Source organism: Eggerthella hominis, assembly GCF_014287365.1.
GTDB classification, from domain to species: Bacteria; Actinomycetota; Coriobacteriia; order Coriobacteriales; family Eggerthellaceae; genus Eggerthella; species Eggerthella guodeyinii.
On sequence record NZ_JACOOA010000004.1, the window covers coordinates 346,028 to 403,698 of the forward strand.

The window sequence follows — 57,671 nt, forward strand, 5'->3', positions numbered from 1 at the left end:
CGAAGGCGTGGCCCTGTTCGACCGCATCCGGTCGGACGAAACCAAGGGCTTCGAGCAAGGCGAGTTCTCGTTCCGCAGCAAGCAGACCGGCAAGGAAAGCTGGGCCTCCTACTCCGTCAAGCAGCTCACGTTCGAGGGGAAGCCGCAGCTGCTCGTGGTCATGCGCGACGTGACGGCCGACAAGGAGATCCAGCTGTCCATGAAGGACGCGATGGACGTCGCCGAGGCCGCCAACGCCGCAAAGTCCGAATTCCTCTCGCGCATGAGCCACGAGATTCGCACGCCGATGAACGTGATCATCGGCATGCTGCAAATCGCCCAGGGCAGCGTGGACGACCACGAGAAGGTGGCGGTGAGCCTCGACAAAATCGGCGCGGCTTCGGACCACCTGCTGGGGCTCATCAACGACGTGCTGGACATCTCGAAAATCGAGAACGGAAAGATGACCCTGGCCAGCGAGCCGTTCCGCTTGAGCGATCTGCTGTCGCACGTGACCGCCGCCATCCGCATGCAATGCGAGCAGCGCGATCAGGAGTTCACCGTGAAAGTGCCCCCGTGCGCCGACGCCGTGTACGTGGGCGACGCGGTGCGCCTGAAGCAGCTGCTGCTGAACCTGTTGACGAACGCGGTGAAGTACACGCCCTGCGGCGGCCGCGTCCGGTTCGAGACGATGGTGTCGAAGGGCGCCGCCATGGGGTATCGCCAGGTCAGATTCATCGTGTCCGACAACGGCATCGGCATGTCCGAGGAGTTCAAGGCGCGCATCTTCGAGCCGTTCAGCATGGAGGGCCGTTCGCGCGAGCAGGGCACGGGCCTCGGCATGCCCATCGTGAAGAACATCGTCACCATGATGGCGGGCGATATCGTCGTCGAGTCGACGAAGGGGCAGGGCACCACGTTCACCGTGACGTTCAACCTGCGCATCGCGTTGGAGGCCGAGCGCATCGTGTTCGAGGAAGAGGAGGGCGTCGAGCCGGAGGACGTGCAGCCAGAGGTGCTGAGCGCGGCGGCTGCGGCGGCCCAGCTGCACGCCCGCGGTCGGCGCGGCGATCGCGCGTCGCGTCCCGTGTCGGCCTACGCGGCGCCCCTGCCGGGCGCGCCGCGCGCCCTCGACCGCACCGAGTTCGAGGGGCTGCGCGTGCTGCTGGCCGAGGACAACGACCTGAACGCCGAGATCGCTTGCGAGCTGCTGTCGGAAGCGGGGCTCGTGGTGGACCGCGCCGAGGACGGTGCCGAGGCGCTCGCCGCGTTCGAGGCGTCGCCGACGGGCCACTTCGACGCGATCCTCATGGACGTGCAGATGCCGAACATGAACGGCTACGAGGCCACGCGGCGCATCCGCGCGCTCGACCGCGAGGACGCGCGCGTCATCCCCATCATCGCCATGTCGGCCAACGCGTTCGCCGAGGACGTGAACGCCTCGCTGGCCAGCGGCATGGACGCGCACCTGTCGAAGCCCATCGACATGCGCCGCGTGCTGGCCACCATCATCAAGTACGTCCGGAAGCGCTACGGAGGGTAGCTGCGAGCCGCATGCGGCCCTGCGGGTTGCCGACTTCGAGCTCCGAGAACATGCCGGGTGCGTGAAGGTGCGACGGGGCGTTGCGCCCGTGAGGTATACTAAAGAGATTACCGTATCCCATCGTGAAGGAGCGCGACTATGCTCGACATCAAATTTGTCCGCGACAACCAAGAAGCCGTCGCCGAGGCGATGAAGAACCGCCATGCTTCGTGGGACGCGTCGCGCTTCTCCGAGCTCGATGAGACCCGCCGCGCCGCCATCGCGAAGGAAGAGGCGCTGCAGGCCGAGCGCAACGCCACGTCGAAGTCGATCGGCCAGATGATGGCCGCCGGCCAGCAGGACGAGGCCGAAGCCGCCAAGGAGCGCGTGCGCGCCATCAACGACGAGCTGGCCGTCATCGGCAAGGATCGCGAAGCGGCCGACGAGGCCCTGCGCGAGCTGCTGCTGGGCACGCCGAACATGCCGGCCGACTCCACGCCCGTGGGCGACGACGAGGACGACAACCCCGAGGTGCGCCGCTGGGGCACGCCGCGCGATTTTGCCGCCGAGGGCTTCGAGATGAAGCCGCACTGGGACCTGGGCCCCGAGCTGGGCATCATCGACTTCGAGCGCGCGGTGAAGCTGGCCGCGAGCCGCTTCATCCTGTTGGGCGGCCTCGGCGCTCGCCTGGAGCGCGCCCTCATCAACTTCATGGCCGACACGCACGCATCGCGCGGCTACAAGGAATGGTGGTGCCCGGCCATGGCCAACGCCGAGACGCTCACCGGCACGGGCCAGCTGCCGAAGTTCGAGGAGGACCTGTTCCACACCACCGAGGGCCTGTACCTCATCCCCACGGCCGAGGTGCAGCTGACGAACATCCACGCGGGCGAGATGCTTGACGCCGGCCAGCTGCCGCTCAAGTACTGCGCGTTCACGCCGTGCTTCCGCGAGGAGGCGGGCAGCGCCGGCCGCGACACGCGCGGGCTCATCCGCGTGCACCAGTTCGACAAGGTGGAGATGGTGAAGTACGCCAAGCCCGAGGAGAGCTACGACGACCTGGAGGCCATGGTGGCCGACGCCGAGAACATCCTGCAGCTGCTGGGCTTGCCGTACCGCGTGATCAGCCTGTGCACGGGCGACATCGGGTTCTCGGCCGCCAAGACCTACGACCTCGAGGTGTGGCTGCCGTCGTACAACGGCTACAAGGAGATCTCGTCCTGCTCGAACTGCACGGACTTCCAGGCGCGCCGCGCGAACATCAAGTACCGCGACCCCGAGAACTTCAAGGGCTCGCGCTACGTGCACACGCTGAACGGCTCCGGCCTGGCGGTGGGCCGCACGATGGCCGCCGTCATCGAGAACTACCAGCAGCCCGACGGCACCATCAAGGTGCCCGACGTGCTGGTGCCTTACATGGGCGGCGTCGAGGTCATCGCGCCCGAGTAGCGGCAGGCGAATCGACCGGGACCGGCCAAGGACACGACCAGCGTGGCAACGAAGCGTAAACGAACCAGGGAATCGAATACCGCCGCATCCGTGACGGACGCCGCCAAGCCGGAGGCGTCCGGCCGCATCGCGCCGCGCAAGCGCACCGACGCGCCGCCGCCGAAGGCGAAGGGGCGCACGGGCGCCACGCCGCGCGTCGCCGGTGCGGCCGGGGCCGCGACGGGTGCCGGGGCGGATGCGGCTGCGAGCGCGGCCGACGCGTCGGTCGAGAGCGCGCGCGAGCGGCGGGAGCGTCGCGGGACGGCGGCGAAGCCGCGCAAGCGCCGCTGGCCGCTCGTCGTGACGGGCTCGGTGCTGCTGGTCATCCTGCTGGCGGTGGGCGGGTTCTCGTGGGACCGTTGGCTGCGCTACGACGACGCGCGCGAGTTCCTGGGCGAGTGGCAAACCCACGGCACCACCGCCGTCGTGGTCATCGACGGGGAAACCATCAAGCTCACCGAGGACGTGAGCTGGACATACACGCTGGACACGGGCGCGAAGACCATCGCGTTCACGTTCGGGAACATGGAAGGCTCCGGCCGCTACCGCTTCTCGCTCGACCGCTCGCAGCTGGTGATCACCGACGGCGACGGCTACTCGTGGCTCTCCACGCTGGCGGACGATATCGCCTGGCAGTTCGACCAGCTGGTGCGCGCGATACAGGGGCAGCCGCAGGAGGAGCCTCCGTCGGGCGACGGGTACACGGTGCTCGATCGCCTGTCGCACGATGCGGCGGCCACGCCGCAAACGGGCACGCCGGTGGAGCCCGAGCCCGAGCCGGAGCCGACGCCCGACCCCGAGCCGACGACCGAGCCGGAAGCCACGCCCGCTCCCGAATCGAAGCCCGAGTCCGAAACCACGCCGGAGTCCGATGCGGGATCGACGTCCGCGCCGGACGCCGCCCCCGAGTCCACGGACGCGGGCAAGAACGACGACGCCGGCACGTCGAGCGCCCCCAGCGGCGTGTTCGACGTGAGCGACCTGCCGGCGTGAGCGCCTGCGACACAGCCCCGCTCGCCATCGAGCGCCTCACCGTGCGCGCCGACCGCCTCGTGTGCGACGTAGCGCTGGCGCCCGGCACGCCGCACCGCACCTCCCCGCAGCTCATGGAGCGCGTATGCGTCGCGCATCCGCACGTGCCGCGCCATGCCTGCGTGAACGACGAGGGCGACACCTTCGCTGCGGTCATGAACGGCACGTCGCTGCCGCACCTGTTGGAGCACCTGGTCATCGACCTGCAAACGCAGGCCGCAGCCCAGCGTGACGCCGTGTTCGTGGGCACCACCGAATGGACGGACGAGCGCGCGGGCCGCGCGCGCATCGAGGTGAGCTTCATCGATGATCTGGTCGCTTTGCGCGCTTTTCGCGATGCGATTGCGTTTCTCAACGCCGCGGTGGTACGCTGACGCCCATGACTTCGGCTCACCTGACATTCGACCAGACGGGCGAGAAAATCGCCGAACGCGTCACGAAGATGCGGTCCTCCGCCGTGCGCGACCTGTTCGCCGCGGCGTCGAACCCCGCCATCATCTCGCTGTCCGGCGGCATGCCCGACGTATCGCTGCTTCCTCAAGCCGCCATTCGCACGGCCACGCACGCGGCCTGCGACGACGAGCGCGCGGTGGCGTTGCAGTACGGCTCCACCGACGGTCGTGCGGAGACGAAGCGCGTGTTCTGCGACCTCATGCGCGACATCGGCGTGCGCGCCAAGCCCGAGAACGTCATGATCACCTCGGGCGCGCAGGAAGCGCTCGACCTCATCGCCAAGACGTTCGTGAACCCGGGCGACATCGTCCTGGCCGAAGGCCCCACGTACCTGGGAGCGTTGCAGGCGTTCAGCGCCTACGAGCCCGATATCCGCTGCATCCCGTTCGACGACGAGGGTATGCGGATGGACCTCCTGGAGGCTGAGCTGCAGCGCATCGGCGCGGGCAACCCGCAGCTCAAGTTCCTCTACACCATCCCGAACTTCCAGAACCCCGGCGGCGTGACCATGGCGCCCGCGCGGCGCAAGCGCCTGCTGGAGCTGTCCGACGAATACGGGTTCATGGTGGTGGAAGACGATCCCTACGGGCGCCTGCGCTACGACGGCGGCCACGTGCTGCCCCTCAAGGCGCTGTCCGACGACGTCATCTACCTGGGCACCGTGTCGAAGGTGTTCGCGCCCGGCCTGCGCACCGGCTGGATTGTGGCGCCGAAGCACGTGCTGGCGAAGATCAACCTCGTCAAGCAGGGAACCGACCTGTGCGGCAGCGCGTTCAACCAGGTGGTGGTCGAGCACTACTTTACCGACACCCCGTGGCAGAAGACGCTGCAGACGTTCGTCGAGACGTACCGCGAGCGGCGCGATGCCATGCTGGCCGCGCTCGAGGAGCATTTCCCGCCCGAAGCGACGTGGACGCGTCCCGAAGGCGGCTTCTTCGTGTGGGTGACGCTTCCCGGCTACGTGGACACGGGTTCCATGCTGAGTGCGGCCCTGGACCGAGGCGTGACCTACACGCCCGGCGACGGCTTCTTCCCCGACGGCACCAGCGGCAAGAACAGCATGCGCATCGCGTTCTGCTACGAAAGCCCCGAGAACATCGCCGAAGCGGTGCGCCGCCTCGCCGCCGTCATCGAGGAGCGCCTCGAGCTCTACCGGGCCTTCCTGGAAGCCGGAGCGATCAAACCCGAATAGCGTCCCTAGCGTCCCTAGCACCCCTAGCATCCCTAGCGTCCCAAAGGAGTACCCCATGAAAGTTGCAGTGTTGATGGGCGGCAGCTCGTTCGAGCGCGAGTTTTCCCTGGCCAGCGGCAAGAACGTGTGCGCCGCACTCGAGGAGGCGGGCCACAAGGTGGTGCCGCTCGACACCACGTCCGACCTCGTCCCCACGCTGCGCAGCGAACGTCCCGACGTGTGCTACAGCGCCCTGCACGGCAAGCACGGCGAGGACGGCACCATCCAGAGCCTGCTCGAGTTCGTGGGCATCCCCTTCGTCGGCTCGCCCTCCAGCGTGTGCCAGCGTGCCTGGAACAAGGATTCCATGCACTCCGAGATGGCCGCCTATCGCGCCATCACCGGCGACGAGCCGGTGGCGTACTGGCCGCAGGGCCTCTACATCGCGCGCGACGCGTTCAAGGACATGGGTGCCGCGACGGCTCTCGACCTGGTGGAAGACCGCGTGATCGGCGGCTATCCCGTGGCGGTGAAGCCCGCGCACGGCGGCTCGGCCCTGGGCGTGCATCGCGTGGACTCCGTCGACGACCTGGGCGAAGCGGTGCTCGACGCGCTGTCGTTCGACGACGCCGTGGTCATCGAGCAGTGGATCGAGGGCGTGGAGCTTGCCGTGTCCGTGCTGGGCTCCGGCTGGGACGCCTACGCGCTGCCGCCGGTGGAGGTGGTCGCGAAGCAGGGCCTGTACGACACGACCGCCCGCCTCACGCCGGGTGCGGTGGAGTACCACGCGCCCGTGCGCCCCGCGTCGCTGTCGAACGACGAAGCCGACGCCCAGGCCATCCGCGCCGAAATCGAGCGCGCCGCCCTCGAGGTGTATCGCGCCTACCAGGTGCGCGACCTCGCGCGCATCGACCTCATATGGGACGGCGCCCAGGCGCGCGTCTTCGAGGTGAACGTGTCGCCCGGCATGACCGAGACGTCGCTGTTCCCGGCTGCCTGCGAGGCTGCCGGGCTGTCGTTGCCCAGCGTCCTCAACGAGCTGGTCAGCCAATACGCATAGGAGTTGAAGGAAACCGCTTGTTCGGTAGCCGCCGAAGCCGCCGTGCTACAATGGCCGCAGAACCGGTTCGAAGCTGAGGGGGACGCGTCATGGGAAGATCGGGCGGAGGAGGCAGCGGCGGCTCGTCGGGAGGCGGGCGTTCGTCGGGCGGATTCTCCGGTGGAGGACGTTCCTCCGGCGGCTTCTCGGGCGGGTCGCGCGGCTCCGGCGGCAGAAGCCGCTTCAGCGGCGGCTCGGGCAGCTCGGGTGGATCGAGCGGCGGCGGCTTCGGCTCGGGAGGCGGCGGAGGCTTCCGCCTGCCCTCCATCATGCCCATCATCATCAACGCGACGCGCAGCGAGCGTCGGGACGAGCGCTACGAAGCCCCGCCCGCTCCTGCGCCCGATCCCGCTCCCGTTCCCGCTCCCGTAGCTCCGCCCGCGCAACAGGTGCCCCAGGCGCCCTCGGCGTATCCCAACCAGTACCAGGTTCCGTATCAAAACCAGCCTACGAGCGTGCCGCCCACCGCGACGTCCGGCACGCCTCCTACCGCGACGTCCGGCACGCCTCCCACCGCTACGCCCCCTGCGCAGCAGTCCTCGTCCGGCGCGCCCAAGCGGAAGGGCCCCGGCTGCCTGATCGTCGCCATCATCCTCATCGTCATATTCGCGGCGACCGCGTTCTCGACCGTCCTCGACGATCGCAACGGGGTCGACGCGTACGGCAACAAGGTCGTCGTGCGCGAGGCGCTTCCCTCGTCGGCCACGACGGAAACCGACTACTACACCGACGAGGACGGCGACTGGATTCGCAGCGACCGCAAACTCGAAGACGGTCTGCGCTCGTTCTACCGCGCGACGGGCGTGCAGCCGTACGTGTACATCCTGCCGAACGGGTCCTCCACGTCCACGTCCGAGCTGCGCGGCATCGCGGAAGAGCGCTACGACCAGCTGTTCTCGGACGAGGGCCACTTCCTGTTGGTGTTCTGCGACGACGGCGACGGCTCGTTCAACTGCGGCTACACGATGGGATCGGACGCGCGCGCCGTGATGGATACCGAAGCCGTGGACCTGCTGGGCGACAACCTCGACCGGTACTACAACGATCGCTCCCTCAGCGAGGAGGAGATTTTCTCCAAGGCGTTCTCCGATACGGCTGACGAGATCATGAAGGAGCCCCACGATTCCGGGGACACCGTTGTGGGTGCTGTCCTGATCATCGTGCCGCTCGCTGCCTACGTCGTGTATTGGTTCGTGCGCCGCCGCCGCGAAGATCGCGAGCGCCAACGTGCGTACCAGGAGGAGCTGCTGCGGACGCCCCTGGAGAAGTTCAGCGACCAGAGCATCGAGGATCTGGCCGAGAAGTACGAGCAGTCCGACCAAAAGGAACAGCCTCGCGACGGTGCGGGGAGCACGATACAACCTTAGAAGAGGAGAACAACGATGGGCATCCTGGACCGATTCACCGACATTGTGAAAGCGAACATCAACGAGCTGCTCGACCGGGCGGAAGACCCCGCCAAGATGATCGACCAGTACCTGCGCGATCTGACCGACAACCTGGCCGAAGTGAAGCAGGAGACGGCCGGCGTGATGGCGGAAGAGGCGCGCACGAAGCGCCTCGCGGACGACTGCGCCGCCGACATGGAGAAGTACGACGGCCTGGCCCGCAAGGCGCTGCAAGCCGGTAACGAGGACGACGCCCGTGCGTTCCTCGCCAAGAAGCAGGAGCTTGAGGCGAAGGCCGCCGGTCTGCAGGCCACGTACGAGGCCGCGCACGAGAACGCCTCCAAGATGCGCCAGATGCACGACAAGCTGGTGGACGACATCGAAGAGCTGAAGGGCCGCCGCGAGGGGATCAAGGCCAAGGTTGCCGTGGCGAAGACCCAGGACAAGGTCAACGAGTTCACCTCGGGCGCCGACAAGGCGGAGGGCGCCATGAGCGCCTTCGACCGCATGGAGGCCAAGGCCGACCAGATGCTCGACCGCGCGAACGCCATGAACGAGCTGAACCAGCAGCCCGTCGATACGGCGGCTGAGCTCGAGGCGAAGTACGCGAACGCGGGCAGCGACGCGGCGGTGGACGAGGAGCTGGCGAAGCTCAAAGCCGATATGGGTTTGTAGGACAATCGGCGAGCAACGAAACGGCAGCAAAATCGTAGAGCGCTCGTGTTTTCCCTCATGGGGGCAGGCGGGTGCCCCTATAATGGACGGACAGACAAACATCCCGAAGGAGGCCGTCATGGGCAACAAATTTGGAGCATTTTTGGCTGGTGGGTTGGCCGGCGCGGTTGTCGCGCTGCTGTACGCCCCCCGGTCTGGTCAGGAAACGCGCGCTATGGTCACCGATAAGATGAACACGGCGTGGGGCGAGGCGCAGGAGCTGGGCTCCCAGGCCAGCGCCAACGTGCAGCATGCGTACCAGGATGCCACGTCCAAGGGTCAGGAAGTGGTGCAGGACGTGGCCGCGAAGGGCCAGGAGCTGTACGGCCAGGCGTCGCAGCGCGTGCAGGAAGCCGCCGACAACATCAAACCGGCGTTCTCGCAGAAGAACGACGAGCTGCGCGACAAGATCGAAGCGGCGCGCCAGCGTATCGCCTCGCAGGTTGCCAAGAACGCCGAGCAGGCGCACGACGCGGTGAGCGACACCATCCCCGTGGCGGCCGACACGGCGCATGACGCCGTCGACAAGGTCGAGGACAAGGCGCAGGACGTGGCCGACACGGTGAAGGACAAGGCCGAAGACGCTGCCGACAAGATCTCCGGCGACGACAAGTAACCAAACGCATTCATCACGAAGCGGCGAGGCAGGTGACGAGAGCGCAAGCTCCGCACCGCTCGCCGCTTCCTGAGTATTCGACAGACAACGGCGCTGGGGGGCCGCGGTGCGAGCCGCGGCAAATGCGCAGGTTGCCGAGTGGAGAAGAAGGTCATGGCAAGCAAACTCATCACCACGCATGAGCTCACGGGCGTTCGCGTCGTGGGCGGCAAGAACGGCACGAAGCGCATCGGCAAGGTGCGCCGTTTCGTGTTCCATCCGAAAGAGAAGCGCTGCATCGGATTCATCGTGAAGCGCCCCGACCTGCTGTGGATGTTCCGCCGCAAGGACAAGTTCGTGTCCATCGAGGGCTACGACATCGTGGACGGCCGCATCGCCATCCGCGACGTTCCCGAGGCTACCGACAAGGCCGCATGCAAGGCGCTGGGCGTCAACTGGGACGACTGCGTGCTGTGGGTGGGGCTTCCCGTCATGACCGAGGACGGCACGTCGCTGGGCATGGTGGGCAACGTCACGTTCAACCGCATCACCGGCGCGGTGGACACGTTCGACACCGATTCCGGCGCCACCGCCAACGCGCTGCTGGGCAAGCGCACCATTCCGGCCGATCTCGTCAGGGGGTTCCGCCGCGGCATGGGCGTGGCGCTCGCGCAGGTGGGCGCCGAAGGTCGCGAGACCGACGAGGTGGTGCTGGGCGCGATGCTGGTGGACGACGCGGCGAAGGATCTCGTGGCGGAAGGCGGCGTCGCCGAGAAGGCGGGCGCGGCCACGGCCGTGGCCGTCGATAAGGTGCACACCACGGTGGACAAGGCGAAGCCCGTGGTCAGCGAGGCCGCCAAGAAAACCGGCGAAGTGGTGAACAAGGGCGCGTACGCCACGGGCAAGCAGATCGCCGCCACGAAGGGCATGTTCTCCGGCTTCAAGGAAGAGTACGACAAGGCGCGCGGCACCAAGCCCGATTCCGACGACCAGGCGCTTGCGGCGCCGGACGAGGTTGAGGCCGAGGACGCTGTCGAAGACGTTGCCGTGCCCGCGAAGCCCAAGACGACGACCGCGCCGAAGAAAAAGACGACGACCGCCAAGAAGCCTGCGCCCAAGAAGAACATGTTCGCAGCCTTCAAAGAGGAGTATGACAAGGCCCGCCACGATGACTGACGAGAAAAAACCCGGCCGTAAAATCGAAAAGGCCGACATCTTCAAGTTCGCCGGCCTCATCGCGTTCTTCGCCATCATGGTGCTGATCGTGGTGCTGCTGTGGCCGTACTTCGGCGACCTTTTCGAGGAGGGCGGCATCGAGCGCATCATCACCGACGTGCGCGATGCGGGGCCCGTCGGGTTCCTCATCCTGCTGGGATTGCAGTTCTTGCAGATCGTCGTGGCGTTCATTCCCGGCGAGGTCGTGCAGATCGCGGCCGGTCTGCTGTACGGCCCGTGGGTCGGCGCGCTCGTCATCCTCGTGGGGTGCGTCATTTCCAGCGCGTTCATCTTCGCGCTCGTGCACAAGCTGGGCGCGCCGTTCGTGCAGAGCATGGTGCCCACGCAGTACCTCAACAAGTTCCGCAAGTTCGAGCTGACCGGCAAGCTCAACATCGTCGTGTTCGTGTTGTTCCTGATCCCCGGCTTGCCGAAGGACGTGTTCACGTACCTCGTGCCGCTGACGGATATGCGGATGCGCACGTTTTTGCTGCTGTCGAACGTGGGGCGCATCCCGGGCATCGTCGTGTCCACGTACGCGGCCGACGGGTTGGCTGACGGACGCCTCATGGAGAGCGTGATCATCTTCGCGGTGGCGGCCGTGATCGCCGTGCTGGGCATCGTGTTCCGCGAGCGCATCATGAAGCTGCTCGAGAAGCATTCGGATAAGAAGAACTAGGTGCGATCAGGCTTTTCGTCAGCATCTTCCCATACCTTAAGAAATACTGAACGACGTTTACGGTATTGTGACGAAACCGTCTCGCGCGCCTCGGCGCGCACTACTATGGCGATAAAGGATACCGACGCAGAAACGCAGGATGAGAGGTAGGTCCTTATGGCCACCAACGAACCTTTGAATAGCGCAGCGGACGAGGTTGCCGCTGCTGAAGCGGAGCTCAAGGCCGCTCAGGAAAAACTGGAAGCCGCGAAGGCGAAGCTGGCCTCGACGTCCGACGATGCGTGCGTTGTCGAAGGCGAGACGGTAGCCGCCGTGGTCGTCGATGAGGCGACGGGCGAGGTCGAGGCCGTCGTGGTCGAGGACGTGGCGGTCGTCTCGTGCGACGCGGAACCCGCGCGTGCGGAGGAAGCGCCGGCTGAGGCCGCGGCCGCGGCGCCTGCCGAGCCGGCCGAGCCGGAGCCTGCTTGGGTGCCGTACTCGACGGCTCCGGCGACTGCCCCCGCGGCTGCGGCCGCAACCGCTCCGCAGGCTGCCCCGACGCAGCCCCTGCCGACTGACGCCTCCGCCGCAGCCGCCGCTCCCACGCAGCCCGCGGGCGCAGCCCCGGCCGCCGGCCAGCCCGCGCCTGGCTACTATGCCGCTCCCGGTTACGCCGCGCCGCAGACGCCGCCGCATGCCGGCCCCGGCGCCGTGCCGCCGCAGCAGCCCTACTACGGCTACCAGCAGCCGTATTACCAGCAGCCGTACAGCCAGCCCATGGTCACGACGAAGGATCACGTGGCCGCCGGCCTGCTGGCCATTTTCCTGGGCGCGTTCGGCATCCACAAGTTCTACCTGGGCTACAACACCGCCGGCTTCATCATGCTGGCCGTCACCATCATCGGCGGCGTGCTGACGTTCTCGCTGGCGTCGTGGGTGATCTGGGTCATCGCCATCATCGAGGGCATCCTGTACCTCACGAAGTCCCAAACCGAGTTCGAGCAGATCTACGTGCTGAACAAGCGCGAGTGGTTCTAGTTCTGTTCCGCGGGCCGGCAGGCCCGCGGAACCGCCCTCGCTGACTCACTACGCCAACCCGCGAGCCCACCCTCGCGCTGCGCGCGAGGCGCAGGTCGCTTCGCTCCTGCGCGCCCCAACCTGCGAGCCCCTTATGCGCCCTGCGGGCGCATGGGCGGGTCGCTTCGCTCCCGCCCCGGTGTCGCCCGGCATCTCCATCCCGTGTTCGCGCTGCGCGCGAACGGATGTTTCACGTGAAACATCCGAATCCACCCACGGCCGATCGCGAGCCGACGGCGCCCTGCCACGCGGATGTGGGCGCAAAAGGGCAGCCATGACAATTTCGGGCGGGATTTCAGGTCGCCTGCTCGAGATTGTCCGAAACGCATTCGGCATATGCCCAGGTCGCAAGATCCCTGGTGCAACTGCAACATGAGTTCGCCTCAGGTAACATTGTCAGGACTGCCCTTTTGCGCCCACGTTTCAGCGGGGGAACGCTCGCCCGAAGCGAAGCGCGAACGGATGTTTCACGTGAAACATCCCGCGCCCTCGTCCCCCGAGGTTCTGCGTCTGTCGCGTGCCCTTGTTCGCGCTTCGCGCGAATCGGCGGCTCGTTCACGGGTTTTTCAGTGAAACGGAGCGCCCCGCTTCCCTTTTTCGCTAGAATGTCCCTATCGATAAGGCGTTGAGCCTCATCCGTTGAGTTGGATCCTATAAGGAGGAAACCATGCCCAAAATCACTCGTGACCAGGTGAGGGTGCCGGCCGACGTCATGCCGGAATCCCGTGACGAGTACATCGAGAACTTCATGAAGGCAACCCGCGGAACGGGCCGTCTCATGCTGTTCGCGTGCGATCAGAAGATCGAGCACCTCAACAAGGACTTCTACGGTGAGGGCATCGACATCGCCGACGCCGAGCCGCAGCACCTCTTCGAGATCGGCCGCCAGGGCGTGTGCGGCGTGTTGGCTGGCCAGCGCGGCCTTATCGCTCAGTACGCCGCCGACTATCCCGAGATCAACTATCTCGTGAAGATGAACTCCAAGACGAACATCGTGGGCGGCAGCCAGGACGACCCCTATTCGCCGCAGCTCTACGATTTGGACGCCGTGCTGGCCATGCGCGAGGCGGGCGTGAACATCGTGGGCATCGGCTACACCATCTACCTCGGCAGCGAGTACGAGTCCACCATGATGGCCGAGGCCGGCGAGCTCATCGCCCAGGCCCACGCCAACGGCCTGCTGGTCGTGCTGTGGATCTACCCGCGCGGCAAGGCCGTCAAGGCCGAGAAGGACCCGGCGCTCATCGCCGGTGCGGCGGGCGTGGCCCTGTGCCTCGGCGCCGACTTCGTGAAGGTGAACCCGCCGAAGCCCGAGGACGGCACCGCGCCGGCCGAGGCGCTCAAGATCGCCACGATGGCGTCCGGCCGCACGGGCCTCGTGTGCGCCGGCGGCTCGACGGTCGACGCCGAGACGTTCCTCACGCAGCTGTACGACCAGATCCACACCGGCGGCGCCGTGGGCAACGCCACCGGCCGCAACATCCACCAGCGCTCGCTGTCCGAAGCGGTCCGCCTGACGAAGGCCATCAGCGCCATCACGCTGGCCGACTACTCCGTGGAGGACGCCCTCGACGTCTTCAACGGCGACGAGGACTTCTCGCTGTAAAGCACCGAGTTCCACGCAGCCGCGCATCCCGACGGGCCCCTCATCGAGGGGCCCGTCGTGCGTCCACCCCAAAATGTTTCACGTGAAACATCCGTTCGAACCCCTGACGCGTACCCCTGCTCGCCGGATGCAGCTTCGCGCCACCCGCGGTTCCTCCGGATGCGCGAGGAAACGACGACACGGCCGAAGAGGGCGGGACGGACCCGCGGACGCGATCCGTCCCGTCGCGCACGGTGCATCAGACGGCTCCGCGCCTCGCCGTCTGCCGCTCGCGGGCTCACGCTGCCGTTCGCCTGCCGCAGCCGTTGGGGGATTGTTGCGCCCTGCCCCTAGCGCCCCTCCTCATTAAATGGTACTATAAATGTAACATATAAGAACAAGCAACAAACGCAGTAAGGAGTGCGGTATGGAAGCGGTTATGGACACGACGAACCCGATGGGCGATATGGTTGTGAACGACCGGCTGACCGTTGACGGCGTGAACGTATTGGTGGGCTACACCAACGAGAACGACCAGCATGTGACCGAGGCGGAGATCCGCGCCTACCTCGAGCGCGGCGCGCTGCAGCATCCGAACAGCGCCGTGACCGGCCTCGCGCTGCTGGTGGACGGCGAGGACGTGGGCATTCGCTACGAGCTGGCACCCGTCCCGTTCGATCGCATCCGCCGCATCACGGGCTATCTCGTGGGGACGATGGATCGCTGGAACGACGCGAAAACCGCCGAGGAGTCCGATCGCGTGAAGCACGGCGTCTATCGCGAAGATCGCGTCCCCACGTGCGCGAGCGGCCGTTAGCGCGAGCCCGGCTTTGTAAAATCTTCTGTTCGTTACCGGGCTGTGGCCGCGAGGTCACGGCCCGTTTCGTATACTACTACCTATGACATCAGAGAAAAACACCGACGCGCGCGAAGAACGCGAAAGCGCTCCTCGCGAAGAAACGCCGCCCGCCTGCCTGAGCGGCGATCCCACCTGCTCGCCTACCGAGCGCATCCTCGAGCCGGAAGTGCGGCGCCACCACCGCCGCAAGCGCAAGCTGCTCGAGTTCACGCACTCGTCCACGCGCGCGACCATGCTCATGCTGGCCGCGGCCGTGGCGGCGCTCATCATCGAGAACACGCCGGTGCTGCCGTACTTCGCCGAATTCTGGCACTCGTTCAACATCGGCATCTCCCTCGGCGATTTCGCGCCGCACCTCTCGCTCGAGCACTTCATCAACGACTTCCTCATGGCCATCTTCTTCCTGCTGGTGGGCCTCGAGATCAAGTTCGAGATGACGGCGGGCGAGCTCAAGAACCCGCGCAAGGCGCTGCTGCCCATCCTGGGCGCAGCGGGCGGCGCCATCGTCCCGGCGCTCGTGTACACGGCGGTGAACGTGGGCAGCGGGTTCGAGCAGGGCTGGGGCGTCCCCATGGCGAACGATATCGCGTTCTGCCTGGGCATCCTCGCGCTGCTGGGCAGCCGCATCCCGGCGGGGCTGCGTTCGTTCCTCTCGACGCTCACCATCGCCGACGACATCATCGCCATCATGGTGATCGCCATCTTCTACACCGCGAACCTCGACGTGGCGTGGCTGGCCGGCGGCTTGGGCCTGTTCGCCGTGCTGCTCGTGTTCAACCGGCTGCATATCTACGATCTGCTGCCCTACATCCTCGTGGGCCTGGGGATGTGGGTGTGCTTCCTCATGTCGGGCGTGCACGCCACCATCGCCGGCGTGCTGATGGCGCTTGCCATCCCGGCGCGCTCGCAGGTGAAGCTCGACCGCGCTCCGGGCTGGTTCGCCGCACGCGCGCGCCGCGCCGACGACCGCTACGATCCCGGCGAGCCCGACATCGTGCAGAAGGAGTACCTGTCCGAGGTGGCCGAGATCGGCCGCGTGTCGCGCCTGTCCATCCCGCCCATCACGCGCCTCGACCACCGCCTGCACATCCCCGTGTACTTCTTCATCCTGCCGCTGTTCGCGTTCTCGAACGCCAGCGTGGTGCTGACGGGCATGGACCCGCTGTCCATCATCACGAACCCCGTGACCATCGGCGTGTTCTGCGGCCTGCTGTTCGGCAAGCCGCTCGGCATCTTCCTGGCCACGTGGCTCACCGTGAAGCTGAAGCTGTCCGACCTGCCGCACGGCGTGAACTGGGGCCATATCGCGGGCGTGTCGGTGTTGGGCGGCGTGGGCTTCACCATGGCTATCTTCGTGACGAACCTCGCGTTCGTCGATCCGAACATGATCGCCATGGCGAAGGCGGCCATCTTGGCGGCGTCGCTGATCGCCGGCATCGCGGGATTCTTCATCCTGCGCGCCGTGACCGACGAGGAAGATCTGGAGGAGACCGTATGAACAAGGTGAGGATCACCGTGCTCAAGACGACGCTCGACGAGGAGCTGGCGGCCGAGTTCGGCGTGGAGGGCCTCAAGGCGTGCCCGATGCTCGAGGCCGGCCAGGTGTTTCACGCCGACTACGCGAAGCCCGAGGGCTTCTGCGACGAGGCGTGGAAGGCCATCTACCAGTACGTGTTCGCGCTGGCGCACGGCGTGGGTCAGGACGGCGGCCTGTTCTATTACGGCGACTGGATTCGCAAACCGGGCGTGGCCGTGTGCAGCTGCAACGACGGCCTGCGACCGGTTATCTTCAAGCTGGAAGCCACGGGCGAGGAATCGGCCCTCGACTACGAACCGGTGCGCTAGCCTATCTTCGGCGTGGACGCGGCGGGCGCGGGCAGCTCGGCCGTGCAGTGCGGGCAGCGCGTGGCACCTTCGTTCACTTCTTCCAGGCAGAACGGGCAGTGGGGCGCTTCCATCTCCTCGGCGTGCTGGCCGCGGGTGGTCAGCGTGCGCGCCTTGTTCAAGGCCTTCACGATGAGGAACACCACGAACGCGATGATGAGGAACTGGATGACGGCGTTGATGAAGTTGCCGTACGTGAACGCGGCGGCATCGGGGCCGTCGCCCAGGGGGATCTTCATGTCGGAGAAATTGATGCCGCCCGTCACCAGCGAGATGATCGGCATGATGAGGTCGCTCACCACCGAGTTCACGATGGCGGTGAACGCGGCGCCGATAACCACCGCCACGGCCAGATCCATGACGTTTCCCTGGTTGATGAACTCCTTGAACTCCTCGAAGAACTTTTTCATAGTGTGCCTTTCTTGCGTGCTTGCAGGGGCGGAGGTTCGCGTCCGCCGCAGGATAGGATCAGTATAGAGGCCGTCGTGCTAGAATGCGATTCACTCACGATTTGGTTGACTGTTCGGTGCCGAGCGCGGGACGGCGATAGCGAGAGAGGCCTTTATGACGAAGATCTTTTCATACACGCAACCGATCGAAGCCGATATCGTCGACGCGTACTGCGTGCTGCAAAAAGGCTTCACCGACCAGTTCGTCTACTATCGCAAAGACCGCCCCGTCCGCTTCATGGGCATGGGGCGCTGCATCGCGCTGCCCACGCTCGACGGCGTGGAATGCGAGCTTGAAGGCCCCGCCGACCAGCAGCCCGTCTTCTTCTCGTTCAACCGCTTCGACGCCGAGAACCCCGCGCCCAGCGACGAGCTGTTCGAGGCGTTCCCGCGTTTGAAGTTCATGCTGCCCGAAGTGATTCTCATCGAGGACGAGCGCGGGGCGTACTTGCAGGTGAACTCGCTGAGCCAGGTGTACCCCGGCCGCATCGAGCGGTTCGCGCGCCAAGCGCTGGGCGCGCCGCGCCGCAGCCGCCGCACCATTCCCTTCAAGCTGAAGCCCGACCCGCGCCCCGTGTGGCGCGCCAATGTGGAGCGGGCGCTCGACGCCATCGAGCGGGGCCGCATCAGCAAGGTGGTGCTGTCGCGTCGCCAGCGCCTCGAGGCGTTCGAGCCGTTCTCGTCGAAGGATTTGCTGGTGAATCTCATCGACGGACCCGCGCGCGGCACCGTGCTGCTGTACCGCTACGCCGACGTGTTCTTCTGCGGCTGCACGCCCGAGCTGCTCGTGCGCAAGCGCGGCAGCGAGGTGGAGAGCATGTGCCTGGCGGGCACGTGCCCCGCCGGTTCCAGCGAGGATGAGCGCGCGCGGCTGGCCGACGAGCTCATGGCCGACGCGAAGAACCGCGCCGAGCACGACTACGTGGTGCGGTTCATCCGCGAGGTGTTCCACCGCACGTGCTACGACGTGGAGGTTCCCGAGGAGCCGGGCATCCTGCCGCTCACGCACGTGCAGCACCTGTGCACGCCCGCGAGCGCGCGCATGCTGGAGGGCGTCGATCTGTGGACGATGAAGGACGATCTGCATCCCACGCCGGCCGTGGCCGGCACGCCGGTGGGCGAGGCGCAGATGCTGATCAGGAGCATCGAGTCGTACAACCGCGGGTTCTTCGCCGGCGCGTGCGGCTACGTGGACGGCGCGGGCGACGGTGAGTTCTCGGTGGCGCTGCGCACGGGCGTGTTCGATGGCGAAGTGGGCTGGGTGTACGCGGGCTGCGGCATCGTGGCCGGCAGCGTGGCCGACGACGAGTACGACGAGATCGGCATGAAGCTGAAAACCGTGCTGTCGGCGTTCGACGGCGAAGAGGTTCCGTCGGCTTGTCAGCCGACGGAACGAGTCGACGCTGCGGCTTCCCGCAGCACCCGATCTGTGGCCGCTGACGAAGGCTCGCGTACCAAAGTACGCCACGCCTCCGCCATCGCTGACGTTACGAACGACCGGCGACATGCGAGTGACGGGGGTGCGCGATGAGGGCCGATCCTACGGCGAGCGCCCTGTTCCTGGGCGCGTTCTTCGACGAGCTGGAGCGTTGGGGCGTGCGCGACGTGGTGGTGAGCCCCGGATCGCGCTCGACGCCGCTTGCCATGGTGGCCTACGAGCTGTCGCGCCGCTTTCCCGAGCGCATGCGGCTGTTCGTGGACGTTGACGAGCGCGGCGCCGCGTTCTTCGCGCTGGGCTTGGCGAAGGCGAGCGGGCATCCTGCGGCCGTCATCTGCACGTCCGGCACGGCGGTGGCGAACTACTACCCGGCCGTGATGGAGGCCGAGTCGTCCCGCGTGCCGCTCATCGTGCTGACGGGCGACCGCCCGGCGCGGCTGCAAGGCCTGGGCGCGCCGCAAACGTGCGACCAGCTGAACGCGTACGGCGCGCACGTGCGCGCGTTTCGCCACATGCCCGAGCCTGCCGCGGATGCGGCCGCCCTCGCGTTCGCTCGCCAGGCGGCGCGCGAGGCGTGCATCGCCGCAGGCGGGGAGCTTGCGGGCTCCGCGAGAGAGCCGCGCATCGCGGGCGCCTGCCTGGGCGGCCCCGTGCATCTGAACTTCCCGTTCGACGAGCCGCTCAAGCCAGACTTGCACGTCGAGGGCTTGTTCGAGGCCGGGCGCGGCATGCAGCACGCGTTGCCCGACCTGCGGATGGCGTACCCGCCGACGTACTTCGATCCCGTCGATGCCGCGCGCATGCTCGATATGCTGCGCGGGCGGCGCGTGCTCGTGGTGGCGGGCGAGGGGTCGTCCGCGACGGCGGGCGAGGCGAACGCGCTGCTGGCCTGGGCCGAGTCGTTCGAGTACCCGCTGCTGGCCGACCCGCTGTCGGGCCTGCGTACCACGTCGGACGCGCTCGTCGTCGACCACTACGACACCGTGCTGGCCGCGCCGACCGAGGCGCTGACGCCCGAGGTGGTCATCCGCTTCGGACGCTACCCGGTGTCGAAGCGCGCCACGACGTTCCTCGCGTCCGCAGACGCCGTCAGCATCGTGGTGGACCCGCTGGAGACGCGCGATTTCAACTGCGCGACCGACCTGCATCTACGCTGCACGCCGCTCGACTTGTCGCAGACGCTGCTCTCGGCGATGCGCGGGCTCGCGCGCGAAAGCATCATGAGCGACCGGCAGCACGCGTTCGCAACGGCCTGGTTGGGCGCGAACGCCGAGGCGGGCCGGCGCGTCGAGGCGGTCGGCGCGGTGGAGGGCGGTTTCGAAGGCGCGTTCGTGCGCCGCGTGGTGGAGCGCGCGCCCGAGGGATCGTGCCTGTTCGCGGCCAACTCGATGAGCGTGCGCGCCCTCGACACGTTCTACCCGAAGGGCGACAAGCGGCTGACGGTGCTGTGCAACCGCGGGCTGAACGGCATCGACGGAACCGTGTCGACGGCGCTCGGCGCGGCGCAGCGATTCGAGCAGACGACCCTGCTCACGGGCGACTTGACGCTGCTGCACGACCTGAACGCCCTCGCGTTGCAGCGTGAGCTGCGCGTGCAGCGCGAGTTGGGCGCGCCGCCGTGCAGCATCGTGATCGTGCTGCTGAACAACAACGGCGGCGGCATCTTCGACATGCTTCCGCAGCGCTCGGACGACCCGTACTTCGAGCGGCTGTTCCTCACGCCCCAGGACGTGGAGTTCGGGGCGGCCGCGCAGGCATTCGGCGTGCCGTATCGCCTGGTGGAGAACGTGGATGCGTTCGACGCGGCCTACGGCGAAGCGCTCGGCGTGCCGGGTATCTCGCTCGTCGAGGTGCGCGTGCCTCTCGAGGGCCTCCCCGAGCGCTACGCCCCGTACTGGTCGTAGGCGGCGAGGAAGAGATGCGCGCTGCGCGGTTGCGCCGGCTTTCGGAGGTTCCGACGGCTGAATCTGGCACAAAATCACGGTTTGGGCGAAAGAATCCGAACGCGGAAATGTGCGACCTGGGCATATGTCTGCGCCTTCGCCTCGTTTCGGCGAATTTGAGGTCGAATGTCTGCCCAAACCGTCAATTTGTGCCAGATCCTGGGTTTGCGACCGAGCGCTCTCGCTTGCGTCGCTGCGCGGCGAGGAGTCGATGATGCGCGCGGTCGACACGCGCCGGTTCTCGTGCGGCGGAACCGCGTACGCCTACCGCGTCTGGGCGCCCGCGCCCGCCGCGGGCCACGCCACGCCCCCCGCGCCCGACGCGGCCTGCGTCGCGCGGGTCGCCCCGCGCGTCGCGCCTGCGCCCCTCGTCCTGCTGCACGGGTTCGCGCAGAGCGCGGCGTCGTGGGACGCCGTGGCGCGCGCGTTCGCGGATGCCGGCCGCCCGGTGTACGCGCTCGACCTGGCGGGCCACGGCGCAAGCGAGCGCCCCGCCGACCCGCGCGCCTACGCGCTGGACGCGCAGGCCGACGCGCTGCTCGCCCTCGCCCGCGCGCTCGCAGCTGAGGCCAACACACGCCCCGCGATCCTCGGCTACTCGATGGGCGGCCGCGTGACGCTCGCCGCGCTGGCCCGCGACCCGCACGCGTTCTCCGCGGTCATCCTGGAAGCGGCCGGTTTCGGCCCCGCCACGCAGGCCGAGCGCGACGCCGCCGCCGAGCGCGACGCGGCCTGCGCCGCCCGCCTGCGCGCCGACGGCCTCGAAGCGTTCATGGACTTCTGGGAGCAGCTGCCCCTGTTCGCCAGCCAGCGCGACCTGCCCTCCGATGCGCGCGCCCGCCTGCGCGCCGGGCGCTTGGCGAACGACGCCGGGGCTCTCGCGCGCACGTTCGAGCACGCCGGCCAGCACGTCATGCCCGCCCGCGCGACGACGCTCGAAACGCTGGGGAACCTGCGCGCCAGCGGTACGCCGCTGCTCTACCTGGCAGGCGAGCGCGATGCGAAGTACCGCGCCCTCGCGGCGCAGGCGGCCGAGGGGGCGGGCGCGACCGTGCGCATCGTGCCCGGCGCGGGCCACAACGCGCACCTCGAGGCGCCCGCGGCGTTCGTGAACGAAGCGGCATCGTTCCTCTCCGCCGAACGGGTATAATGACCCGATGAGCAAGCGCGGGCGCGCGGAAGCGCGCGAGGCGCACAAGGAACAGGAGGCACCATGGCCGATCTCGAAGGCGGAACAACCCTTTCCCTCGACCGTCATCTGGGCGCGTCGGACACCGCCGAGGCGATCAAGTCGTACACGGAGATCGAGATCCCCGAGAGTCTGCGCGACAACCTCATCCTGTTCCTCCGCATGGAGCGCAAGGTGCTCAAGGAGTACGACCCCGCCATCTGCGCCCTCTTCGACCGCTTGTTCAACAGTGTGATCAGGGCGAACGAGGGCAACCCGGGCACCGTCGCGGCGGACGAGCCCACGGACGCCCAGGGCATCCCCACGGCCGACACCGACGGCGCGCGGGCGTTCCGCGAGGCCGTCGAGCTCATCGACGCGCTGCCGGTGGATCAGGCGCAGGTGGTGGTGCGCGCGTTCACGTCGTTCTTCCACCTGGCGAACCTGTCCGAGGAGAACTACCGCGTGGAAACGCTGCGCGAGCTGGAACGCAACGTGTCGATAGAGTCGGCGGTGGACACGTCCAACGAGCTGGTGGTGGCGTACGGCCGCCTGTTGGACGAGGTCGGCCCCGAGCGCACGGCCGAGCTGCTGGGCCGTCTGGAATTCCATCCCGTGTTCACCGCGCATCCCACGGAGGCGCGCCGCAAGGCGGTCGAGGGCAAGATCCGCCGCATCGCCGCGTTGCTGGACGAGCATCCCCGCCTGGGCGGATCCGCCCTCCTGGAGAACGAGCGCCACATGCTGCAGGAGATCGACGCGCTCGTGCGCACCTCGCCCACCGAGCTGAAGAAGCCGACGCCCCTCGAAGAGGCCGATACCATCATCGACATCTTCGACAGCACGTTGTTCGACACGGTGCCGCAGGTGTACCGCCGCTTCGACGACTGGGTGCTGGGCGAGGCCGCCGGCAGCGTGCCGCCCGTGTGCCCGGCGTTCTTCCGCCCGGGCAGCTGGATCGGGTCGGATCGCGACGGCAACCCGAACGTCACCGCGAAGGTGTCGCGCCGGGTGGCGGCGAAGTACTTCGCGCACGTGGTGTCGAAGCTGGCCGAGAAGTGTCGCAGCATCGGGCGCAACCTCACCCTGGAGTCGCGGCACACCGCGCCATCGGACGAGCTCATGAACCTGTGGAGCCAGCTCGTCGAGGTGAGCGAGACGTTGACGGGACGCGTGGCCGACGACCTGGGCTTCGAGCCGCATCGCGCCGTCATGCTGGTGATGGCCGCGCGCCTCGAGGGCACCGTGGCGCGCAACGCCGACATCATGTACCTCACGCCCGAGGACCTGCTGGCCGACCTGCGCACGGTGCAGGACTCGCTCGCGCGCGCCGGCGCCGCGCGCGCCGCGTACGGCCCCGTGCAAACGCTCATCTGGCAGGTGGAGACGTTCGGGTTCCACCTGGTGGAGATGGAGTTTCGCCAGCATTCGCTCGTGCACGAGCGCGCGTTGGACGACATCCGCGCCCACGGCGTGCGCGGCAAGCTCGACCCCATGACGCGCGAGGTGCTCGACACGTTCCGCGCCATCGGCGCCATCCAGAAGCGCTACGGCCAGAAGATGGCACGGCGCTACATCGTGTCCTTCACCAAGAGCGCCCGCCACATGGCGGATGTGTACGAGCTGGCCGAGCTCGCGTTCTCCCACGCGCAGGACGTGCCCGAGCTGGACGTGATCCCCCTGTTCGAGCAGTTGGAGGACCTGGAAAACTGCGTCGCCGTGCTGGACGAGATGCTGCAGCTGCCGCCCGTGCAGCGCCGGCTGGCGCAGACGGGGCGGCGGATGGAGGTCATGCTGGGCTACTCGGATTCCTCGAAGGACGCGGGCCCGGTCACGGCCACGCTCGCGCTGCACTCCGCGCAGGAGCGCATCGCGCGCTGGGCCGAGGAGCGCGGCATCGACGTCGTGCTCATGCACGGTCGCGGCGGCGCGGTGGGTCGCGGGGGCGGTCCGGCCAACCGCGCGGTGCTCGCGCAGCCGAAGAGGTCGGTGAACTGCCGGTTCAAGGTGACCGAGCAGGGCGAGGTCATCTTCGCGCGCTACGGCAACCGCTCGCTTGCGCTGCGCCACATCGAAAGCGTGGCGGCGGCGACGCTCATGAGCTCCGCGCCGTCGGTGGAGCGCGTCAACACCGAGGCTACCGCGCGCTTCGCCGACGCGGCCGCGCGCCTGAACGAGGCTGCGCATCAGCGCTACCTGGACCTGCTGCACACGGACGGTTTCGCGCCGTGGTTCTCCACCGTCACCCCGCTGGCCGAGGTGGGCTTGCTGCCCATCGGCAGCCGTCCCGCCAAACGCGGCCTGGGCGCCCAATCGCTCGACGACCTGCGCACCATCCCGTGGGTGTTCTCGTGGTCGCAGGCGCGCATCAACCTGGCCGCGTGGTACGGCCTGGGCGCTGCGTGCGAGCAGCTGGGCGACCTGGAGCTTTTGCAGCGCGCGTATCGTGAGTGGCCCTTGTTCCGCACGTTCGTCGACAACGTGGAGATGTCCATCGCCAAGACCGACGGGCGCATCGCGAAGATGTACCTGGCGCTGGGCGATCGCGACGATCTGGCCCAGGCGGTGTTCGACGAGATGCAGCTGACGCGCTCGTGGGCGCTGGCCATCGTGGGCGACGAGTGGCCGCTCGAGCACCGTCGCGTGCTGGGCTGCGCCATCCGCGTGCGCAACCCCTACGTGGACGTCCTGTCGCTTGCGCAGGTGCGCGCGCTGCGCGTGATCCGCAGCCAGCAGGAAGAGCTGTCGAACGAGGCCAAGGCCGAGTACCTGGCGCTCATCCTGGCCACGGTGACCGGGGTTTCCGCCGGCTTGCAGAACACGGGGTAGCGCCTGATTCAACCTTTGGCGAAAGTTCCCCTCACTTTTCGGAGAAATTTTGCTATGAGGTGCGAAAACACGCGATACGCGGTACTATAGAAGCATCTAGTTGGAGACCCCCTTCTATACACGGCGCACTCGCTTCGTCGGGCGCGCGACGAAAGGACGGCCATGGGCGACATCGCGTGGCAGGCGGCCAAGGCATACCGCGAGATCATCTACGAAACAGCAGGCGGTATCGCCAAGATCAGCATCAATCGCCCCGAGCGACGCAATGCGTTCACCCCGCTCACCGTCAACGAGCTGTACGACGCCTTCAGCGAGGCGCGCGACGATGCCAGCATCGGCGTCATCATCCTCACCGGCGTCAATCACGGCGGCCGTCACGAGGACGAAGCGTTCTGCTCGGGCGGCGACCAGAAGATCCGCGGCAACGGCGGCTACGTGGGCGAGGACAACATCCCGCGCCTCAACGTGCTGGACCTGCAGCGCCTCATCCGCGTGGTGCCCAAGCCCGTCATCGCCATGGTGAACGGCTACGCCATCGGCGGCGGCCACGTGCTGCACATCCTGTGCGACCTCTCCATCGCGGCCGAGACGGCCAAGTTCGGCCAAACGGGCCCGAAGGTGGGCAGCTTCGACGCGGGGTACGGCGCGGGCTACCTGGCCGATATCGTCGGCCAGAAGAAGGCGCGCGAGATCTGGTACCTCTGCCGCCAGTACTCGGCGGCCGAGGCGCTTGAGATGGGCCTCGTGAACAAGGTGGTGCCGTTCGAGGAGCTGGAGGCGGAATGCGTCGCGTGGGCGCAGGAGATGCTGCAGTTCAGCCCCACGGCGCTGCGCTTCATGAAGGCGTCGTTCAACGCGGCGACGGACGGTCTGGCCGGCATCCAGCAGCTCGCCGGCGACGCGACGTTGCTGTACTACACCACCGACGAGGCGAAAGAGGGCCGCGACGCGTTCAAGGAGAAGCGCGCCCCCGACTTCACCCAGTTCCCCAAGTTTCCCTAGGATCGAAGGTTAGCGAGGGCTCGACCGAAAGGCAGGAATCCGGCAGCGATGATCGGTGCGTTCGAAAGCATGACGCGGCAATGTCCGCAGCGCACGTGCTTCACGTACGTTGACGAGGCAGGCACCGAAACGGCGTACTCGTACCGCGAGGCGCGCATGTTGTCCGCTGCGCTTTCCCGGCTCCTGCTCGATCGCGGCGTGCGGCCGGGCGACTGCGTCGCCGTCGATCTGCCGAATTGCCCGGCGTACGTGCTGCTCATGCTGGCCGCCGCATACGGCGGCTTCGCCCTGGTCACGCTCAACAACCGCCTGACTGACGCCGAGAAGCACAGCCGCCTGCTCGACATCGAGCGCAAGCCCGACGTGTCGCTGGCGTCGCTGCGCATCGACGAGATGAACGTGTCGCGCCTGGTGGACGGCGCGCAGGCGCTGCTGGCGGGCGAGGGGGCCACCGCCGGCCCCGGTTCCAATCGCGCGACGGGGCGCGGCGTGCGCCCCAGCTTCGCCGCCCGCGTCAACGCGGCCTCTGCCGAGGCCCGCACGACGAAGGCGCTCGGCCGCGCCAGCTCGAGCCGCGCATCGCTGCGCCGCCGCAGCGAGATGGCGCAGCAGGATGCGGTGGAGAGCGTCATCCACTTCGCCGAGCACGCTTCCCATGTGTTCGATTTCGATGCCCGCGCGGTGGTCATGTTCACGTCGGGCACCACCGGTCGCGCGAAGGCCGTGTCGCTGACGTGGGGGAACATCTGCTTCGCATCCGAGGCGTCCAACGCGGCGCTCAACCGCCATGGCGAGGGCCTGTGGCAGGCGGTGCTGCCGCTCTACCACATCGGCGGCTTCCAGGTCATCGTGCGCAGCGTGCTGAACTGCTGCCCCTTCGTGCTGTACCGCCGCTTCGACGCGCCGCGCCTGCTGTCCGATGCGGCGAAGAAGGGTGCCACGCATGTGTCGGTGGTCGACAAGATGCTGCAAGACATGCTGGCCGCCGAGAAGCCCGAAACGCTTGCGCGCTACTCCTGCATCCTGCTGGGAGGCGGCGCGCTCAACCCGCAAACGCTCGACCGCGCCCGCCGCGCGGGCGCGCGCGTGTACGCGAGCTACGGCATGACCGAGACGTCGAGCCAGATCGCCCATGCCCAGGTGACGGCCTCGTTTACCGGAGGCCTGCGCCTGCTGCCCGGCTACGAGGCGCACATCGTGGACCCCGGCGACGACGGGTTCGGCCGCCTGGCCGTGAAGGGCCCGGGGCTGTTCGGCGGCTACCTGAACGCGCGCGCGGCCTACACGGTGGACGGCTTCTTCCTGACGGGCGACACCGCGGCGCTGTACGGGGGCAAGCTGTTCGTGAAGGAGCGCACCGAGGACATGTTCGTGTCGGGCGGCGAGAACGTGTACCCGGCCGAGATCAAGGAGAAGCTGCTGCGCGTGGCCGGGGTGGCCGACGCGCACGTGTTCGGCGCGCCCGACCAGCGCTGGGGACGGCGTCCCGTGGCGTTCGTCGAGCGCGAGAAGGCTCCCGCCCCGCGTCAGGCCTCAAGCCCTTATGCGCAGCAGCGGTCGCAGGCCGATCCGCTCGCTGCCATGACGAACCGCCAGATGGCATCCGTCATCCGCGCCAGCCTGGCCCCTCGCTTGTCGAAGCTGTACCTGCCCAAGCACGTGTGCGTGGTCGACGAATTCCCGCGCTCGGGCATCGGCAAGGTCGACCGTGCCGCGCTCGAGCAGCGGTACGACCAACGCATCGAAGTGGTGCGCGTCACGCTGCACCGCATCCGCCTGCCGTTCAAAACGCCCTTCAAGACGGCGAAAACCACACTGACGCATCGCGAGTCGGTCATCGTCGAGGTGACCGACCACGCCGGGCGCACAGGTCTGGGCGAGTGCGTGGCGTTCCCCACCGATTGGTACCTGCCGGAAGTGCTCGACCAGGACGTGCGCGTCCTCCACGACCTGCTGGCGCCGCTCGTGCTGCACGAGGCCTTCCTCCACCCGAGCGAGGCGAGCGCCGCCTTCGCCTCCCTTCCCGAGGCGAAGGCGTTCCCGTTGGCGTGCGGCGCGCTCGAGCCGGCGCTGTGGGACCTGTACGGCAAGATCGTCGGCAAACCGTTGTGGCAGCTCATCGGCGGGACGGCCGATGCCGCGGGCGCGAGCGCAAGCGCGGGCGCGGGCACGCCGGGGGGCGCGAGCGCGTCCGCATCCGTGCCGGCCGGCGCGGTGATCGGCCTGGGCTCCGCAGTGGAGACGGTGGCCGCCGCCCGGCGCTGCGCCGAGGCGGGCTACAAGCGCGTGAAGCTGAAGGTGAAACCGGGAGGCACGCTCGCCTGCGTGCAGGCCGTGCGCGCGGCGCTGCCCGACATGATGATCACGCTCGACGCCAACCAGAGCTTCTCGGAGCGCGAAGCCGAGGAGCTGCGCGGTCTCGATAACCTGAATGTCGCCTGGATCGAGGAGCCTCTCGACCCGCGCCGTCTGCCCGCCGTGGGCCCCACCGACCTGTTCAGCCGCTTGGCTCGGCTGCAGCGCGTGCTGCGCACCCCCATCTGCCTCGACGAATCCATCGTGCGCCCCGACGACCTGTCCCGCGCGCTGGCGCATCCCGAACTGCGCTGCTACGCCCTCAAGCTGGGTAAATGCGGCGGCGTGCAGCCGGGCCTCGACTTCGTGCGCCTGGCGCATACGCGTGGCATCGACGTATGGATGGGCGGTATGTACGACACGGGGGTGTCCAAACGCCTGCACGCCGCATTCGAGACGCTGCACGCGGTGCGCGCGCCCGGCGACATCGGCGACACGGCGCGCTACTTCTCCTGCGACATCACCGATCCGCCCCATACGGCCGAGCGCGGCATGGTGACGCTCAACCGCGAGGGGCACGCCGCCGGCCTGGGGTGCGACCTCAACCGCTCGGCGTTGGAGAACGTGCTGGTGGAGCGCATCGTCATCACCTAGCGCCCGCGCGTGGTTCTGCGGCCGGCGCATTCTGGGATTGCCTTGCATGCAAAATGTTGCATAACGGTGTGACGGAATGCAGCGTTGTGGAGTATCATGCTACCAGTTGTACAACGAGGAAACGGTGATTACATGAGCGAATCCGCATCGCACCATCCGTCCGCGTCTCCGGACATCCCCCAGCCCCAGGGTGGATTGGGTATCTTCCGCCTCGTTACCACGGTTATCACGCTCATCGTCGGCGGTGGCGTGTTCACGCTGGCCGGCGACCAGGCGGCGGGCGGCGCCAGCGGCGCGGCCATCCTCACGGCCTGGGGCATCTCGGGCGTCGGCGTGCTGTGCCTCGTCATGACGTTCTTCGCGCTGTCGCGTATCAAGCCCCAGCTCAAAGGCGGTATCTACAGCTACGCGAACGCTGGGTTCGGCGACTTCCTGGGCTTCAACAGCGCGTGGGGCTACTGGATCAGCGCGCTTCTGTGCACGGTCAGCTTCTCGGCGCTGCTGTTCGGCGCGCTTACGTATTTCTTCCCCATCTTCGGCGGCGGCACGAACCTGCCGTCGGTCATCGGCGCCAGCATCCTCATCTGGTTCTACGTGTTCCTCGTGTCGCGCGGCATCAAAGAGGCGACGGGCGTGAACGCCGTCATCACCATCTCGAAGTTCGTGCCCATCTTCGTGGCCATCACGGCCATCATCTTCCTCCAGAAGTTCGACCTCGGCATCTTTCTCGCGAACATGTCGCAGGGCGCCGAGCCGGGCCTGCCGTTCTTCGACCAGGTCAGCAACACCATGATGATCACCATCTGGGTGTTCGTCGGCATCGAAGGCGCGGTGGCCATTTCCGGCCGCGCGAAGAAGGAGCGCGACGTGGGCAAGGCCACCATCATCGCGTTCGTGTGCGTGCTGAGCATCTACCTCATGGTGAGCGTGCTCAGCATGGGCGTCATGCCGCTGTCCGAGCTGGCTCAGCTGGAGAACCCGGCGCTCGCCGGCGTCATGGAGCACGCGGTGGGGCAGTGGGGCGCCATCCTCATCAACGGCGGCGTGGTGCTGTCGCTGGTCGGCGCGATGCTGGGCTACACGGTGCTGTCGAGCGAGTCTCCCTACGAGGCCGCTGAGCAGGGCGTGTTCATCAAGGCCTTCGCCAAGACGAACAAGAAGGGCGCTCCCATCGTCACGCTCGTGGTGACGAACATCATCATCGAGGTGTTCCTCGTCATCATGCTGTTCTCGGACAGCACGTACCAGTTCTTCTACGCGCTGTCGGCCGGCATGATCCTGCTGCCGTACCTGCTGTCGGCGGCGTACTTCGCGAAGCTCACCTTCACCGAGCCGGGCGCGTTCAAGGGCAAGGTGGGCGGCAGCCTCGTGCTGTGGCGCATCTTCGGCGTCTTCGGCGTGGTGTACAGCTTCTTCTTGGCGTGGGCGTCGGGCTCGGTGGGGCTCACCTTGATGTCGCTGCTGTACGCGCCGGGCATCCTCATGTACATCAAGGGCAAGAAGGAGCGCAACGAGCCGTACCTGAAAAGCACGGTCGACAAAGTGGTGGTGGCCATCATCCTCATCGCCGCCATCGTGTCGCTCGTCCTTCTGTTCACCGGTCAAGTGGTGCTGTAAAGCGGTTCGCGGTTCGCCCGCGCCCGCCCGTCCGCACGCCCGCTTCCGCCTGCTGTCCCAAGGCCGCGCTTGCTGCAAGCGCGGCCTTTCTTGTGCACGTGCCCGTTCGAGCGCTCGCGCACCCGTGTGCCCATGCGCTTCCCGCGCGAATTCAACCCGGTATGCCCCTTCTGCTTGACAAAGCGTCGCGGGGGGGGGGCATTATATGTTGAATACTCATGAAAACAGGTGCGAGCATATTCCGGGAGGACGTGAGAGCGATGGCCGAGACGACAGAGGTGGGCGCGAAATCCGTGGAAGCCGTGGTGCCGGGCGATCCGATCCCGTTCACAGGTCCTTGCAAGAAGCCGCAGGTCAAAACACGCGCGGCCATGGCGGATATCTTGCAGTACCTCTTGGAGCGCACGGCGCCCGGCAGCGCGTACGCGCTCGTCTCGCGCCACGTGCTGCAGCGCGACCTGGGCATCACGCCCGCCCGGTTGCGCAACGTGAAGCTCGCTCTCGCGCGCGCGGGCTACATCCGGGCCGTCGCCTGTTTTCGCGAGGACGGCGGCCAGCGCGAGAGCGCCTACCAGGTTACCGAGCAAGGCCGCGCCTTCCTGCGGAGCTACCGAGAACTTGCGTGACGCTTCGCCGCCAGCTTGGCCCGCGAAGCCTGCGGAACGCGCCTCGGAGGGCGCTGTTTGCATACGATTTCGTCCTGCATGCACAAAAAACGGCGACGTGCGGATTCTCGAAGCCTTTGGAGGATGCAAAGATGTTGGTCTTGCCTGTCCGTGGCGCACGTTTTGGACATGCGTGTTCGTCTGAACTGGTCATTCGCTCGCCGTGTGCGTGGAAGCGTCGCAGGGAGGCGCCGGCGAGTCTCGCACGTCGAGGGTTTTTGTGCAAAAAACGCCGAATCGCATGCACGAGGTTTCGTTGTCCACAGCGAATGTGACAAAGGGGGCCGTCGATCGGCGTCGGGTTGCCCCCTCCCGTTCGGGCGCGCGCTCGGGTACACTGGTCGGTACAACATTCGGCGGGCATCGACGGGTCCGGGGCAGCGGACGGAGGAGCGGCATGGAGCTTTTGGAGGAGCGCATCAGGCGCGACGGGGTGGTGAAGTCGGAAGGCGTCCTCAAAGTGGACAGCTTCCTCAACCACCAGCTGGACATCGATCTGTTCGACGCGATGGGCGAGGAGTTCAGGCGGTTGTTCGCCGACGCCCCCATCACGAAGATCCTCACGATCGAGGCGTCCGGCATCGGCATCGCGTGCGTGGTGGCGCGGCATTTCGGCGTGCCCGTGGTGTTCGCCAAGAAGGCGCAGAGCATCAACCTGGACGGCGAGATGTACACGACGCGCATCGAGTCGTTCACGCACAGCCGCGTGTACGACGTGATCGTGTCCAAGAAGTTCCTCAACGCCGACGACCACGTGCTGATCATCGACGACTTCCTGGCGAACGGGTGCGCGCTCAACGGCCTCATCGAGCTCGTCGACGAGGCGGGCGCCACGGTGGAGGGCATCGGCATCGCCATCGAGAAGGGCTTCCAGCCCGGTGGCGACGACCTGCGGCACCGCGGGTACCGCCTCGAATCGCTCGCCATCGTGGAGGGCATGGACCCCGAGACGGGGGAGATCGCGTTCCGATGAAGTCGTTCGCGCACGAAGAGCTGTTCAAGCTCGACGGCGACATCCCCGTCGTCCGCGCCGTTCCCTACGGCATCCAGCACATCCTCGCCATGTTCGTGGCGAACCTCGCGCCCATCCTCATCGTGGGCACCGCCGCAGGGCTGGCCGACGATCAAGTCGGCATGCTCGTGCAAAGCGCCATGCTCATCGCCGGCATCGGCACCCTCATCCAGCTGTTCCCGCTGTGGCGCATCGGCTCGGGGCTGCCCATCGTCATGGGCATCAGCTTCACGTTCGTCACGGTGCTCACCGGCATCGTGGCCACCTACGGCTACAACGTGGCCATCGGCGCCATCATCGTCGGCGGCATCATCGAGGGCGTGCTGGGCCTGTTCGCGAAGTACTGGCGCCGCATCATCTCGCCCATCGTGGCTGCCGTCGTGGTGACCTCCATCGGGTTCTCGCTGTTGGGCGTGGGCGCGAGCTCGTTCGGCGGCGGCACGGGCGCGCCGGACTTCGGTTCGCCGCAGAACCTGCTGCTGGGCACCGTCTCGCTCGTGTCGTGCCTGGCGTTCCAGGTGCTGGCGAAGGGGAAGACCAAGCAGCTTTCGGTGTTGTTCGGCCTGGTCATCGGCTATGCGTGCGCGGTGGTGATGGGCGCGGTGGACTTCAGCGGCTTCCAGAACCTGCAGCTGTTCGCGCTGCCGCAGCTCATGCCGTTCGCTCCCGAGTTCAACCTGGGCGCCATCGTGTCGGTGACGCTCATCTTCCTCGTGTCGGCCACCGAGACCATCGGCGACACGTCGGCGCTGACCATGGTGGGCCTCAACCGCGAGGTCAAGGAGAAGGAGCTGACGGGCTCCATCGCGTGCGACGGCTTCGTCAGCTCGCTGTCGGCGTGCTTCGGTTGCCTGCCCATCACGTCGTTCTCGCAGAACGTGGGCCTTGTGGCCATGACGAAGGTGGTGAACCGCAAGGCCATCGCCACCGGCGCCGTGATCATGGTGCTGGCCGCGTTCCTGCCGGTGATCAGCGTGGTGTTCGCGTCGCTTCCCGAGGCGGTGCTGGGCGGCTGCACCATCATGATGTTCGGCAACATCATCGTCAGCGGGTTCCAGATGATCGCGCGCGCGGGCTTCTCGCAGCGCAACATCCTCATCGCGGCGCTGTCGCTGGCGGTGGGCATCGGCTTCACGCAGGTGTCCGCGCTGTTCGCGAACTTCCCCGAGCTGGTGCAGAGCGTGTTCGCGCAGAACTGCGTGGCCGTGGTGTTCCTGGTGGCCGTGGTGGCGAACCTCGTGCTGCCGAAGGACGCCGGCGTCGAAGGTGCGACGACCGAGCCTGAGCAGGCATCCGCCGACGCGACGCCGGGCATCGAAGAGGACGGCGACCTGGCTACCGCGTAGCGTGCGGGTTACTTGACTTTCTTGAGGACCGGGGCCTGGGCGACGATGCACAGGCCCAGGATGCCGAGCGCGGCCAAGGGGAGTATCATCTTCAGGGGCTTGCTCATGGGCGCTTCCTTTCGTTGGAGCGGGCAGCTCGCTCCACGATACCCGCCCAACTTTGCAAGAACATTGCAGCCCGCCTGATTCAACCTTACGTTTTTGTCACGTTGCGGGCGACGGGCTAGGTGGCCGATTCCTGCGGAGCGGTCTCCTCGATGAGGTCGAGCAGCTCTTGGCGCGAGTGCACTTTCAACTTCTGGTAAATGTGGCTGGTGTGGGAATTCACGGTGTTCATGGACACGTGGAGCTCGCTTTGGATGCGCGGCGCTGAACGCCCCTTGGCGATGAGCGCCAGCACTTCGGCCTCGCGCTTCGACAGCCGACCTATGCGAACGAGGCGATCGCATGCGTCCCGCATGGAATCGGACGAAGCCGCCTCCCCTTCGGCCTTGAGAAAGAGCGACGAGCTGGAGCGATCGGCGAATACGAACAAATAGGTGGCGATGATCAACAGCCCGAGGGTAACCGAAAGGAGCCCCAGCAGGTCGGGCATGATGGGGGAGAACGAGCGGTACGCGTGATAGGCGCCGAACCCGATGAGCAGGTCGAGCGAGAACGCGATACGCGTCAGCGCGAATACCAGCACGGGAATCGTTCGATACCGATGGCAGAAATTGAACGCGATGATCATGACCATGATCTTGAACAGGAATGCTCCGAAATTCGTGATGCCGTAGAACAGCGTCGTGACGTGCTGCGTGTAGGGCATGAACAGGACGGCTATCATGGCGAGCAAAAACGATGCGCGATACACCAGGGGCATATGATGGATCTGGCTGGTGAGCATCGAAACGAGGACGACCGTGCAGAGCAGCTTCGCAAGCAGCAAGACGAGGTTCAGCCCGCTCGAGTAGAACATCAAGTCGGTGCCTTCCAGGTAAAAATTCCGCATGAACTCGTCAGCGAGGCTGACCGTGAATATGCCGAGGCAGAGAAGGATGAGGGCGCGGCGCTGCTCGGTGCCCTTTTCGGGAAAGGCGGCTTCCGAAACGTAGTCGTCTCGACGCGGTGCGCGCGTGAGCAGCAATCCCGACACCAGCGGAGTGACGCAGGCGATGCCCACCATGACCCACGGGCTGAGTATGGGCGCGAGCGCCACCGCGGTCAGCACGTACATGAACAGGCTGGACACAACCACGCCCAGCACGAAGCCTGCCAAATCGTCGATCTTGCAGAACGCCTGGTACCATCCGACGAACAGCCATCCCGAGGGAATGCCGGTGAGCAGCGCGGCTGCAACCTGCAGCACGACGGCCTCGGTGCTCGAGCCCGCCGAGAAGGGAATGAGCAGCGTGCCGATGCCCGCGCACGCGGCCAACGCCCAAACGGTGCGGTTGTCTTCGAGGAGCCGCTCGCTGCGGCGCGAGAACAGCAAGCAGGGGACGAGGCTGACGACGCAGACCACAAGCGATAGCTCGTACACGAACACCGACGCGTTGTCGGGGAACAGCTGCGGCGCGAAAAAGCAGAGGGAAAGCCACAGTTGGCAGAGCGCATAGCCCACCACCAGAGGGAAATGCACGGAGGCTGCTTCCTCGACGAACCGCGTGACGGTCGACGCGCCGGTTTTCTTTTGCGTTTGGTTCCGAGCGATGTCTTCCATGAGCTCCCCTAACCTCACTAGAAACTGGTGAAAACCGCTGAAATACCTGATAAATAGCCTAGTAGTTCCCCCAGATCGCACGTATTTCAGCCCCTTTCTCCCATAGTTTCACAAGTTTCCTCGGATGACAAGCACCGCGCCCGTGCCATACGCTTTCACCCATCGAAGCCGTGCGGAGGGCATGGCGACAACCGAGGGAAGGGGGTACGCATGGCGAAGATTCGCTCGGCAAATGCCGTAGCGTTGGCGTTGGTCGCTCTTGCGGTTGGCATGGTGTGCGTGGCGGGTTGCTCGCCGCAATCGTCCGATGACGCGGCAGGTTCGAAGCCGCAGGGATCGGATTCGTCCCAAGCTGCAACGCAGACGGGATGGTCGCTCGACATGGAGTGCACCACGTGCCACAGCGTGGAAGGCGGCACGATGGAGGACGGGACGTCTGGCGCAAGCGCTCATGTGCAGCAAGCGCAGGCGACCTGCGCGACCTGCCACACCGACGAGCAGGGGCTGGCCTCGGTGCATGAGGGCAAGACGGCGTCGGATGCCATGCCCAAGAAGCTGAAGAAGACCGCCGTCGAAGCTCAAACGTGCCAGTCTTCGGGGTGCCACGACGAAACGGCCGACGAGATGACGGCGCTGACGGCCGGGTACACCGAGCTGGTGGACACGAAGGGCACGCAGGTCAATCCCCATGAGGTCATGGGGCTGACGGAGGGGCACGCCGACATCACGTGTTCAAACTGCCACAACATGCACGAAGCGGAGGTCGCCGCCGCGGACACGTGTGTGAGCTGCCATCACGCGGGCGTGTACGAGTGCAACACCTGCCACTGAGGTTCGCAGCGCGCGCTGCGTGCTGAAACGATGGGAACAACGCCTCGGGCGCAAGGGACTTGGGGCGCACACAATGGGAAGGGGATCGTCATGGAGCAAACGCGGAGGAGTTTTTTGAAGGGTGCCGGCCTGGTCGCATTGGGAGCCGGGGCGCTGACGGGCGCCGCAGGGCTGACGGGTTGTGCTGCGGCTTCGACGCCGTCGGCGTTCGAGACGAAGCACGAGTGCGACGTGGTTGTGGCCGGCGCCGGCATCGGCGGCCTTGCGGCGGCGGTCAGCGCCGCGGAGCAGGGCGCGAACGTCGTGCTGGTGGAAGCGTCCAAGCACGTGGGCGGCACCAGCCGATTCGCCGCCGGCGCATTCGGACCGCGCTTCGGCGCGGAGTGGGAGGCGGCGTACGCGAAGGCCCCGCTGTCGGACCCGGAGCTGGGCAAGTTCGTCTGCGACAACTGGAGCTCCTACCTTGAGTGGATCGAAGGGCTCGGCATGACCACCGAGGAGCTTGCGGCTGGCAGCCCGTACGTTTGGATGGGCGGCAAACGTCCGACGGAAGAGGGATCGAAGAGCTACACCGACGAATACCTGCAGCAGTTCGGCGAGGTGTTCGCGCAAAAGGGCGGGACCACCCTGCTCGAGACGCGGGCGAAGAAGCTCGTGACCGACGAGGCGGGAACGGTCGTCGGCCTCATTGCCGAGGATGCCGAAGGGGCGTTCGAGATCAAAGCCAAGTCGGTGATTCTGGCGACGGGCGGTTGGCAATGCGACAAGGAGATGTGCACGAAGTACATCGGTCGCCACGCTGATCTGGGCATGGCCCAGTGCGTTCCCTACCTGGACGGTTCGGGCATCAAGATGGGCGTTGAAGTGGGCGCCCAGCTGTCCCGCAGCTTCGGCTCGTTCTACGGCCACCCCCAGCCGTGGCCGATGACGTACCTCGAGGGCGTGGACACCCCCGAAGGCTACGAAGCCGTCGAGAACGTCGACGACGTGCATGTGCTGTATTACGGCACCACGGGCCATTCCATTCAGAGCATGGGCGTGTACGTCAACACCGACGGTGAGCGCTTCGTGAACGAGGGCCTGGGGTCGTCGCTGGTGAACCAGGAGATCATGCAGCAGCACATGGCCCGTGCGTACCTCATCCTCGACGAGGGCGTGCGCGACATCATCCGCGCCACGCCCTTCTGCAACGCCGCGGTCATCGGCGGCGATCGCATCGACCACATGATCGAGCTGGGCATGACGGTGGTGCAGGCCGACTCGCTCGAGGACCTTGGCGCGAAGATCGTGTCGGATACGGCGGACGGCGTCAGCTTCAATGCCGCGAACATGGTGGCCACCGTCAACGCGTACAACGAAGCGGCGGCAGCGGGAACCGCGGCGGCCCTGCCCGTCCCCCATCAGGGCACGGTGCCGGCGACGGCCCTCACCACGCCGCCTTTCTACGCCATTCCCATGGTGGGCGGCATCATGGCGACGTTCGGCGGCCTCAAAATCAACCTCGACACGCAGGTGATCGGCACCGATGCGCTGCCGATCAAGGGCCTGTACGCCGTGCCCGGCGCGGCCGGCGGCATCATGAACGGCGATTACTGGTGCGTGATGAGCGGCTATTCCATCCTCGGCCGTACGGCCGGCCAGGTATCGGCCGCCAGCGCCCAGGAAGCGCAGAAATAACCTTCCCTCCTCCCTTCTTGACGGGGCCGCGCTCTTCGGGCGCGGCCCCGTTCGGTTCGCGTGTGGATTGCTGGCTCCCACTTGTGGAAACCTGCGGGTTTCCGGTAACGGGTGTATGACCGGGTGGGGTAATGCCGTACGATTACATGGTGAATAGTCATATAAAGGAGGACCATCCGCAATTATGCCCATAGCACTCAGTTTGCTGCTCGTTCTGTTCTTCCTGCTCATGAATGCGTTCTTCGTCGCCGCCGAGTTCTCGCTCGTACGCGTGCGCAAGTCGCAAGTCGAGATCCTCGTCGATGAGGGTCGCAAGGGTGCAAAATACACCAAGATCGTGGCCGACAACGTCAACGCGTACCTGTCTGCCTGTCAGCTTGGTATCACCCTCGCATCGCTGGCGCTCGGTTGGTTGGGCGAGCCTGCGGTATCGGCGCTGTTCGAACCGCTGTTCAAGGCGCTCAACGTGCCCGAGGCGGCCACGCACGGCATCTCCATCGTCATCGGTTTCGTCATCATCACGGCGTTGCACATCGTGGTGGGCGAGCTTATCCCGAAGTCGTTGGCCATCTTCTCCACCGAGCGTTACTCGTTGCTTACCGCTACGCCGCTCGTGTGGTTCTACCGCATCACGTACCCCATCATGTGGCTGTTCAACAGCATCACGAACGGCGTCATGAAGATGCTCGGTCACGACGTGGCCAACGAGCACGAGGTGTACACCGACGAGGAGATCAAGCTGCTCATCGACGAGAGCACCGAAAGCGGCCTCATCGATCCTGAGCAGAACGAATACGTGGACAACATCTTCGACCTGGGCGACAAAGACGCCGAGGCCATCATGACGCCGCGTACCGACGTCGTGTGCATCGACCTGGACGATCCGCTGGAGGAGAGCCTCCAGACCGTGCTGCAGTACAAGTACACGCGCTACCCCGTGTGCCGTGGCAGCAAGGACCGCATCGTCGGCTTCGTGCACGTGAAGGACCTCTACACGATGCCCAAGGACGCGACGGTCGACGACCTGCGCATTCGCATGATCCAGGCCGTGCCCGAGAGCGTGCCCATCGCGAAGCTGCTGCAAACGCTGCAGGAGAAGCGCACGAAGATCGCCGTGGTCATCGACGAGCACGGCGGCACGGCCGGCATCGTCACGATGAGCGACATCATGGAGCAGATCGTCGGCCGCATCGACGACGAGTACGCCCACGGCGGCTCGGACGAAGTCGTGCAGCTCGATGACGGCAGCTACCTCATCGACGGCTCGCTGCCCATCGACGAGGTGGGCGAGCTCATCGGCTTCGAGCCCGTCGAGTCCGAGGAGTGCGAGACGGCGGGCGGCCTGCTGCTCACCGTGTTCGATCGCATCCCCGACGAGGGCGATTCCGCCACGGTGGAGGACGGCGACGACAAAGCCACGTTCACCGTGGTCGACATGGACCGCCACCGCATCGACAAGATCCGCGTGGTCGTGGAGAAAGCCGAAAAAGAAGAAGCTTAGGCATCTTTCCGCAGGTCGGAGTGCCAGAAGGCGAAGCCGTTCTTGCCATGGTTCTTCACATGGTACAAGGCGGCGTCGGCCTGCTTGTACAGCATCTCGAACGTGTCGCCCGGCTGCGCCATGGCGACGCCGATGCTGCGATGGAGGGGAACGTCGTTCCGCTCGCCGATGGTCAGGTCGGCGCTTTTCGCCACGAACGACTCGATGACGGTGCGCGCCTGCCCCTCGCCTTCGAGGCCCTTGATGCACACCATGAATTCGTCGCCTCCGATGCGGCCGATGATGTCGGTGTCGCGGAAGTTGCTTTTCAAGCTGGAGGATAGGGTTCTGATCGCCTGGTCTCCCTGCAAATGGCCCAGGGTGTCGTTGATCGTCTTGAGATCGTCGATGTCGACGATGGCAATGGCGAGGTGGCTCGTCCGGTCGGCTTCGTGCTCTTTGAGGGTGTCGGCGATGAGGGCCTCCGTGGCCTCTTTGTCGTACAGCCCTGTCATCGAATCGGTTTGCGCTTCCAGTTGCAGCAGCTCCATGGTGCGCACCGTCTCGTCGATGTTCATGAGCTTGCCCAGCACGCGCGCGATTTCGCCCGACTCGTCCATCACCGAGCTGAGATCCACGGAGTACCAGGTGGGCTTGCCGTCATCGTCGAGGCAGCGAAGCCGGCCTTCAACGTGCTCGTCGTGCGCGTACAGGCTTTTGATGAGGTCGCGGTACACGCCGAGGTCGTCCGGATGCACGCGCCCGCCTTCGACGAAGCACTCGTAGCGGCAGGCGGGGCCGAACTGCTTCACGAAGTTCTCGTTGTGCTCGATGGTCTTTTCGGCCATGTTGATCTCGAACACGATGATGTCCGAATCGCGCGCGATCAGCCGATACTTCTCCTCGGACAGCGCGAGCCGCATCTTCTCGTCCTGAATGCGCAGGTTGTCTTTGCGCAGGCGGTTGCGTTCGCGCGAGAAGATGAGCAGCATGCACAGCAGGCCGCCGGCGAACGTTGCGGTAACCGTGATGTTCATCTGGTTCATGTTCGTGTTGATGAAGGCGTACGCTTCGTCGATGCTGTTTCTGTCGACGGCGGAGAACAGCGTCCATCCATTGTAGCCGAAGGGGATCTGGGTGGTGTAGATCTCCTCCACCCCGTTGTCTGCCAGCGTTGTCAGCGCCTCGTTGTTGCTCATGGCGCTGCGAACGTCTTCGACCGACTTGCCGTCGAGGAAGCTGAAATTCGTTATCTCTTCGAAGATGTTGAGGCCGGTCAGCGCGATGCCGTCTGTCGGCGTGGAGACGATGACGTTGCCCTCTTCGTCGCTCAAGAAGGCGACGTCCTGCGTTTCGAGGTTCCCGTCAAGGAACAGACTGCCGAAGTACTCCGACGTATAGGATCCTCCCAGCACTCCCACGATCTCGCCGTCCGCGGTTGTGATGGGGACGGCCAGCATCACGCACACGTAATTGGCGTCCACGTTCGAGAGGAACGGCTCGGTGACGGTGCGCTCGCCCGCCAGCGCATTGTGGAAGTAGTCGCGGTGGGCCACGTTTCCCGCGACGCCGTCGCTTGTCAGGCTGTCGCCTTGAACGTCGGCAACGGTATAGCGTGCGAAGTTCAAGCTGGTCTGCATGGCGGCGACGACGGTTTCGAAATCGGTGCGATCGCCCGGGTAGGCGGCTCCGAGATACGCTGCGGCCGATTCGAGCGAGGCGAACTGCCCGTCGAGCACCGTTTCGACATAGCGAACCTGCTGTGCGGTTCTGGTCTCCAGCTTGCGGTTGGTTCTCTCTGAAATCTCTTTCGAGGTGTTGTCGACGAAGTAGCCGAACGCAACGAAGAGCGTCGCCGCAATCGCCAGGAAAACGAGTGCAACGAGGCAAATGGTTGTTGTTGACCCCTGTCTTCTCATGAACCCCACCTCGAACGATGCGTGCGAAAATGTCTCACGTGCGTCGAGCTCGCCTCGATTATACAATGGCCTTCGAGGCGTCGGCCTGGAGAAATTGGGATTCTCTCGCTTAGCTCACCTTCACGCCGGCGAAGCGCTCGGCGTTGTGCCACAGCATGTTCTCCAGCTCGTCCTCCGAGAAGCCGGCGGTGACGAACTGGTCGTATTCCGCGGCCGGGCTCCACATGGGGTAGTCCGAGCCGAACATGATGCGGTCGGTGCCCCACATGCGCGCGAGCTCCACCGTGCGGCGCTGCCCCAGGAAGAACTGGGAACTCGAGGCGTCCACGAACAGATTCTCGGCGTTGTGCAGGATGTCGTAGCCCACTTCGTAGCGCGACCAGCAGCCGAAATGCGCCGCATCCACCACGAGGTTGGGGAAGGCCTTCAGCACGTTCATGAGGCGGCGCGGGTGCGAGTAGTCGTAGCGGTAGTCGCCCGTGTGGATGACGATGGGCAGGCGCCCCTCGATCATCTCGTAGACGTTCATGAGCCGCGGGTCGTCCATGTTCACGTGCTGCGTGTCGGGGTGCAGCTTCATGCCCTTGAGGCCCAGGCCGATGGCGCGTTCGATTTCCTTCTCGGGCTCCGGATAGTCCTGGTGCATGGCCATGAAGCCGATGAATTCGGGGTGCAGCCGGCACTGCTCGGCGATGAAGTTGTTGATGGATTCCACGCTGCCCGGGGTCGTGGCCACCGAGTGCACGATGAAGTGCGTGATGGGCGCGTGCTGCTGTGCGGACAGCAGATGCTCCACCGTGCCTTCGCCGAACATGTCGATGAGGTAGAAGTCGCCCACGGCATCGACAGCTTTCGAGGCGATCTTGGTGGGGTAGATGTGGGCATGGGCATCGATGACGGCCATGGGTGCGTGCTCCTTCGAACGGCTTGCGGCTTGCGGGCTGCGGGCAGCGTGCGGCTGCGGGCGGTTCGCGACGTGTTTCGCCTCCGATTGTAGTGCATCCGCCCCGCCCCCGCATTAATCAAAGCCGGGTTCTTGGGGAGAAGGGGCCTCTCGCGAATCGAGAGGCCCCGGATCATCGCTGCGTGTCGCTTAGTTCTCGGCGAGATGCTTGCCCAGCAGGTAGCCGTCGGTGAGAGCCATGCCGTTTGTCGCGCCGCAGATCGGCGTAGTGTACATGTTGGCCGAACGGCGACCGACCATGTTGCCGACGGCATACAAACCGGGAAGGACGTCTCCCGATTCCGTCAACACCTCGAGGTTCTCGTTGCAGACGAGGCCGGAAAGTCCCACGAAGGCGACGCTTCCGCTGGGAGTCGCGTAGAACGGCGGCTCCTCCACCGTGAGGATGCGGTCCGGCGCCACACCGAAATCGACGTCATCGCCTGCTGCGGCCAGCTCGTTCTTTCGGGCGATCGTTTCCGCGAGCGTTGTGGGGTCGACGCCGATCTGCCCCGCGAGCTCCTCGATGGTGTCAGCTTGGTACGTGGCGCTCTTCTTGATGTTCTCCACGTACTCGTCGGTGGCCTCGATGACGCCGTCGAAAGCCATGATGCCGATGCGGTTGATGTCCTCGCCGAACTTGGAGTCGAAAATCTGGAACGCCGTGCTGTTCTCGGGGATGGTGAGCTGGGACGCCATGGCCGGGCCGCCGCTCGTGTTCTCGTTCAGAAAGCGCTTGCCTTCGCTGTTCACCCAGAGGAAAGGACCGGTCAGCGTGCCGCCTCCTGCGCACATGATGGAATGCCCGCGATCCTGCATCTTCGCTCCGGCCCACACGCCCATCTTCTGGCCGTCTCCGGTGTTGAGCGCTTCGGTGGGGGCGTTGTCCATCACCATCGCGTAGCCGTTCCCGTTCTTGCACAGATCGACGGCCCAGGGAAGCAGCTCTGCGACCATGTCGGTGTCTGCGATGAAATCGCCGCTGGCCAGAACCACCCCTTTGGCCGCATTGAGCTTGAGGTAGGTGCCGTCCGCCCGCTGCGCGACCACGCCGGTTACCTTGTCGCCGTCTTTCACGAGCTGGGACGCGGGGGTTTCGTAATACAGCTGGACGCCCGACGCTTCCGCAGCGTCTTTGAGGCAGGCGAGGCCGAAGTCGTTGGCATCGCGGTCGGGTCGCTCGGCGTTGTAGCCGATGCGGACGCCGGGGTACACGCCTTCGTCCAGGAGGTTCGCGTGCGCGTTGTACGTTGCGGACGGCGTTCTTTTGTAGCCATCCGTGGTCGTCAGGTACGACGTCAGGCCGGCTGCTTCCGTTTTGTCCAGGAGCCAGTCCATTGCTTCACCGCTGTTACTCAACCAGCGGCTGATCAGTACGTTGTCCACCGAGTTCTGATTCTCTCGCAGGAAGTCCGTCATGACGTCGGTCATTTTGATGTCCACCCCGTCCTGCTGGTGGAGCCTGCTGTTGATGACGCCGAAATAGGAGCCGCCGTAGCGGCCTTCGGAGAACTTTTCCACCACGGCAACGCTCAGCCCTTGCTCGGCGGCGGAGTTCGCCGCCGACAAGCCGCTGATGCCGGCTCCTACCACCACGACGTCGAAGGCGACGGTTTCGGAGATTTCGGTGTCGGCGATGGCCTCGGGCGCCTCGCGCCACGACGCGCCCTTGTTCGAAGCCTCTTCCGCGTGCGCGCTTTCGTTCGCCGCCTTCGGCGAGCAGGCGGTCAAAGCCCCCAGGGAGCTTATCGCTCCCGCGATGACGGCGCCTTTCAAGAACGTCCTTCTCGATACTTCTTGCATGGTTTCCCTCTTCCTTCGATCGACTTGCTTTTCGTGAACCGCAGTCGCAATCTTATGGAAAACGGGAGGTCAGACCCTCCCACCATACAGGTAATTTGTCGGAGCGAAGGTTACCCAAAAGGGGTAATTCCGTCTCGTGGAAGGGTTTTGCGCGGTCGCGGCAACCATGCTGGGGCTGGCGTTTGCCCGGAACAGGGCGCTTTGGTACCATGAATCCGGTTCTGATGCGCGGTAATGAGAAGCGGCACAGCCGATCGTAGGTGGTCGGTGGCCTGAAAGCGGTCGAATCCGACGATGCTGAAAGGGAGGTGGGCTCCGTTGCCCGCAGCGACCCCGACGAACGACAGGATGCCTTGCGCGCGCATCGTCGGATTCGTCGCCTATTTCGTCCTGTTCATGATCCTCGTCGTCGATATCGAGGACTATCCCCAGCAAACGCTCACGATCGCTTCCGATTTCTCCGATTGGCTGGGAGTGCTGACGACGCAGCCTGTGTATCTTGCGATGGTGCTCGGCGTCGTCTGCTCTCCGCGGAAGCGCACGCGTGTTGCCTGGGCGAGCGTTCTGCTGCTTGTCGCGGGGACGATGCTGCTGTTTCTGGGTACGTTCGTGCTCGAGGGGTCGGCCACGATGCCGTGCCGGTTTGCCGGCCTGTTGCTGCTGGGTTGCGGTATCGCGAGCGGATTCTCCCTGTGGGCCAACGTCTTGGCGGGCTATTCGATCGAGAAATCGGTTCGGCTCATCATCGCCGCGTATTGCGTTTCCGCCCTGGCTCGGCTTGTGTTCAGCATGGTGCGGAGCGAGGTGCTGTTTTGGTCGGTGCTCGCGGTGGCGCTTGTGTGCGCCTCGGCTTCGCTTGTGGCGATCGGGCGCGATCCCGAGGGCGGCGAGGAGCGGTCGCAAACCTCTTTTCTGTCGCGGGACGAGTTGTCCCGGTTCGCGACCGTGATGGCGAAGGACTATTGGCCGCCGTTGGTGTGCTTTCTGATCGCGCTGTTCACCAGCTCCTTGGTGTTCCCGCTTGACTCGCCCTCGTTGAACATCACGGAGCTTGCGGTGTATTCGATGGGGTCGCTCGTCGGGTGCGTTGTTTTGCTGGCGGTGTGGCGACGCACGAACGTCCTGTTCTTCTCGTCGAACATCTTTGCAAAATACGCCATCTTGCTGATCGTGATGCTGTTCTTCCTGCCGTTTTTCGGTATCACGTATCTGATGGTGGCGGTGTTCGTGTGCGGCGCGGTCTCCGCGTGCGCGCTCATCATTCTGCTGACCATATGCATCGAGGTCACCAAGGAGAGGCGGGCGTTCTCGTTCGCCGTGTCGAGCTTCGCGTTCTTCACGTTCGGATTCTGCCTCACGCTGGGCACCGTTGTGAGCATTCTGGCACGAACGCCGGTGAACGGCCAGCCGACCGCGTCTATGATCTCGCTCATCGGGATCGCCTTCATCGCCGTCGTGGCGCTTCTGTCGGCCATCCGGTGGGGCGTTGCGGGCGACGAGCGGAAGGACGACGACGCCGCGCCTGCAGCGAAGCTCGTCAACTATTCGAAGGAGGATCTCCGGACGAATTCCGTTCTCGTCGAGCGGTACAAGCTGTCGGAGCGCGAGATGGACGTGCTCATCCTCATTCTGAGCGCCTATTCGGCATCGCGTATTGCGGAGGCGCTGTTCATCTCGAACAACACGGTGAAAGCTCACACGAAGAATCTTTACAGCAAGCTGGGGGTGCACAGCAAGCAGGAGCTTTTGGATTTGGTCGCGCTCGTGTACGACGAAGGAACCGTCAAACGGGACGCGTGAGCCGCCCCGTGTGCGGCCCGCGCGTTTCGCGCGGCCGCAACCTGAAATTGCGGGCGTTGCCTACCAGATGCGCTAGCGCAACCGATCGTCGAGCCTCTATGATGGACGAAACGACAACGGAGGAGTTCTCATGGCAGACGTAAGCGTGGAGGCGGCGGGCATCACGGGTTTGACGATCAGGTGGGCTGCGGGATCGGTTGACGTGGCGGTGATCGACGATGCCGGCGCGCACGCGATCGAGCTGACTGAGACGGCGCCGCGCCCTCTGGGGGAGGCTCAACGGATGCGGTGGCGCGTCGTGGGCTCGACGCTTGAGGTTGAGTTCGGCTCGTGGTTCGAGTGCTTCCTGCTGGGGCGCAAGGATCTCGAAGTGCGCATCCCCCGTGCGTTCGCGAGCGCGTTCGAGCGGGTGAGCGTCGAAGGCTCGTCGGGCTTGTACCAGGTGCGCGACATCGGGTGCGGCACGATGAAGCTCAAGCTGGCCTCGGGAAGGATCGACGTCGATCGGGTTGCCGCTCGCGGGTTGAGCATCGACGTGGCAAGCGGTTACGTGTCCGCGGCGGGTCGCTTCGACGAGAGCGTGCGCGCCCATGTGGCATCGGGGGAGATCCGGGTGCTGTGCGACGGTCCGTGCCCGCAATCGATCGATGCCGATATCGCAAGCGGCAGCGTGCGTCTGGCCATTCCCGCGTCGTCGGGTTTCACGGCCCGCATCACGAAGGCGTCGGGCGCGTTCAAGAGCGGATTCCCGCTCGAGCAGGCCAGCGGCGGCTACCGCCACGGCGACGGCTCCGCCCGCGTGACCGCCCGCATGGCCAGCGGCACCTTCGCCCTGGACAGCGTGGGGTAGGGGGCTGCCCCCCCCCTCCCAAATATGTAGACTATGTGGAGTGAAGAGAAATAGTTTGCGCTTAAAGGGGTGTGAGGGTAGTATTCTTTCTTGCCGCTTTTCCTGTTTGAAGGCACTTCGGGCAGGAGAGGTAGGCGCAACATAACGGTGCGGGGTGGAGCAGTCTGGTAGCTCGCCGGGCTCATAACCCGGAGGTCATAGGTTCAAATCCTGTCCCCGCGACCAGAAACTAACAGGCCGGAAGCATTGCTTCCGGCCTTTTCTTTATGTCGAGATACGCTTGGCATCATCATCAATGACAATAATGATTATATACTACGGTTTGAATCGTTATTTTGCTGCGGAAGGACCGTTGGATGGATGGGTATTTGTTCTTGGACGTTGAATGGGCTGATGCGAGGCGTCATATCTGCTCGATCGCCTATCAGCGGACGAGCTACGACGGCACGCTTCTCGACAGCTGCTATCAGCTGGTGAACCCCCTGTGCGACTTCGATCCCATGACGCAGCGCGTCCATGGGATCACCGAGGAGATGGTGGCGCACGAGCCGACGTTCGACGTCGTGTGGAACGAGGCGCTGGGGTCGTTGGTCGAGTCGCACGTGGTGGTTGCCCACTGCGCCAAGACGGCGGACTGCCCCGCCATCTATCGGAGCTTGGAGTACGTCGAAATCGAGATGCCCGAGCTTCTGTACATCGACACCGGCGAGATGGCCAAGCGCGTGCTGGGCGGCCGGAAGTACGGGCTGTCGACGTGCTGCGACTATTACGGCATCTCGCTCGACAAGCACCACGATGCGCTGTGCGACACCAATGCTTGTCGGGAATTGTTTTGGCGGCTTGCGGAAGAGGTCGAAGTGCCCGCACCGAGGCCGTACGTGTTCGGTGGTGGATCGAAAAGGAGCAGGGCGCGATGGAGATAGGGAGCGGTGATAACCATGCATGAAACGATTGCTATGAGCGAGACGGAGATCCGGGACCTGTTCGGGTTCACGAAGACGAAGCCGATCGTGTTCAAGGAGCGGGGCGACGACGGACAGGCGATTCGGACGCTGCCGGTGACGGACATGCAGCTGATCCAGCTGGATACCGACGGCAAGATGGGGTCGCTCAGCATCACGCTCGAGGATGGCCGTGAACTGCGGATATGCTCGGCGTACCTCAAAGAGATGCAGGCTGCGCGCTTCACCTTCGAGACGAAGCTCGACGACGAGGAGTAGCAAGGCCCGCCGCGCGCAACGGCGCGGCGGGCGAAGACGTATCGCGGGGTGCGCTAGAGATCCAAGCCCAGCAGGTCGATGGCGTTTTGGCGGCCGATCTGCTCGCGGTCGGCGTGGCTGAGCGGCACGTTGTCGAACCAGAGGGCGGCCTCGTCGAGGCTCTCGTACGGGGTGTCCGACGAGAACATCACGTGCGAGGTGTTGCACTCCATAAGCGTGTTGAGGAACGCCTGCGTGTTGAAGTGGCCGCTCGTGGTGACATACACGTTCTGCTCGAAGTACTCGGTCAGAGGCTTCTTGTGCGCGCCGCACGGCTTCTGGTTGTTCAGGCGATGCTGAACGCGCGGCAGGCCGAAGGGCAGGCCTTCGCCGAGGTGGCCGAGGATCAGCTTGGCCTCGGGCAGCTCGTCGAACAGGCCGCTGCACAGCAGGCGCAGCGCATGCAGCGACGTCTCGGCGCCGAATCCCCAGGCGGAGCCCAGCAAGCCCTCGTAACCCTCGTAGCCGCGCTGTTGGTTCGGGGCGGGATCGCGCGGATGCAGGTACAGCGGCACGTTCAGCTCCACGAGCTTCTTCCAGAACGGGAAGTTCTGCTTCTCGTCCAGGTACTCGACGTTGTTCTTGTCGTTCTTCATCGTGTAGCCGTTGACGAGCGCGCCCACGAACCCGAGCTCCTTCACGCAGAACTCCAGCTCCTTGGCCGCGGCCTCGGGGTTTTGCAGCGCCACGGCGGCGAAGGCGTTGAAGCGAGTCGGGTACTTCTGCACGTAGTTCTCGTAGATCCAAATGTTCATCTCATGCGCGCGCTGCACGGCCTCGTCGGTGTCGAGCACCTCCTGGATGCCGGGTTGGGTGAGCGACATGATGAACATCTCCACGCCGTTACGGTCCATCTCCTCGATGCGGATCTCGGGGGAGTGCAGGCGAGCCTTCACGGCCTCGAAGTAGTCCTCCTTGTTGCGGGCCGTCTCGTTCGCCGGGTCGCCCGTGGCGTCCCAGGTGGGGGACTCGTAATGCTCCTCGAGCGCGATTTTCCCGTGCGCGACTTCCTGTCCGTAGGGCGCGACGTAGTCCTTGACGAACTCGGTGCGAAACTCGTGTGCCATCGTTCTCGTGCCTCCTTGTGGTTTGGTGTGATCGGTTCGACGAGCTCGATTCTAGCGAGCGGGATTCCGGCTGGGTATCTGCAAAATTGGACGTAATGTAGGAATTCGGACACTTGTAGTAAAATTGTGCGAGAACGGAAGCACGGAGAGAGCGAGATGCGCACCGCCCTGAAAGGAGTCCCATGGATCGCACGAACGACATGCGGAAGACGCGGAGCCGGCAGTACCTGGTGGACGCGCTTCTGGAGCTGATGCAGGAGAAGGACTTCGAGAGCATCTCGGTCAACGAGATCGTGAAGAAGGCGCGCGTGTCCCGCAGCACGTTCTACTTCCAGTTCGAGGACAAGTACTTCTTCGTCAACCGGATTATCGACGACGTGCTGGCCGACCTGCGTCGCGAGGCGAGCCCCTCGCGGAAGGCGGAGCACGGGCTCGAGCGCGAAAGCCACGACTACTACAAGCGGCATTTCGAGTACATCTACGACCACGCGCAGTTCTTCGTGACGATGCTCGGCCCGCACGGCGCGCCCCTGTTCAACAAGAAGTTCGAGGAGAGCGCGCACCGCACGTACCGCGAGATATTCAGCACGTTCGAGGGTGGCGGCTTGGGCGAATCGCTGGACTACTTCATCCAGTACATCATCTCGGCCCACATCGGCATCACCATCAAGTGGATCAACGGCGGGCTGCGCGAATCGCCCGCATATATGTCGGAGCTGCTGACGAGGCTGACGTTTCGCGGCTTGCTGCACGGTCTGGAGATGGACCAGCAAGTGACGTTGCCGCAGTAGGCGTCTACGCGCATTACCCTAAGAAGATACGCGGTTTGCGTACTGGCGCACGGCGTCGGAAGTTGGGATGATGCTGCCATCAGGGGAGGCGACGCGAGGGGGTGCCGAGTGGGCGATCGTGCTGGCGACCATGCCGATCGCGACAGCGACCGACGCTTGTCGCCGTACCGGTGGGTGATCCTGCTCGTTTCCTGCGCGCTCATCTTCATGACGAACTACCTGCAATTCCAGGTGTCGTCGCTTGCCCCGTTGATCGTGCCGCGCTTCGGGCTGGACTCGGTGCAGCTGTCCAGCCTGCTGCTGGCCCCGCTGCTGTCGGGCGTGTTCCTCAGCATTCCCGGCGGCGTGCTGTGCGACCGGTTCGGCCCGCGGGTGGTGGTGGCCGTGGCCACGGCGGTGTCGGTGGCGGCCGGCTTCGCCCGGGTGGGCGCGGGCGATTACCCGACGCTGTTCTGCGCGATGTTCCTGTTAGGGTGCTGCCCCGCGGTGCTGCAGGCCTCGCTCATCAAGCTGTTCTGCATCTGGTTCAGACGCTCGAGCAACATGGCCATGGGCATCTACTTCGCCAGCGCCTCGGTGGGCATCGCGTGCGCGCAGGCCACGTCGAACCTCTTCGCCGACATGGCCGTCGCGTTCCTCGTGCCCTCGGCCCTGTTCCTGGCGTGCGCGGCGGCGTGGGCGCTGTTTGCGCGCGACGTGCCGAAGGGGGAGGAGCCGCCGGAGGGCGAACCGGTCGCGCGCTACCTGAAAACGGCTGCCGCCAGCAAGAACGTGTGGCTCGTCGCGCTTGCCGTGGGCCTGGGCATGGCGACGTCCACCGCGTACGTGGGCCTGTTCCCGCAGGCGTTGTTCGAGGTGCACGGGCTCGATCCGGAGTCGGCGGGGGCGACCGCGGCCATTCTGTCGCTGGGGTCGATCGCGGGTTCCATGCTGGGCCCGCTCGTCTGCCAGCGCCTGGGAAGCGTGAAGGGCGCGCTCGCGGTCATCGTGGTGCTGGGCGGCATCGCGAAGCTGCTGAGCTGGACGCTGTTCGGTACGGTGGGCATCGCGGCGATGCTGCTGGTGAACGGCGCGTTGGGCTCTGCCGCGGGGCCGGTGCTCGAAGCGCTCCCCGGGGCGTTTCCCGAGATCGGGCACAAGTACGCCGGCTCGGCCGGCGGGGTGGTGGGAAGCGTGAGCCTCGCCATCAGCTACGGGCTGCCGTTGGCCGTGTCGGGTATCGCGGGCGCCGACTACTCGCTCAACCTCATCCTGGAATCGTTGTGCTTCGCGCTGGCCGTCGTGCCCATCGTGCTGCTGTCGAAGGTGCGTGAAGCGCCCGCCGTCGCGCCGGTCGGCGCCCCGGCCCTGCCGGTTACGGACGCCGCCCCCGACCCTGCGTCGGACCCTGCGCCCCTGCCCTAGCCGGCGCGCATGTGCTTGCGCGCGAACACCGCCAGCTCCAGGCGGCTTTTCGCGCCGGCCTTCTTGTACAGGTTCTCCAGATGCTTGCGCGTGGTGGCGGGGCTGATGCACAGCTCCTCGCTGATCTCGCCGTTGCTCATGCCCTTCAGCAGGCACGACAGCACTTCGCCCTCGCGTGCGGTGATGTTGTGGTCCTGCAAGAACTTCTCGAAATCCTTCTGGCTGCCGTCTTGCAGACGGTGCTGCGACAGGCGCTCGGTGATGTGCGGCTCCAGCACTTCGAGGATGAACACCTCTTTGTCGCTGAAGTCGTTGAGCTTGCGGTTGAGGTTGAGCGACCCCAACGGCCCCTTGGGGCAGGCGAACGTGCAGGTGAGCACGTTGCGGCCGCCGAGAAAATCGGAGTAGTAGGACGACGACCGCTTCTCCTCCTTCGAGACGAAATCGCTCTCGCGGATGACGCGCGATTCGTCGGTGGGAAACAGCTCGCGAATCTTGTCGCCTTCCCAGGCGGTTTCGAGGTACTCGTCCAAGCGTCCCTCCTCGCAGTCGATGCCGATGGGCGACGCGAAGAAGTTCGGCGTGGTGGACACCTTCGACAGGTCGGTGAGGAAGAACGCCGCCGACTCGTAGGGGATGAGGATGCGCAGCTGCTCGAGGATCGTACGTCGGAACGCGTAGTCTTCGTTGAGACGGTTCGCCAAGCCGATGATCTTGATAAGGTGCAGCCATTCTCCATCGGTGAGCAAGTTGATGGGCTGCGGCCCCTGTTCGTCTGGCATTGCGCCTCCCCGGCAACGATAATGCGGACCCTGCGGTTCGTCCGATACGGCCTAGTATAGCGCAGCATCGGGCACGCAAAAAGCCGACGGCGCTCGCGGGCGCGGCGGTCGGTCTACCGCTTTGCGCGTAGAAAGATACGAAGTTCGGTCGATGGTGGCCGCCGGAGCCAGTCCCTATACTTCCAGGTGATGCCGGCGTATCAACCATTTCATTCGTATCGACAAAGGAGGGGAATCATGGAATCGCGTACGTTGTCCTCGTATCGTTGGGTGGTGCTGCTCGTCTCGTGCCTCATCATCTTCATCGCGGACTACATCCAGTTCCAGCTTTCCGCATTGGCCACCGAAATCATGCCCGCCCTGGGCATCGACGTGGCCCAGTTCTCTGCTCTGCTGCTCGCTCCGCTGCTGGCGGGCGTGTTCGTGTCCATCCCCGGCGGCTCGCTGGCCGACAAGTTCGGCGCGAAGATCGTCGTGGGCGTGGCGACCGCCATCTCGGTCGTGCTGGCGTTCGGCCGCCTGGTCGCAGGCGATTTCACCGTCATGCTGATCATGATGTTGGGCACGGGCATTGCGCCCTCCGTGCTGCAGGCGGCAACCATCAAGCTGTTCGGCGCGTGGTTCGAGGACAAGATGGATTTCGCCATGGGCATCTACTTCGCGGCCGCGTGCTGCGGCATCGCGGCCGGCCTGGCGACGTCTGCCTTCTTCCCGAGCGTGCAGGACGCCTACCTCTGGTCGTCCATCGCCTTCGCCGTCATCCTCGTGCTGTGGTTCGTGCTGGCGAAGAACCAGCCGAAGGGCGCCGAGGTTCCGCCGTCCGAGCCGGTCATGCAGTACTTCGGCGTGGCCATCAAGAACAAGTTCGTGTGGCTCATCGCCATCGCCACGGGCTTGGGCATGGCCACCGCCACGAACTACTCCGGCATCCTGCCGCAGGCCATGGTGGAGATGCGCGGTGTGGACATCATGGCCGCCAACAACATGGCCGCGTTCCTCACCATCGTGTCCATCTTCGGCTCCATCATCGGCCCGGTGCTGTGCCAGCGCTCCGGCAAGCCGCGCCTCGTGCTCGTCGTCATCTGCATCCTCGGCGGCGTGGTGATGATCGCCAACTGGTACTCGCCGATGGGCATCATCCTGTGGATGCTCCTGTGCTTCAACGGCATCTTCTCCGCCGCGTCGGGTCCCATCCTGCAAGCGCTGCCGTTCCAGCTGCCCGAGATCGGCTTGAAGTACGCGGCCTCCGCCGGCGGCGTCATCGGTTCGGTCAGCCTGATCATCTCCTACGTGCTGCCCATCGGCATCGGCCTGATCGCCGGCACCGACTACACGCTGAACTTCATCCTGGAGGGCATCTTCTTCGCCATCGCGTTCATCCCGGTGCTCATGCTCCCGCGCTCGCTCGATAGGAAGAGGTCTGCCGCGCCCGAGGAGCTGGAAGGGAGCGAAGCGTAATGGTTGCCGATCGCATTCTGCTGTCCGAGGCGGTGTTCACGGGCAACACCCTGGAACCCCTCGCGGGCGGCGTGGCCATCGCGGGCGACCGCGTGCTGGCCGCGGGGCCGAAGGACGAGGTCATGGCGCTTGCCGGCCCCGACACCGAGGTGACGGACTACGGCGACCAGCTGATCGCCCCCGGTTTCAACGACTCGCACGTGCACTTCGCGTCGGCCGCGGCCTACGACGACCCCGACTTCTGCGTGAACCTCATGGGCTGCACGAGCGAGCAGGAGTGCGCCGAACGCGTGCGCGCTTTCTGCGAGGCGCATCCCGACAACGAGTGGGTGTACGGCCTGGGCTGGGACACGGCCATCTGGGACGACCATGCGGCTCCCACGCGCGACTCGCTCGATTGCTTCGCGCCCGACCAGCCTATTTGCCTGAGCAGCTTCGATCACCATACGGTGTGGGTGAACGGCGCGGCGCTGGCGAAGGCGGGCATCACGGCTGAAACGCCGCAGCCCGAGGGCGGCGAGATCGTGCACGACGAAAGCGGCCGCCCCGTGGGGCTGCTGCTGGGTCAACCGGCTTCCACGATGGTGTCCGACCTGGCGTTGCAGGTGAAGGGGCTCAAGGGTTCCATCCTGCGCCTGCTGGACGTGTTCCGCGAGCTGGGCATCACGGCGGTGGGCGACATGTTCCCGCGCGACCTGTCCAACGACGACATCTACGACACGTACCGCGAGATCGAGCAGGACGGCGACCTCACCTGCCGCATCACGTTCTTCCCGTCGCTGCTGGAGATCCCCGAGGCGCTGGACCTGCGCGCCCAGCTGCGCGGCACCCACCTGCGCGTGGGCGGCGTGAAGCAGGTGCTCGACGGCGTGATCGAGGCGCATACCGCGTTCATGCTGGAGCCGTACGAGGGCACCGACCAGCGCGGCGAGACGAACCTGCCGCCCGACGAGTTCAAGCGCCTCGTGCGTGCGGCCGATGCCGCAGGGCTGCCTGTGCGCGTCCACTGCATCGGCGACGCGTCGGCACGGTTGGCGCTCGACGCGCACGAGGAGGCCCAGGCCGCGAACGGCCGCAAGGAGCTGCACCACTGCCTCGAGCATATCGAGACGATCGCGGATGAGGACATCGAGCGCATGGCGACCCTCGGCATTGGTGCCAGCGTGCAGCCGCTCCATGCCACGTTCGGTTCGTCCACCGGGTTCTACGACGTGTGCATCGGCGCCGATCGCGCGTCGCGCTGCTGGCGTTTCCGCACGGTGCGCGACGCGGGCGTGCCCCTGGGGCTGTCCACCGACTTCCCGGCGGCGCCCATGGTGCTGCCGCTGCAGGTGCTGTACGCGGCCGTGGCTCGCTGCATGCCCAACGGCCAGCCTGCCGAGGGCTTCCATCGCGAGTACGCGCTCGCCCTGGGCGAGGCGCTCCAGTGCATGACGCAGGGCTCGGCCTGGGTCGAGAGCTTCGACCACGAGCTGGGCACGCTCGAGCCCGGCAAGCTGGCCGACCTCGTGGTCATCGACCGCAACCTCTTCGCCGTGAACGACCTCCACGAAATCGCCGAAGCGTCGGTGGTGACCACCATCGTCGGCGGCAAGACGGTGTTCGTGCGGTAAGGAGGTAGGGAAGAACTCGGCTGGAATTGCGTCGCGTCTTCTGAAATGAAAGCAGGTCGGAAGCTTCTAAGCCTTCGACCTGCTTCTGTTTGCGGGGATGTGAAGGCGGTGCCGGGCAAGGCCTGTGGGCCTCTTCGGGATGCACTTCTGGCCTGGCCCCGTTGTGCGCGCAGCGGTCGGAAGCGCCTTGGCACGGCGATTCGCTATCTGGTGCACAAAAACCCGCGATGTGCGAAACCTCCGCGCCTCTCAGGGGCCGCAAAGCGGACGGATCGTTGGAGATACAACCTCGCGATATGTCGGATCATACCTGCGACCTGGGGATTTCCTCGAGACAGGTCGGGGCGAGGCGGCGTAGTGCCGTCGACGGTTTCGCACGTCGAGGATTTTTGTGCAAAAAACGCCAATCCCGTGCGCAAACCTTCGCCATCCGGTGGTAGATGCATCGGGGTAGGCGTGCTGAGACCGTGCATTGAGGTGTCTTGGAAGCGGGCTTTCTGCGAATGCGTGTCGACGATCTGGCGCGGAGCGAGAGCGGACGCTGTGCTATGCTTGGGGGCATGCAGCATGGCTTCGGCGTTTCGACATGGCCGAAGCCACGATACCGGGGGAGCGGTGCTGCTCAGGCGTTTGACGGGTGGGGGAGATCATGAAGCACATGCAATTGCAGGGGCATCGCTATGTTTTGGCCTGACAAGGGCGACATCGCGTCGGAGATTCCGACGAAGGACGAGCTGATCGGCATGTTGCAGGAGGCGGGCGTCGATTACCGCGTGCGCCGCGTGCCGAAGGGCGTCCTGTTCGGGTGGGGCGAAGAGCCTCACAAGAGCGCCCATTTCGTGGTGGAGGGCATGGTCGAGATATACAAGCTCGAGCGTGACGGGCGAAAGAAGACGCTCTACTTCTGCAAGAAGGGGGACTTCTTCGGCTTTCAAATCCTGGGCGATAGCTGCGTGCCCATCGCCACGGCCAGCGCGTGCGCCGACAGCGAGCTCATCGCCATCCCGAAGGAGTCGTTCTTCAAAGCCTTGCACACGTGTCCCGACTTCGCCGACATGGTGGTGAAGTACCTGTACAACCTCATTTCGGTGCTGACGAACGAGTCGGTCCAATCGGCGTTCTATGCAACCGCCCAACGGGTGCCCATGCTGCTGCTCAGCCTGGGGCGCGACGAGCAGGGCTCGCACGACGCCGCCGCGGACGCCGATGAGGACGACGGCACGCCGGCGCCGATCATCGTGAAGTACAACAACAGTGATCTGGCGAACATCCTCGGCATCAGCAGGAATTCCGTCACGTCGTCGATCTCTCGCCTTCAAGAGCAGGGCATCGTGGCGAAGCGGCGGAACAGCATCGAGATCCTCGACATGGATCGCCTGGAGAAGGTCACGCTGCTCGAATCGAGCGAATAGCGGCGCCCGCGCGCTTGTGCACAATATTGGTCAGACCCGCCGAAGCCCGACGGATATACTCTGGACAAGGGCGTAGGGGGTGGGGGATATGACGAATGCGGAGCAGCCGAACGCGGGAGCGCGCGGGCCTGTCCGAAGGGGAATCGTGCCGCTTGTCGGGCTGTCGCTGGCGGGCTTCTTCATGTACGGGTGCAACAACATCCTCATGACGCTGCTGCCGGCGTACGCGCTGGGCATGGGCGCGACGATGGTGGAAGCAGGCTTGCAGGGGACGGTGTTCCTCCTGGTGGCCGTAGTCATGCGGTTCTATTTCGGCCCGCTGGCCGACCGGCGCGGCACCCGTTTCGTCATGGTCGTCGGCGCGGCCTCGTTCGTCGTGTCCAGCGTGCTGCTGGTTTTCTGCGCGACGTTCTGGCAGCTGCTGCTCATCCGCTGCATTCAGGCCGTGGGCCTCTCGGCGTTCTGGCCGTGCGCGGTCGCGGCCGTGGCCTCCATCGCGCCTGCGGGCAAAGGCGGCCTGTTCATCGGCTCCTACCGGTTCGCCACGGCGGCGTCGCTCCTGTTCGGCCCGCTTGTCGCGCTGATGCTGGTGAACGATCGCGGGTACGCCGCCTGCTTCATGGTGCTGGCGGGCTTCGCTGCGGCGGCGTTCGTCCTGTCGTTTTGCTTCGCGCCTGCGGGTGACAGCACGGGTGGAAGCGCGGGCGGCGACGCGGACGGGCGCTCCGCGCGCGCCGCGCGCGAGGAGCGGCGTCTGGGGACGGCGAAAACGCTGCGCATGGCGTTTTCCTCGGGCCAGCGAAGCCTCGTGGTGCTGCTGGGCGTGACGGCGGTCGTCGCGCTCGGGTACGGCCTGTCGATGAACTTCGTCGTGACGTTCGTCGAGGGCGCCGACATTCCCATCAACGCAGGGCTGTTCTTCTCCTGCTTCAGCCTTGGCGGCCTCATCGCCAACCCCCTTGCCGGATGGGTTGCTGACAAGTGCGATCAGCGCGTGCTGCTGGCGACGACGCTCGGTTGCATGGGGGTGGGCATCGGCCTGATCGCGTTCGCGCAGGCGATGCCGCCCGTGCTGCTGGCTGCGGGCCTCGCGGCGGGCATGGGATCGTCGGGGTCGACGATCGTCGTGCTGTCCACGATATCCGCGCGCGTGGACGAGCGGTTCCGGGCGTCGGCGCTCGCCGTGCAGCAGAACGTCGTCGATCTGGGCATCGCCTGCGCCTCGACGCTGTTCGGATGGCTGTTCGCCGTGGCCGCGGCCCCCGAGCTCGTCTTCGCCGGACAGGCCGTCTTCGCGATCGCAAGCGCGCTCGTGCTGCTGGCCGCCAAGAACGCGGCCCGTTTCTAGCGTCAACGCGGGAAGCCCGCCGAGGCGGGCTTCCGGGGAGGGAGCGCAGGTGAAGGGCGCGCGTCAGAGCACGTAGTACACCGAGGGGCCGGTTTCGAATTCCTCGTGGAAGGGGACGGCCTGCTTCTCGGCGAGGTACTTCGCCACGTCGTTGTTCGGGTCGTTGAGGTCGCCGAAGATGCGCGCTTTGCCCGGGCACGACAGCACGCACCAGGGCTGCTCGCCCACGGCCGTGCGCTCGTAGCACAGATTGCACTTCGACGCCTTCTTGGCCGCCTCGTCGATCTGGGGAATCTCGTAGGGGCAGGCGAGGGCGCACGTGCCGCATCCGATGCACGCTTCCTCGTCGATGACCACGGCGCCGTCCTCCTCACGCTTCTGAATGGCGCCCG

Annotated in this window: 47 protein-coding genes and 1 tRNA gene (2 of these 48 running past the window's edge); 40 read left to right on the forward strand and 8 right to left on the reverse strand. The window is 65.7% G+C overall.

Annotation, left to right across the window (positions count from 1 at the left end):
* The 16 genes from H8S61_RS10895 to H8S61_RS10970 form a co-directional block, all read left to right on the forward strand.
* Window positions 1-1,522, forward strand: the 3' portion of a protein-coding gene (locus H8S61_RS10895; RefSeq protein ID WP_366458274.1) for a PAS domain-containing hybrid sensor histidine kinase/response regulator. 1,124 nt of this gene lie to the left of the window's left edge; the window shows 1,522 of its 2,646 coding nt (coding positions 1,125-2,646); the start codon falls outside the window, past its left edge; its stop codon occupies window positions 1,520-1,522.
* Between the two features lie 138 nt (window positions 1,523-1,660).
* A complete protein-coding gene (gene serS / locus H8S61_RS10900) occupies window positions 1,661-2,950 on the forward strand; it encodes a serine--tRNA ligase (protein ID WP_186939003.1) in 1,290 nt (429 codons plus the stop codon).
* A 42-nt stretch (window positions 2,951-2,992) separates the two neighbouring features.
* Entirely contained in the window at window positions 2,993-3,982 is a 990-nt protein-coding gene (locus H8S61_RS17735; protein ID WP_366458276.1) for a hypothetical protein, read from the forward strand.
* Window positions 3,979-4,395, forward strand: coding sequence for a cyanophycin synthetase family protein (locus tag H8S61_RS17740; RefSeq protein ID WP_186939004.1), 417 nt, complete (start codon window positions 3,979-3,981; stop codon window positions 4,393-4,395). The genes H8S61_RS17735 and H8S61_RS17740 overlap by 4 nt, the downstream gene beginning before the upstream one ends.
* A 5-nt stretch (window positions 4,396-4,400) precedes the next feature.
* Window positions 4,401-5,666, forward strand: coding sequence for an aminotransferase-like domain-containing protein (locus H8S61_RS10915; protein WP_186939005.1), 1,266 nt, complete (start codon window positions 4,401-4,403; stop codon window positions 5,664-5,666).
* 55 nt (window positions 5,667-5,721) lie between these two features.
* Entirely contained in the window at window positions 5,722-6,705 is a 984-nt protein-coding gene (locus tag H8S61_RS10920) for a D-alanine--D-alanine ligase family protein (protein ID WP_186939006.1), read from the forward strand.
* 89 nt (window positions 6,706-6,794) lie between these two features.
* On the forward strand, window positions 6,795-8,111 hold the full coding sequence (locus H8S61_RS10925) for a hypothetical protein (RefSeq protein WP_186939007.1): 1,317 nt from the start codon (window positions 6,795-6,797) through the stop codon (window positions 8,109-8,111).
* Window positions 8,112-8,126: 15 nt separating this feature from the next.
* The gene (locus H8S61_RS10930) at window positions 8,127-8,807 is read left to right on the forward strand and encodes a PspA/IM30 family protein (protein ID WP_154332492.1); all 681 of its coding nucleotides are present in this window, start codon (window positions 8,127-8,129) and stop codon (window positions 8,805-8,807) included.
* Between the two features lie 118 nt (window positions 8,808-8,925).
* Window positions 8,926-9,462 (forward strand): YtxH domain-containing protein, encoded by a 537-nt coding sequence (locus H8S61_RS10935; protein WP_186939008.1) that lies wholly within the window; start codon window positions 8,926-8,928, stop codon window positions 9,460-9,462.
* 153 nt (window positions 9,463-9,615) lie between these two features.
* Window positions 9,616-10,617: a PRC-barrel domain-containing protein gene (locus H8S61_RS10940; RefSeq protein WP_186939009.1), complete on the forward strand. Its 1,002-nt coding sequence runs from the start codon at window positions 9,616-9,618 to the stop codon at window positions 10,615-10,617.
* The gene (locus H8S61_RS10945) at window positions 10,610-11,335 is read left to right on the forward strand and encodes a TVP38/TMEM64 family protein (RefSeq protein WP_235904798.1); all 726 of its coding nucleotides are present in this window, start codon (window positions 10,610-10,612) and stop codon (window positions 11,333-11,335) included. Before H8S61_RS10940 ends, H8S61_RS10945 begins: the two co-directional genes overlap by 8 nt.
* Before the next feature lie 156 nt (window positions 11,336-11,491).
* The gene (locus H8S61_RS10950; protein WP_186939010.1) at window positions 11,492-12,352 is read left to right on the forward strand and encodes a TM2 domain-containing protein; all 861 of its coding nucleotides are present in this window, start codon (window positions 11,492-11,494) and stop codon (window positions 12,350-12,352) included.
* 706 nt (window positions 12,353-13,058) lie between these two features.
* Window positions 13,059-13,997 (forward strand): beta/alpha barrel domain-containing protein, encoded by a 939-nt coding sequence (locus H8S61_RS10955; RefSeq protein ID WP_154332488.1) that lies wholly within the window; start codon window positions 13,059-13,061, stop codon window positions 13,995-13,997.
* Between the two features lie 406 nt (window positions 13,998-14,403).
* Window positions 14,404-14,793 (forward strand): anaerobic ribonucleoside-triphosphate reductase, encoded by a 390-nt coding sequence (gene nrdD / locus H8S61_RS10960; RefSeq protein WP_160940937.1) that lies wholly within the window; start codon window positions 14,404-14,406, stop codon window positions 14,791-14,793.
* Window positions 14,794-14,875: 82 nt separating this feature from the next.
* Window positions 14,876-16,333, forward strand: coding sequence for a Na+/H+ antiporter NhaA (gene nhaA, locus H8S61_RS10965; protein ID WP_255466570.1), 1,458 nt, complete (start codon window positions 14,876-14,878; stop codon window positions 16,331-16,333).
* A complete protein-coding gene (locus H8S61_RS10970) occupies window positions 16,330-16,680 on the forward strand; it encodes a TIGR04076 family protein (protein ID WP_186939011.1) in 351 nt (116 codons plus the stop codon). The genes nhaA and H8S61_RS10970 overlap by 4 nt, the downstream gene beginning before the upstream one ends.
* On the opposite strand, the gene mscL is transcribed toward H8S61_RS10970, so the two are convergent.
* A complete protein-coding gene (mscL, locus tag H8S61_RS10975; protein ID WP_160940939.1) occupies window positions 16,677-17,129 on the reverse strand; it encodes a large conductance mechanosensitive channel protein MscL in 453 nt (150 codons plus the stop codon). The two genes, H8S61_RS10970 and mscL, sit on opposite strands and share 4 nt — an antisense overlap.
* Window positions 17,130-17,283: 154 nt before the next feature.
* Here mscL and H8S61_RS10980 point away from each other — a divergent pair, with 154 nt between their 5' ends.
* The 10 genes from H8S61_RS10980 (at window position 17,284) to H8S61_RS11025 (ending at window position 33,137) form a co-directional block, all read left to right on the forward strand.
* The gene (locus H8S61_RS10980) at window positions 17,284-18,699 is read left to right on the forward strand and encodes an isochorismate synthase (protein WP_186939012.1); all 1,416 of its coding nucleotides are present in this window, start codon (window positions 17,284-17,286) and stop codon (window positions 18,697-18,699) included.
* Window positions 18,696-20,510 (forward strand): 2-succinyl-5-enolpyruvyl-6-hydroxy-3-cyclohexene-1-carboxylic-acid synthase, encoded by a 1,815-nt coding sequence (gene menD, locus H8S61_RS10985; protein WP_186939013.1) that lies wholly within the window; start codon window positions 18,696-18,698, stop codon window positions 20,508-20,510. The genes H8S61_RS10980 and menD overlap by 4 nt, the downstream gene beginning before the upstream one ends.
* 250 nt (window positions 20,511-20,760) lie before the next feature.
* Window positions 20,761-21,699, forward strand: coding sequence for an alpha/beta fold hydrolase (locus tag H8S61_RS10990; protein WP_186939014.1), 939 nt, complete (start codon window positions 20,761-20,763; stop codon window positions 21,697-21,699).
* 63 nt (window positions 21,700-21,762) lie between these two features.
* Window positions 21,763-24,546: a phosphoenolpyruvate carboxylase gene (locus H8S61_RS10995; protein ID WP_186939015.1), complete on the forward strand. Its 2,784-nt coding sequence runs from the start codon at window positions 21,763-21,765 to the stop codon at window positions 24,544-24,546.
* 162 nt (window positions 24,547-24,708) lie between these two features.
* A complete protein-coding gene (menB, locus tag H8S61_RS11000; protein WP_186939016.1) occupies window positions 24,709-25,548 on the forward strand; it encodes a 1,4-dihydroxy-2-naphthoyl-CoA synthase in 840 nt (279 codons plus the stop codon).
* A gap of 48 nt (window positions 25,549-25,596) precedes the next feature.
* On the forward strand, window positions 25,597-28,497 hold the full coding sequence (locus H8S61_RS11005) for an AMP-binding protein (protein WP_186939017.1): 2,901 nt from the start codon (window positions 25,597-25,599) through the stop codon (window positions 28,495-28,497).
* Between the two features lie 132 nt (window positions 28,498-28,629).
* Window positions 28,630-30,114, forward strand: a complete 1,485-nt coding sequence (locus tag H8S61_RS11010) for a basic amino acid/polyamine antiporter (RefSeq protein ID WP_160940946.1) — start codon at window positions 28,630-28,632, stop codon at window positions 30,112-30,114.
* Between the two features lie 260 nt (window positions 30,115-30,374).
* Window positions 30,375-30,740, forward strand: a complete 366-nt coding sequence (locus H8S61_RS11015; protein WP_186939018.1) for a hypothetical protein — start codon at window positions 30,375-30,377, stop codon at window positions 30,738-30,740.
* Between the two features lie 436 nt (window positions 30,741-31,176).
* A complete protein-coding gene (locus H8S61_RS11020) occupies window positions 31,177-31,752 on the forward strand; it encodes a xanthine phosphoribosyltransferase (RefSeq protein WP_186939019.1) in 576 nt (191 codons plus the stop codon).
* Window positions 31,749-33,137, forward strand: coding sequence for a uracil-xanthine permease family protein (locus H8S61_RS11025; protein WP_186939020.1), 1,389 nt, complete (start codon window positions 31,749-31,751; stop codon window positions 33,135-33,137). Before H8S61_RS11020 ends, H8S61_RS11025 begins: the two co-directional genes overlap by 4 nt.
* Before the next feature lie 223 nt (window positions 33,138-33,360).
* Here the strand turns inward: H8S61_RS11025 and H8S61_RS11030 are convergent, their stop codons facing one another.
* A complete protein-coding gene (locus tag H8S61_RS11030) occupies window positions 33,361-34,842 on the reverse strand; it encodes a helix-turn-helix transcriptional regulator (RefSeq protein WP_160940950.1) in 1,482 nt (493 codons plus the stop codon).
* Between the two features lie 210 nt (window positions 34,843-35,052).
* Here H8S61_RS11030 and H8S61_RS11035 point away from each other — a divergent pair, with 210 nt between their 5' ends.
* From H8S61_RS11035 to H8S61_RS11045, 3 genes are all read left to right on the forward strand, one after another.
* Window positions 35,053-35,673 carry a cytochrome c3 family protein gene (locus H8S61_RS11035; RefSeq protein WP_186939021.1) on the forward strand — a complete coding sequence of 207 codons (621 nt, stop codon included), beginning with the start codon at window positions 35,053-35,055 and terminating at the stop codon, window positions 35,671-35,673.
* 90 nt (window positions 35,674-35,763) lie between these two features.
* Window positions 35,764-37,350: an FAD-dependent oxidoreductase gene (locus H8S61_RS11040; protein ID WP_160940952.1), complete on the forward strand. Its 1,587-nt coding sequence runs from the start codon at window positions 35,764-35,766 to the stop codon at window positions 37,348-37,350.
* A 184-nt stretch (window positions 37,351-37,534) separates the two neighbouring features.
* On the forward strand, window positions 37,535-38,851 hold the full coding sequence (locus H8S61_RS11045; RefSeq protein ID WP_160940953.1) for a hemolysin family protein: 1,317 nt from the start codon (window positions 37,535-37,537) through the stop codon (window positions 38,849-38,851).
* Here H8S61_RS11045 and H8S61_RS11050 read toward each other — a convergent pair.
* From H8S61_RS11050 to H8S61_RS11060, 3 genes are all read right to left on the reverse strand, one after another.
* Window positions 38,848-40,749, reverse strand: coding sequence for a sensor domain-containing diguanylate cyclase (locus H8S61_RS11050; protein WP_186939022.1), 1,902 nt, complete (start codon window positions 40,747-40,749; stop codon window positions 38,848-38,850). The genes H8S61_RS11045 and H8S61_RS11050 overlap by 4 nt on opposite strands.
* A gap of 109 nt (window positions 40,750-40,858) precedes the next feature.
* Entirely contained in the window at window positions 40,859-41,653 is a 795-nt protein-coding gene (locus H8S61_RS11055; protein WP_154332469.1) for an amidohydrolase family protein, read from the reverse strand.
* 189 nt (window positions 41,654-41,842) lie between these two features.
* Window positions 41,843-43,495: an FAD-dependent oxidoreductase gene (locus H8S61_RS11060; protein WP_186939023.1), complete on the reverse strand. Its 1,653-nt coding sequence runs from the start codon at window positions 43,493-43,495 to the stop codon at window positions 41,843-41,845.
* Between the two features lie 348 nt (window positions 43,496-43,843).
* Here H8S61_RS11060 and H8S61_RS11065 point away from each other — a divergent pair, with 348 nt between their 5' ends.
* The 5 genes from H8S61_RS11065 (at window position 43,844) to H8S61_RS11085 (ending at window position 47,365) form a co-directional block, all read left to right on the forward strand.
* Window positions 43,844-45,295, forward strand: a complete 1,452-nt coding sequence (locus tag H8S61_RS11065; protein ID WP_186939024.1) for a helix-turn-helix transcriptional regulator — start codon at window positions 43,844-43,846, stop codon at window positions 45,293-45,295.
* A 130-nt stretch (window positions 45,296-45,425) separates the two neighbouring features.
* Entirely contained in the window at window positions 45,426-46,145 is a 720-nt protein-coding gene (locus tag H8S61_RS11070) for a DUF4097 family beta strand repeat-containing protein (RefSeq protein WP_186939025.1), read from the forward strand.
* Window positions 46,146-46,293: 148 nt separating this feature from the next.
* A tRNA-Met gene (locus tag H8S61_RS11075) sits at window positions 46,294-46,370 on the forward strand.
* Window positions 46,371-46,501: 131 nt separating this feature from the next.
* Window positions 46,502-47,068 carry a 3'-5' exonuclease gene (locus H8S61_RS11080; protein WP_154332467.1) on the forward strand — a complete coding sequence of 189 codons (567 nt, stop codon included), beginning with the start codon at window positions 46,502-46,504 and terminating at the stop codon, window positions 47,066-47,068.
* Between the two features lie 33 nt (window positions 47,069-47,101).
* Window positions 47,102-47,365, forward strand: a complete 264-nt coding sequence (locus tag H8S61_RS11085) for a hypothetical protein (RefSeq protein ID WP_235904796.1) — start codon at window positions 47,102-47,104, stop codon at window positions 47,363-47,365.
* Between the two features lie 53 nt (window positions 47,366-47,418).
* Here H8S61_RS11085 and H8S61_RS11090 read toward each other — a convergent pair whose 3' ends face one another.
* Window positions 47,419-48,471, reverse strand: coding sequence for an amidohydrolase family protein (locus H8S61_RS11090; RefSeq protein ID WP_186939026.1), 1,053 nt, complete (start codon window positions 48,469-48,471; stop codon window positions 47,419-47,421).
* Window positions 48,472-48,653: 182 nt separating this feature from the next.
* Here H8S61_RS11090 and H8S61_RS11095 point away from each other — a divergent pair, with 182 nt between their 5' ends.
* The gene (locus H8S61_RS11095) at window positions 48,654-49,262 is read left to right on the forward strand and encodes a TetR/AcrR family transcriptional regulator (RefSeq protein ID WP_160940961.1); all 609 of its coding nucleotides are present in this window, start codon (window positions 48,654-48,656) and stop codon (window positions 49,260-49,262) included.
* A 108-nt stretch (window positions 49,263-49,370) separates the two neighbouring features.
* Window positions 49,371-50,666: an MFS transporter gene (locus H8S61_RS11100; RefSeq protein ID WP_186939027.1), complete on the forward strand. Its 1,296-nt coding sequence runs from the start codon at window positions 49,371-49,373 to the stop codon at window positions 50,664-50,666.
* Here the strand turns inward: H8S61_RS11100 and H8S61_RS11105 are convergent.
* Window positions 50,663-51,448: a response regulator transcription factor gene (locus H8S61_RS11105; RefSeq protein ID WP_160940963.1), complete on the reverse strand. Its 786-nt coding sequence runs from the start codon at window positions 51,446-51,448 to the stop codon at window positions 50,663-50,665. The two genes, H8S61_RS11100 and H8S61_RS11105, sit on opposite strands and share 4 nt — an antisense overlap.
* Window positions 51,449-51,685: 237 nt before the next feature.
* Between H8S61_RS11105 and H8S61_RS11110 the strand changes: the two genes are divergently transcribed.
* The 4 genes from H8S61_RS11110 (at window position 51,686) to H8S61_RS11125 (ending at window position 57,279) form a co-directional block, all read left to right on the forward strand.
* Window positions 51,686-52,906: an MFS transporter gene (locus H8S61_RS11110; RefSeq protein ID WP_186939028.1), complete on the forward strand. Its 1,221-nt coding sequence runs from the start codon at window positions 51,686-51,688 to the stop codon at window positions 52,904-52,906.
* Window positions 52,906-54,519, forward strand: a complete 1,614-nt coding sequence (locus H8S61_RS11115; RefSeq protein ID WP_186939029.1) for an amidohydrolase — start codon at window positions 52,906-52,908, stop codon at window positions 54,517-54,519. The genes H8S61_RS11110 and H8S61_RS11115 overlap by 1 nt, the downstream gene beginning before the upstream one ends.
* Before the next feature lie 680 nt (window positions 54,520-55,199).
* On the forward strand, window positions 55,200-55,931 hold the full coding sequence (locus tag H8S61_RS11120; protein ID WP_186939030.1) for a Crp/Fnr family transcriptional regulator: 732 nt from the start codon (window positions 55,200-55,202) through the stop codon (window positions 55,929-55,931).
* A 145-nt stretch (window positions 55,932-56,076) separates the two neighbouring features.
* Window positions 56,077-57,279, forward strand: a complete 1,203-nt coding sequence (locus H8S61_RS11125) for an MFS transporter (RefSeq protein WP_186939031.1) — start codon at window positions 56,077-56,079, stop codon at window positions 57,277-57,279.
* Window positions 57,280-57,342: 63 nt separating this feature from the next.
* Here H8S61_RS11125 and H8S61_RS11130 read toward each other — a convergent pair whose 3' ends face one another.
* A protein-coding gene (locus tag H8S61_RS11130) for a 4Fe-4S dicluster domain-containing protein (protein ID WP_186939032.1) crosses the window boundary here: on the reverse strand, window positions 57,343-57,671 show its 3' portion. It continues 244 nt past the right edge of the window; only the last 329 of its 573 coding nucleotides appear in the window; its start codon lies off the right edge, out of view — the gene reads right to left on this strand; the stop codon is at window positions 57,343-57,345.

What these genes read in the sequence shown, in the direction of transcription:
- serS (WP_186939003.1), top strand. Translation starts at nt 1,661, where the DNA reads ATGCTCGACATCAAATTTGTCCGCGACAACCAAGAAGCCGTCGCCGAG.
- H8S61_RS10915 (WP_186939005.1), top strand. Translation starts at nt 4,401, where the DNA reads ATGACTTCGGCTCACCTGACATTCGACCAGACGGGCGAGAAAATCGCC.
- H8S61_RS10920 (WP_186939006.1), top strand. Translation starts at nt 5,722, where the DNA reads ATGAAAGTTGCAGTGTTGATGGGCGGCAGCTCGTTCGAGCGCGAGTTT.
- H8S61_RS10925 (WP_186939007.1), top strand. Translation starts at nt 6,795, where the DNA reads ATGGGAAGATCGGGCGGAGGAGGCAGCGGCGGCTCGTCGGGAGGCGGG.
- H8S61_RS10930 (WP_154332492.1), top strand. Translation starts at nt 8,127, where the DNA reads ATGGGCATCCTGGACCGATTCACCGACATTGTGAAAGCGAACATCAAC.
- H8S61_RS10935 (WP_186939008.1), top strand. Translation starts at nt 8,926, where the DNA reads ATGGGCAACAAATTTGGAGCATTTTTGGCTGGTGGGTTGGCCGGCGCG.
- H8S61_RS10940 (WP_186939009.1), top strand. Translation starts at nt 9,616, where the DNA reads ATGGCAAGCAAACTCATCACCACGCATGAGCTCACGGGCGTTCGCGTC.
- H8S61_RS10945 (WP_235904798.1), top strand. Translation starts at nt 10,610, where the DNA reads ATGACTGACGAGAAAAAACCCGGCCGTAAAATCGAAAAGGCCGACATC.
- H8S61_RS10950 (WP_186939010.1), top strand. Translation starts at nt 11,492, where the DNA reads ATGGCCACCAACGAACCTTTGAATAGCGCAGCGGACGAGGTTGCCGCT.
- H8S61_RS10955 (WP_154332488.1), top strand. Translation starts at nt 13,059, where the DNA reads ATGCCCAAAATCACTCGTGACCAGGTGAGGGTGCCGGCCGACGTCATG.
- nrdD (WP_160940937.1), top strand. Translation starts at nt 14,404, where the DNA reads ATGGAAGCGGTTATGGACACGACGAACCCGATGGGCGATATGGTTGTG.
- nhaA (WP_255466570.1), top strand. Translation starts at nt 14,876, where the DNA reads ATGACATCAGAGAAAAACACCGACGCGCGCGAAGAACGCGAAAGCGCT.
- H8S61_RS10970 (WP_186939011.1), top strand. Translation starts at nt 16,330, where the DNA reads ATGAACAAGGTGAGGATCACCGTGCTCAAGACGACGCTCGACGAGGAG.
- mscL (WP_160940939.1), bottom strand. Translation starts at nt 17,129, where the DNA reads ATGAAAAAGTTCTTCGAGGAGTTCAAGGAGTTCATCAACCAGGGAAAC.
- H8S61_RS10980 (WP_186939012.1), top strand. Translation starts at nt 17,284, where the DNA reads ATGACGAAGATCTTTTCATACACGCAACCGATCGAAGCCGATATCGTC.
- menD (WP_186939013.1), top strand. Translation starts at nt 18,696, where the DNA reads ATGAGGGCCGATCCTACGGCGAGCGCCCTGTTCCTGGGCGCGTTCTTC.
- H8S61_RS10990 (WP_186939014.1), top strand. Translation starts at nt 20,761, where the DNA reads ATGATGCGCGCGGTCGACACGCGCCGGTTCTCGTGCGGCGGAACCGCG.
- H8S61_RS10995 (WP_186939015.1), top strand. Translation starts at nt 21,763, where the DNA reads ATGGCCGATCTCGAAGGCGGAACAACCCTTTCCCTCGACCGTCATCTG.
- menB (WP_186939016.1), top strand. Translation starts at nt 24,709, where the DNA reads ATGGGCGACATCGCGTGGCAGGCGGCCAAGGCATACCGCGAGATCATC.
- H8S61_RS11005 (WP_186939017.1), top strand. Translation starts at nt 25,597, where the DNA reads ATGATCGGTGCGTTCGAAAGCATGACGCGGCAATGTCCGCAGCGCACG.
- H8S61_RS11010 (WP_160940946.1), top strand. Translation starts at nt 28,630, where the DNA reads ATGAGCGAATCCGCATCGCACCATCCGTCCGCGTCTCCGGACATCCCC.
- H8S61_RS11015 (WP_186939018.1), top strand. Translation starts at nt 30,375, where the DNA reads ATGGCCGAGACGACAGAGGTGGGCGCGAAATCCGTGGAAGCCGTGGTG.
- H8S61_RS11020 (WP_186939019.1), top strand. Translation starts at nt 31,177, where the DNA reads ATGGAGCTTTTGGAGGAGCGCATCAGGCGCGACGGGGTGGTGAAGTCG.
- H8S61_RS11025 (WP_186939020.1), top strand. Translation starts at nt 31,749, where the DNA reads ATGAAGTCGTTCGCGCACGAAGAGCTGTTCAAGCTCGACGGCGACATC.
- H8S61_RS11030 (WP_160940950.1), bottom strand. Translation starts at nt 34,842, where the DNA reads ATGGAAGACATCGCTCGGAACCAAACGCAAAAGAAAACCGGCGCGTCG.
- H8S61_RS11035 (WP_186939021.1), top strand. Translation starts at nt 35,053, where the DNA reads ATGGCGAAGATTCGCTCGGCAAATGCCGTAGCGTTGGCGTTGGTCGCT.
- H8S61_RS11040 (WP_160940952.1), top strand. Translation starts at nt 35,764, where the DNA reads ATGGAGCAAACGCGGAGGAGTTTTTTGAAGGGTGCCGGCCTGGTCGCA.
- H8S61_RS11045 (WP_160940953.1), top strand. Translation starts at nt 37,535, where the DNA reads ATGCCCATAGCACTCAGTTTGCTGCTCGTTCTGTTCTTCCTGCTCATG.
- H8S61_RS11050 (WP_186939022.1), bottom strand. Translation starts at nt 40,749, where the DNA reads ATGAGAAGACAGGGGTCAACAACAACCATTTGCCTCGTTGCACTCGTT.
- H8S61_RS11055 (WP_154332469.1), bottom strand. Translation starts at nt 41,653, where the DNA reads ATGGCCGTCATCGATGCCCATGCCCACATCTACCCCACCAAGATCGCC.
- H8S61_RS11060 (WP_186939023.1), bottom strand. Translation starts at nt 43,495, where the DNA reads ATGCAAGAAGTATCGAGAAGGACGTTCTTGAAAGGCGCCGTCATCGCG.
- H8S61_RS11065 (WP_186939024.1), top strand. Translation starts at nt 43,844, where the DNA reads ATGCCTTGCGCGCGCATCGTCGGATTCGTCGCCTATTTCGTCCTGTTC.
- H8S61_RS11070 (WP_186939025.1), top strand. Translation starts at nt 45,426, where the DNA reads ATGGCAGACGTAAGCGTGGAGGCGGCGGGCATCACGGGTTTGACGATC.
- H8S61_RS11080 (WP_154332467.1), top strand. Translation starts at nt 46,502, where the DNA reads ATGGATGGGTATTTGTTCTTGGACGTTGAATGGGCTGATGCGAGGCGT.
- H8S61_RS11085 (WP_235904796.1), top strand. Translation starts at nt 47,102, where the DNA reads ATGAGCGAGACGGAGATCCGGGACCTGTTCGGGTTCACGAAGACGAAG.
- H8S61_RS11090 (WP_186939026.1), bottom strand. Translation starts at nt 48,471, where the DNA reads ATGGCACACGAGTTTCGCACCGAGTTCGTCAAGGACTACGTCGCGCCC.
- H8S61_RS11095 (WP_160940961.1), top strand. Translation starts at nt 48,654, where the DNA reads ATGGATCGCACGAACGACATGCGGAAGACGCGGAGCCGGCAGTACCTG.
- H8S61_RS11105 (WP_160940963.1), bottom strand. Translation starts at nt 51,448, where the DNA reads ATGCCAGACGAACAGGGGCCGCAGCCCATCAACTTGCTCACCGATGGA.
- H8S61_RS11110 (WP_186939028.1), top strand. Translation starts at nt 51,686, where the DNA reads ATGGAATCGCGTACGTTGTCCTCGTATCGTTGGGTGGTGCTGCTCGTC.
- H8S61_RS11115 (WP_186939029.1), top strand. Translation starts at nt 52,906, where the DNA reads ATGGTTGCCGATCGCATTCTGCTGTCCGAGGCGGTGTTCACGGGCAAC.
- H8S61_RS11120 (WP_186939030.1), top strand. Translation starts at nt 55,200, where the DNA reads ATGTTTTGGCCTGACAAGGGCGACATCGCGTCGGAGATTCCGACGAAG.